This is a genomic window from Aliiruegeria lutimaris, assembly GCF_900099935.1.
In the GTDB taxonomy this organism is placed as follows: Bacteria; Pseudomonadota; Alphaproteobacteria; order Rhodobacterales; family Rhodobacteraceae; genus Tropicimonas; species Tropicimonas lutimaris.
Genome location: NZ_FNEK01000026.1, coordinates 1 through 57,112 on the forward strand (window position 1 = coordinate 1; position 57,112 = coordinate 57,112).

Genomic DNA, 57,112 nt, shown 5'->3' on the forward strand with positions numbered 1-57,112 from the left:
GAGGGTGTGTGAAAACTCCAAATGCGGTATGCTTTTCGGCAAAGACCGGAGGCAGGCATGTCGGGGTATATCGAGGGGACGGACCGAAGTCAGGCGACGCTTTTTCCGAACCGTTTGGAAGACTGGATCGACGAGGACAGTCCGGTCCGCGTGATTGACCTCTTCGTGGACGAGATCAATCTTGGGGAACTTGGATTTCTGCGGACGGCGCCGGCGCCAACGGGACGGCCCGGCTATCACCCATCGGTCCTGCTGAAGCTATTCATCTACGGCTATTTGAACCGCGTCCCTTCGAGCCGCGCTCTGGAGCGGGAGGCTCTGCGTAATGTCGAGGTGATGTGGCTGACGGGCCGGCTCGTCCCGGACCACAAGACGATCGCGGATTTTCGGCGCGACAACGGTCCGGCCATCGGCAAGACCTGCGCGCAGTTCGTGGAGTTCTGCCGGCGGATCGGGGTGCTGAAAGGGGATTGCGTTGCCATTGATGGCAGCAAGTTCAAGGCCGTGAACAACCGCGACAAGAACTTCACCAAGGGCAAGATCGCCAGCCGCACCGCTCACCTTGTAGCGAGCATTGAACGCTACCTTGATGAAATGGTCCGGATCGACCGTCAGGAGGAGGGTGAGGTCCGGGCTGAGAAGATTGCCAATCTGGCGCGACGCTGCGAGCGCATCCGTCAGGAGATCGAGCGCTTGGTGGATATCGGCCAGGCGCTCAGGGAGAGCCCGGAAAGCCAGATATCCCTGACCGACCCGGATAGCCGGTCCATGGCCACCAGCGCCAAGGGGAGCGGTTTTGTGGGCTACAATGCGCAGGCCGCGGTGGATTCAGAGACCCATTTGATCGTCACGCATGATGTGATCAATACCGGGCATGACCGCGAGCAGCTCTCGCCGATGGCCAAGGGCGCGAAGACCGCGCTCGGATGCGAGGAGATGAGCGCAGTCGCCGATAAAGGCTACTTCAGCGGCCGTGAAATCTTGACCTGTCACGAGGCTGGCATCACTACGACCCTCCCGCGCCCCGAGACCTCGGGCAACCGTAAGAAGGGCATGTATGTGAAGGCCGACTTTGCCTATGACGCGGATGCGGATGTCTACCGCTGCCCGGCAGGCGAGACGCTGACACGCCGTTACACGACCGAGGAAGGCGGCCTGATGGTGCGGCGCTACCGGGCCAACGTCTGTCAGACCTGCCCAGTCAAGGCGCGCTGCACCACAGGAAAAGAGCGCCGGATCACCCGATGGGAGCATGAGCACCTGGTCGACGAGATGCGCGACCGCATGAGCCGAGACCCGACATTGATGGCGCTACGTCGCTCAACCGTCGAGCACCCATTCGGCACAATCAAAGCCTGGATGGGTGCGACGCACTTCCGGATGCGCAAGCTCAAGAATGTCCGCACCGAGATGGCATTCCATGTCCTCGCCTACAACATCAAGCGGATGATCAACCTGATCGGTGTGCGTGGGCTTCTTGCCGCCATTCCGGCCTGAACCGGGGCACGATCTTCAGATTGCCAGCGTCTAACGCAACGGAGGCCGCTTCTGGCGCCTCCGCAGCCGTTCAGAAATAGCACTTGGACCGGAAATGGAAAAATACGCCGGAAACCATCGGAACTGCATTTGCAGGACGCCTCAAACAGAGTTTCCACACAGCCTCGGCTCGGAGGAGACATCTGAGTATTTCCTTCCGATGTCTCCAAAGTCGGCAAGGCTGACGCTTCAACTTAATACGGGTAGAGGGGGGGGCTTGGATTTTCAGGGCCTTGAACCAGGAATCAATGCGCCCCAGCCTTTGCGTGTATCTGCGATTCAAGGATTGCAGGTCAGCGCCCGAGACCGGCTCTGCGGCCGCTGGCTCCTGTCCTTCGTCTGTCTCGCGATTCAGCCTGCGACAAATCGGGCCGGTTTCTTGTCGGTTCCGAGCGCGAGTGGGGAGCCACTGGGGGCGAACGCCCGGATGGCCCGGAATTGCGAAAAAAAACAAAAATTTAATGGAGTTTCGTGGCGACCCCGACAGGACTTGAACCTGTAACCTATCCCTTAGGAGGGGATTGCTCTATCCAGTTGAGCCACGGGGCCGCGTCGGGCGGAACGGCCGAACCGCCGCCCGAGCCCGTGTCTAATGGCTTCCCATGGCGGACGCAAAGCCCTTTTCGCCGCCCCGCTCGCCCTGAAGCGGCGCGTCTCCACGTCAGGATCGGGCGAAAAACGGCTGGTGAAGGGTACATCGGCGGCGGATTGCCGCCGCGACGAAGAAAAACTGGCCTTTCCTACGTCGCCTCGCGGCTTCGTGTTGGCATTTCCCCTTCAAACAGTATAGGTTTTCGGCAATCAACACCGTCGTCAGAACGGTAGCAACACGAGCAGACAGCATGGATCCCTCGACCCTTTCGATGGCGCAGGAGATAGATTTCTCCCTGTGGGCGCTTTTCGCGCGCGCAACCTTCACCGTAAAAATCGTGATGATGATGCTGATCGGAGCCTCCTTCTGGGCCTGGGCGATCATCATCCAGAAGCACGTCACCTATCGGCTGGCCCGCCGCGAAGTGGAGGGGTTCGACGAGCAATTCTGGTCGGGCGAGCCGCTGGACGAGCTGTTCGACCAGGTGGGTAGCGATCCCAAGGGGGCGTCGCAGCGCATCTTCTCCGCCGGCATGATCGAGTGGCGGCGCTCGCATCGCGAGGATGGCGGGTTGATCGCGGGCGCGCAAGCGCGGATCGACCGTTCCATGGATGTTGCCATCGCCAAGGAGGCCGAGGACCTCAACCGCGGGCTGGGCTTCCTTGCCACGACCGGTTCCACTGCACCATTTGTCGGGCTGTTCGGTACCGTCTGGGGTATCAAGCACGCCTTCGAGGAAATCGCCATGGCGCAGAATACCAACCTGGCCGTGGTTGCTCCCGGTATCTCAGAGGCGCTGGTCGCGACCGCGCTCGGCCTTCTGGCGGCGATTCCGGCGGTGATCTTCTACAACAAGCTCAATTCCGACAGCGACCGGATCATTGGCCGCTACGAGAGCTTTGCGGACGAGTTCGCCACGATTCTCTCGCGCCAACTGGATTCCTGAGCCATGGGCGCGGGAGTCGTCAAACAGGCAGACGAGGGCGGAGGCACGCGCCGGCGGCGCCGGGCGGGACGTCACCCTGCCGCCATGTCCGAAATCAACGTGACGCCCTTTGTCGACGTCATGCTGGTGTTGCTGATCATTTTCATGGTCGCCGCGCCGTTGCTGACGGTCGGCGTGCCGGTCGAGTTGCCCAAGACGGCAGCCGAGGCGCTGCCGACGGAGCAGGAGGAGCCGCTGGTCGTCTCGCTCACGGCGGATGGGCGCGTGACCATCATGACCACCGAGGTGCCTGAAAACGAGCTGGTAACGCGCCTGCGCGGCATCGCGGTCGAGCGGGCCGATGACAAGGTGTTCCTGCGCGCGGATGGCGCGATCCCCTATGAGCGGGTCATGCAGGTTATGGGCGCGCTCAATGCGGGTGGCTTCTCGAATATCGGTCTGGTGACCGATACCGGCGGCCCGACACTCGACGGCAGGGATGGCTAGCTGGCCGCACATGAATACCGGGGTCAAGATCTCCGGCCTGGCTCATATCGGGCTGCTCCTGTGGATGGCGATCGGCGGGCTGTTTTCGTTCGATCGTGACCAGCCGCTGGAAGTGTCCGAGGTCACGCTGATCACGGGTGAGCAATTCGCAGCGATGCTGGCGGCGGGCAGCCAGGCGCCGGCGGTTTCCGCCGCGCCCGAGACGCCCGCGCAGCCCGAACAGGCCGAACAGCTGGAGACGCCGGTTCCCGAGGCCGCGCCGGAACAGGCCACGCCACCGGAAGCTGTTGAGGAGGTGCAGCCGGAAACCGAGCCGCAGGTTGAGGAGGCTTTCGAGACCCCGCGCGCGGAACTGAGCCCCGTCGCCCCGCCCGCCCCGGTCGCTCCCGACACGCCGGAAGGGGCCTCGCCCGTGCTTGCGCCGGAAAACCCGCCGGCCCCCGATGCCGCGCCGCGCGTCGCGCCGCGCCCGGTCGAACGTCCCGAGCCCGATGCCAATGTTGCCGAGCAGGTCCAGCAGGCGGCGCGCCGTGAGCAGGCTCCCGAAGCGCCGCCGGTTCCCGAGGCGCCCGAGGAGACCACCGCTCCGGAGGAAGCCGGCACCGTGATCGAGACCGAGGCGACCGATGAGGCTGGCGGCACCGCGCAGTCCGAGCTTGCGCCGCCGGGAGCGCCGCGCCCGTTGCGCCGCCCCGATCGCCCCACGCCGCCAGCTCCCGCTCCGGCGGCAGAGCCGGAGCCTGCCCGGGACCCGCTGGCCGATGCCATCGCCGGCGCGGTGGCCGAAGCCACCGCCAGCGCGCCCGCCGAGGCCGCGGGGCAGGGCACGGCGCGCACCGGCCCGCCACTTAGTGCGGGGGAAAAGGATGCGCTGCGGCTGGGCGTGCAGCGTTGCTGGAATGTGGGTTCGCTCTCCACGGACGCACTGCGCACGACCATCACGGTCTATTTCGAGATGGACCAGACGGCCCGTCCTGTTTCCGGTACGATCCGGATGCTGGACTCCGAAGGCGGTTCGGCTGCCGCCGCGAACCAGGCTTTCGAGGCCGCTCGCCGCGCGATCATCCGTTGCGGTGTGAGCGGATACGGTCTACCGCCGGAGAAGTACGACCAGTGGCGCGAGGTCGAAGTGGTTTTCAATCCAGACTATATGAGGGTCCGGTAAACATGCGTGGCCTGATCGATATGAATTTCAAACCCGTGAAAATGAGGATTGGATGATGTTCCTGCGTTCCCTTGCAAAAGCCGCCGTCATGGCTGTGGCCGCCCTCCTGCCGCTGGCCCTTCCGGCCGCAGCGCAGGACCGTCTGCGTATCGAGATCACCGAAGGGGTGATTGAGCCGCTGCCCTTTGCCATTCCCACCTTCGAGGCCGAGACGCCGCAGGCGGCACAGCTGGCGAATGACATCACCCGTGTGATCGCTGCCGATCTCGTCGGCACCGGCCTCTTCCGGGAGGTTCCGGCAAGTTCCCATATTGCGCGTATCACCAGTTTCTCTTCCCCCGTCTCCTATCCCGACTGGAAGGCGATCAACGTTCAGGCGCTGATCACCGGTGCCGTATCGGTCGATGGCAGCGGGCGGACCAACGTGAAATTCCGCCTTCACGACGTCTTCGCCGATAACGAGCTGGGCGAGGGGCTGCAACTCGGCGGCGCCTCCAGCGCCGCGCGGCGACTGGCGCACAAAGTGGCCGACCAGGTCTATTCCCGCATCACGGGCGAGGGGGCCTATTTCGACAGCCGCGTGGTCTTCGTCCATGAAGAGGGGCCGAAGAACGCCCGTCAAAAGCGGCTCGGGGTCATGGATTATGACGGCGCGAACGTGCAGTACCTGACCGACAGTTCCTCCATCGTGCTGGCGCCGCGCTTCTCGCCCACGGGTGACCGGGTGCTCTACACCTCCTACTCCTCCGGCGTGCCGGAGATCTACATGATGCAGGTCGGCGCGCTGCGTCCGCAGAAGCTGATCGAAGCGCAGGGCGCCATGACCTTTGCGCCCCGTTTCGGCCCTGATGGCAACACCGTGGTCTATTCGGAGAGCCGGGGCGGCAATACGGACATCTTCGTCACCTCTATCGGTGGCAGTGCGTCCAAGCTGACCAACACGCCCTCCATCGAGACGGCGCCGAGCTATTCGCCCGACGGCTCCCAGATCGTCTTCGAGAGCGACCGTTCGGGAATGCAACAGCTCTACATCATGTCGGCACGTGGTGGTGAGGCGCGGCGAATCTCCTTTGGCGAGGGGCGTTACGGAACGCCCGTCTGGTCGCCGCGCGGTGACCTGATCGCCTTTACCAAGCAACATGGCGGCCGGTTCCATATCGGCGTGATGCGGACGGATGGCTCCGAGGAGCGGCTGCTGACCGCGTCCTTCCTCGACGAGGGGCCGACATGGTCGCCCAATGGCCGGGTCATCATGTTCACCCGGCAGAGCGCGGGCGCCGGTGGCCAGCCGTCGCTCTACTCGGTGGACATTACCGGGCGCAACCTGCGTCGCGTGCCCACGCCTGGCGCGGCGTCGGACCCGGCCTGGTCTCCGTTGTTGCCGTAGAAAGGATCGGGTGCGAGGTTATTCCAGTGCCGCGGTTTGTTCCGTCGGTGGCTCGGTGGGGGCGAGGGTGGCCTGTAACTCTACGGGCGCCTGGCTGCTGGCCCAGAAAACCAGCGCCGCGACCCCTGCGACGAGCACGCCGAGCAGCCCGACCGGCAGCAGCAGCATTTTTCGCAGGGTGGAGCCCGGGCGCAAACTGGCCCGCACGACCCAGCCGACAAGCGCGAATGTGCCGGCCGCGGCCTGCCAGCCGAGGAAAGCGAGGACACGGTTCACACCGGTGGTGAAGCCCATATCCGTTGATGGGGTGATCGCGAAGACCACGAAAGAACCAAAGAACGCAATCGCCCAGAAAACCAGGATCACCGAACCTGTGCGACGAAACCAGATTCTGCTTGTTGCCCTGTTCACTTTCCGACCTCCTGAAACCGTCGAGATATCTTCATGGCTTGCCCGCCCCGGCCGCGTCCCGGCGATGGCGGGCGAGCCTAGGCAAAAAACCACGAAGAAATGGTTACCAAGCCCGCGAGGCGTTTTCATGGCGTTATCGGGGTGATAGAAGGGAGCGGGGCAAATGCCAGCCAAGGAGCACACAAGAATGGCCCATCGTGCAGTCAAGACACTCGTTCTGATCGGGGTAATGGGCCTTGCCGCCTGTTCCAACAACAGCCGCTTCGGAGGTGGCTCCGACTATGGGGCCGGCGCCGGCGGCGGATACGGCGCGGGTGATGCCAGCAATCCCAATTCCCCGGCCTATTTCCAGGCGGCCGTCGGCGACCGTGTCCTGTTCCCGGTGGACCAGTCGACACTGACCGACGTGGCGCGCAGTACGCTAGATGCCCAGGCCGCGTGGATGAACACCAACACTGCCTTTAACGCCCAGATCGAAGGTCATGCCGACGAGCAGGGCACGCGCGAATACAACCTCGCGCTCGGCGCGCGCCGTGCGAATTCGGTGCAGGAATATCTTATCTCGCGCGGTGTCGCCGGAACCCGGCTGAACACCGTTTCCTATGGCAAGGAGCGCCCCTTGGAGATCTGTTCCGAGGAAGCCTGTTATGCCAAGAACCGCCGTGCGGTGACCGTTCTGCAGGCGGCTGCCGGCAGCTGAGGAGCCTGACTTATGCGTCTGACGACCATTGCAACGCTTGCCGCGTTTCTCTTGCCGCTGCCTTTGGCGGCGCAGGACAATTCGCAGACGCTTGCGGATATAAGACAGGAGCTCTCGGTGCTTCACGTCGAATTGCAGCAGCTTACCCGCGAGCTGTCGACTACCGGCGGCGCGCAGACCCTGCAGCAATCGGCCTCGATTCTCGACCGGGTGAACGTGATCGAGAGCGAGTTGCAGCGCCTCACCGCCAAGTCCGAGGAGCTGGAGTTCCGCATCAATTCCATCGTCAAGGATGGCACCAACCGGATTGGAGATATCGAGTTCCGTCTTTGTGAGATCACTCCGTCCTGTGACCTCTCCAAGCTTGGCGAAACGTCCGTTCTTGGCGGTGGGGCGCTGCCGCAGGCGCCGCGCCTGCCACCGGTGGAAAGCACCAACAACACCAGCGCGCCCCAGCTTGCCGTGGGCGAGCGGGCCGATTTCGACCGCGCCAAGGGCGAGTTGGACAATGGTTCCTTCCGGAGCGCCGCCGATCTTTTCGCCGCCTTTACCGAGGCCTATCCGGCCGGTCCCCTGACGGGGCCCGCGCATTTCCACCAGGGCGATGCGCTCAGCCAGCTGGGCGAAACCGCCCCGGCCGCGCGGGCTTACCTGAACGCCTTCTCGGCTGATCCCGATGGCGAGCAGGCACCGATGGCGCTGCTGCGTCTCGGCCAAAGCCTCGGCGATCTGGGCCAGACCAACGAGGCCTGCATCACCCTGGGCGAGGTCGGTACCCGTTTCCCCGGTGGCGAAGCGGCCAGCGAGGCGGAAACATCGCGCATCAACCTGGGGTGCCTGTGACTTGATGGAAATGAAGGGCGCGCTGCCACTTCGGGATATCCTGGCGGGACGAACCGTCCGGCGCATCGGGATCGCGGTCTCGGGCGGTGGCGATTCGATGGCGCTACTGCGCTACATGCACACCATTGCGAAGCCGGAAGGCGTGGGCCTCGCGGCCGTCACGGTCAATCATGGCCTGCGGGACGCGGCGGCGGACGAGGCCGAGTTCGTGGCCAAACAGTCGGCCTCCCTTGGGATCCCGCATGAAACCCTGCGCTGGACGGACCGGGATCCGACCGGAAACCTTCAGGCCGAGGCGCGCACGGCACGCTATCGGCTTCTGGCGGATTGGGCGCAGGACGAAGGTATCGCGGTGGTCATGATCGGGCACACGGCCGATGATCAGGCCGAAACCCTGATGATGAACCTGATGCGCGGATCGGGTGTGGACGGCCTGTGCGGAATGCCGCAGGAGTTCTCCCGCTACGGGATGCGGTTCGTTCGTCCCCTTCTGGGGGTGTCCCGGGCCGGCTTGCGGGAGTATCTCGAAGAGCTCGGACAGGCCTGGGTCGAGGATCCGTCGAACGAGGATATTCGCTATGCGCGTGTCCGAATCCGCCAGATCCTCACCGAGCTTGAGCCGCTAGGGCTTACCCGGCAGCGCCTGCTCGACATGGCCGGCCGCATGCGCGATGCCGAGGAGGTCCTGCAGGATCGCATGGCGACCCTGGCCGAGAAGATCGAGCTTCATTGCGGAGATGTGCTGTTGCCCGAAGCCGTGTTTCGCGCGGCGCCGCGCGACACTAGGCACCGCTTTCTGGCCTCGGCCCTCAGCTCCCTGTCGGGGCAGGAATACCGGCCACGTTTCCAACCGCTCTCCGAACTGGCCGCGGCCGGAGACGGCGTCTTGTATGGCTGCCGGGTCACCACTCGCGGTGGCATGATCCGTATTGCCCGCGAGGCCGCCGCGCTGGAGAATGTGACTGCTGCGCCGGGCGAGATCTGGGATCGACGCTTCCGCCTGACCGGCCCGGCGGAACCCGGTGACGTGGTCCGCGTGATGGGCAAGGCCGCCCTTGGCCGGCTGCCCGAGACCCGCGATAGCAACATTCCCCGCACCAGCCTGATGGCCTCGCCCGCGATCTGGCGCGGCGGAGAGCTGATCGCGGCGCCGCTTGCCGGGATCGGAGAGGGTTGGCAGGCGGTAAGCGTGCAGAAACGAACGGATTTCATTCAGTCCCTGTTATCGCGTTGAACCTCGCGCATGATCCACTATCTTAGAGGGAACCGGTCGGTGCCACCGCGCGCGGCTATTGAGGAGATTCACCCCCGTGGGAAATGCCCGTAATTTTGCTTTCTGGATCGTGCTGTTCCTGCTGATCCTGGCCTTGTTCAACCTGTTCAGCGGCGGCCAGTCCACCATGGCCACACGCACGCTCAGCTATTCCGATTTCATCCAGCAGGTGGAAGACGGAACGGTCTCGTCGGTCACGATCGATGGCGAGCGCCTTCGTATTCGCGGCACCGATGGCAACATGTATTCCTCCGTCCTGCCCGAGGGCACCGATGTGACCGACCGGTTGATCGATGCCGGGGTCGAGGTGACGGCGGAAGCGCAGCAGCAGAACGGGCTTCTGGCCTATCTTGGCACGCTTTTGCCCTTCATCATCCTGATCGGTATCTGGATCTTCCTGATGAACCGCATGCAGGGCGGCGGACGTGGCGGCGCGATGGGCTTCGGCAAGTCCAAGGCGAAACTGCTGACGGAGAAGTCCGGCCGGGTGACCTTTGACGATGTCGCCGGTATCGACGAGGCCAAGGAAGAGCTCGAGGAGATCGTCGAATTCCTCCGCAACCCGCAGAAATTCTCCCGCCTCGGCGGCAAGATCCCGAAAGGCGCGCTGCTTGTCGGCCCGCCGGGCACCGGTAAGACGCTTCTGGCGCGCGCCATCGCTGGCGAGGCGGGCGTACCCTTCTTCACCATTTCCGGTTCCGATTTCGTGGAAATGTTCGTCGGCGTCGGCGCGTCCCGTGTCCGCGACATGTTCGAACAGGCCAAGAAGAACGCCCCCTGCATCGTCTTCATCGATGAGATCGACGCCGTGGGCCGCTCCCGTGGCGTCGGCTATGGCGGCGGCAATGACGAGCGCGAGCAGACGTTGAACCAGCTCCTGGTCGAGATGGACGGCTTCGAGGCCAACGAGGGTATCATTATCGTCGCGGCCACCAACCGCCCCGACGTGCTCGACCCCGCACTTTTGCGCCCCGGCCGTTTCGACCGTCAGGTGCAGGTGCCCAACCCGGACATCAAGGGCCGCGAGAAGATTCTCGGCGTCCACGCCCGCAAGGTGCCGCTTGGGCCCGATGTGGACCTTCGCATCATCGCCCGCGGCACTCCGGGCTTCTCCGGCGCGGACCTCGCCAACCTCGTGAACGAAGCCGCGCTCACGGCTGCCCGCATCGGCCGCCGTTTCGTGACGATGGAAGATTTTGAGAACGCCAAGGACAAGGTCATGATGGGTGCGGAACGCCGCTCCATGGTCATGACCGAGGATGAGAAAAAGCTGACCGCCTATCACGAGGCCGGTCACGCCGTCGTCGGCCTCAACGTCCCGCAGCATGACCCGATCCACAAGGCGACGATCATCCCGCGTGGCCGCGCGCTTGGCCTCGTTCTGTCGCTGCCCGAGCGCGACCAGCTCTCGGTGACTTTCACCAAGTACAAGTCCAAGATCGCCATGGCGATGGGCGGCAAGGTGGCCGAGGAACTGATCTTCGGCAAGGAAAACGTCACCTCTGGCGCGGCCTCCGACATCCAGCAGGTGTCCAAGATCGCCCGCGCGATGGTCACGCAGTTTGGCATGTCCGACGAGCTCGGCAATATCGACTATGCCAATGAGCAGCAGAGCTACCTCGGCAATTACCAGGCCGCGGCCAATGCCTCGCCCGACACGCAGGAGCGCATTGACGAGGAGGTCCGCCGGCTGGTCGATGAGGGCTACGAGACCGCCAAGCGCATCCTGACCGAAAAGGCACAGGATCTCGAAAACCTCGCGCAAGGCCTGCTCGAGTACGAAACGCTGACAGGCCCCGAGATTGGCAAGGTCATCGCCGGCGAGCCGCTGAACCGTGGCGATGACGACGATACCTCCACCGGCAGCGGCAACGCGCCCTCGCTGACGGCGATCCCGAAGACCAAGCCCAAGCCGTCCAAGCCGGAAGCCGACCCGGATATGGAACCCGATCCGACGGCTTGATCCAGGTCCGATGACATTCGACGCCCGGCAGGCTCCCGCAGCCCGCCGGGCGTTTTGTTTTCGCGTCGCGCGTTTCCAACGCCAGACCTCTCCGCCCTCCTTCCTCTTTCCTGAAAATTTCCCCGCCGGAGGCACAATCCGTAGGATTGTTCCTGCTCCCGCTGTCACCGGCATCGCCCCAATCTTCCGCGAAGACAGGCCTTTTTCCCGACCCGATGCGGGGATAGGCTCCCGATCACAGATGGAAGGAACGGCCGCATGACCAAGGATTGGAACCCGGAGAGCTATCTCGCCTTCAACGACCTGCGCCTGCGGCCCGCCTTGGACCTGCTTTCCGCCATTCCCTCCCTGCCAAATGGCGACATCATCGACCTCGGCTGCGGGGCCGGTACGGTTGGCCCTGCGCTGGCCAGCCGCTTCCAGGGCCACCGCCTCGTGGGAGTCGACCTGTCGGACGCGATGCTCGAAAAGGCCCGCCGCGTTCCGGCCTATGACCGGCTGGAACGCGCGGATATCGGCGGTTGGACACCCGATCGGCGCCCCGCCCTGATCTACTCCAACGCAGCCCTTCAATGGGTTTCAGAGCATGGCTACCTTCTGCCACGCCTCTTCGACGCGCTCGCGCCCGGCGGCGTGCTCGCCGTCCAGATGCCCCGCCAGCACCACGCCCCGGCGCAGCAGGCGCTGCGTGCCCTCGCGCAGGAGCTCTTCCCGGACCGTTTCGATTTTTCCAGCTGGCAGGCGCCGGTCGCCAACCCGGAGGAATACGCGCTGCTGCTGAGCCCGCTCGGCACTCTGTCGCTCTGGGAGACGACCTATTTCCAGCGACTGGACCCGTCCTCCGTCGGCCACCCGGTGCGGCTCTTCTCGCAATCCACCGCGGCGCGTCCCATCCTCGAGAAGCTGTCGGAGACCGAAGCGGCGCAATACCTGCATGTGGTGGACGCGCGTTTGGCCGATCTCTACCCGAGGGCGCCTGACGGTTCCGTCCTGTACCCGTTCCGGCGGTTGTTCCTGACCCTTCTGCGCCAAGGTCCCGAATCGTAGACCGGTTGAGGACCTTTTTTGCAGTGCAATCGGACGGGCACGCTCCTATAGCTGCGTCTCCGATCGGAAAACCTCGCCCGCCGAACGACGCTCGCGACGGTGGAAATGTCGCAATCCCCCGCTCGGAGCAGGTCACGCAAGGCTAAGAGCGTTCTAGGGACCCGCATGCAAATTCTGGGAGGACACAGCGTGAGCTTCAAATCCGATATCGAGATCGCCCGGGAGGCAAGGAAGAAACCGATCCAGGAGATCGGCGCAAAGCTCGGCATCCCGTCCGAAAGCCTGCTGCCCTACGGCCATGACAAGGCCAAGGTCGGCCAGGACTTCATCGAATCGCTGAAGGACCGTGAAGACGGCAAGCTCATCCTCGTGACCGCCATCAACCCGACCCCGGCCGGCGAGGGCAAGACGACCACCACCGTGGGGCTCGGCGACGGCCTGAACCGCATCGGCAAGAAAGCCGCGATCTGCATCCGCGAAGCCTCGCTCGGACCCTGTTTCGGCATGAAGGGCGGGGCTGCCGGCGGCGGCTACGCACAGGTCGTGCCGATGGAGGAGATGAACCTCCATTTCACCGGCGATTTCCACGCCGTCACCTCGGCGCATAACCTGCTCTCGGCGCTGATCGACAACCACATCTACTGGGGCAACGAGCTTGGCATCGACGAACGCCGCGTTACCTGGCGCCGGGTGGTTGACATGAACGACCGCGCGCTGCGCGACATGGTGACCTCGCTCGGCGGCGTGGCCAATGGCTTCCCCCGTCAGACCGGTTTCGACATTACCGTTGCCTCCGAGGTCATGGCCTGCCTGTGCCTCGCCAACGATCTGGCGGATCTGCAAAAACGCCTCGGCGACATCATCGTTGCCTATACCCGCACGCGGGAGCCAATCTATGCCCGCGACCTTAAGGCGGACGGCGCAATGACGGTGCTGCTCAAGGACGCGATGCAGCCCAACCTCGTTCAGACGCTGGAGAACAACCCGGCCTTCGTCCATGGCGGCCCCTTCGCCAATATCGCCCATGGCTGCAACTCGGTCATCGCCACGAAAACGGCGCTGAAGCTGGCCGATTACGTGGTGACCGAGGCCGGATTCGGCGCTGATCTCGGTGCCGAGAAATTCATGAACATCAAATGCCGCAAGGCCGGGATCGCACCCGACGTCGTGGTGATCGTCGCCACAATCCGCGCGCTCAAGATGAATGGCGGCGTTGCCAAGAAGGATCTCGGATCGGAAGACGTGGCGGCTGTTCGCAGCGGCTGCCCGAATCTCGGCCGCCATATCGCCAATGTGAAGAGTTTCGGCGTGCCCGTCGTGGTCGCGATCAACCATTTCGTCTCGGATACCGCGGCCGAGGTGGCCGCCGTGGAGGCCTTTGTCGAGGTGCAGGGCGCGGAGGCGATCCTCTGTCGCCACTGGGAGCTTGGCTCCGAGGGCACCGAGAAACTGGCCACCCGCGTGGCGCAGATCGCAGATTCCGGCCTGTCGCAATTCGCGCCTCTTTATTATGACGAGATGCCGCTTTTCGAGAAGATCGAGACCATCGCCAAGCGGATCTATCACGCCAACGAAGTGCTGGCCGACAAGAAGATCCGCGACCAGCTGCGCCAGTGGGAAGAGCAGGGCTACGGACACTTGCCGGTTTGTATGGCCAAGACGCAATACAGCTTCTCGACCGACCCGAACCTGCGCGGCGCGCCGACCGGGCATGGCGTTCCGATCCGCGAAGTCCGCCTCTCGGCCGGCGCCGGTTTCATCGTGGTGATCTGCGGCGAGATCATGACCATGCCGGGCCTGCCCCGAACACCGGCCGCCGAAGCGATCATGCTGAACGAGGCCGGCGAGGTCGAAGGGCTCTTCTGAGGCCGGACAGCGCCGCCCCATGCCCGGTGCCGGCCATGGGGTTCGGGTATCCGCGACGCGGGCGCATCGGGAGACAGCAAACCAATATGATCCGATCTGGCCCATGCCGGAGGAATTGGATATCCGCTCTGTTGTCCCTGACCGAGGGCGACCGACAGAAGGAACGAAACCGATGACGGCTCAGATTATTGACGGCAAGGCCTTTGCCGCCAGCGTGCGCGAGAAAGTGGCCGGCCACGTAGCCCGCCTGGTGGAAGAACATGGGCTCACCCCTGGCCTGGCCGTGGTGCTGGTGGGCGAGGATCCCGCCAGCCAGGTCTACGTGCGCAACAAGGGCAAGCAGACCAGGGAAGTCGGAATGCTCTCGGTCGAGCACCGGCTGCCCGACACGACCTCCGAGGGAGATCTGCTGGAGCTCATCGAGGCGTTGAACAACGATCCGATGATCCACGGCATCCTCGTGCAACTGCCGCTGCCGGAACACATGAATTCGGACCTCGTGATCAACGCGATCGACCCGGCCAAGGACGTTGATGGTTTCCACATCTCCAATGTCGGCCTGCTGGGCACTGGTCAGAAGAGCATGGTCCCCTGCACGCCGCTCGGCTGCCTGATGATGCTGCGCGAGCATCACGGCTCGCTGTCCGGGCTGAACGCCGTCGTCGTCGGTCGCTCCAACATCGTTGGCAAGCCTATGGCGCAGCTCCTGCTGGGCGATAGCTGTACGGTCACCATCGCACATTCGCGTACCAGGGATCTCGCCGGGGTTTGCCGTGGTGCCGATATCCTCGTGGCCGCCGTTGGCCGCCCCAAGATGATCCCGGGCGGCTGGGTCAAGACGGGCGCGACGGTGATCGACGTGGGCATCAACCGCATCCCGAAGGAAGACGGCAAGAGCCGCCTCGTCGGCGATGTGGATTTTGACAGTGCCGTGAAAGTCGCCGGCGCCATCACCCCGGTGCCCGGTGGCGTCGGCCCGATGACCATTGCCTGTCTTCTGGCCAACACGGTTACGGCGTGCTGCCGCGCGAACGGCTTGCCGGAGCCGGAAGGTCTCACTGCCTGATTGCCATGCAATGGTGTCTTGCTTTCCGCGAAACGGGCTGCGGCCAGCATGAGATGAGAACGAAGATTGGGGGCGCTGCCCCCAAACCCCCGGGATATTTTCTGTCAGAAGAAGGAGATGGAGCAATCCTTGCAACTTCGTCTTTCTGGAAATATCCCCGCCGGAGGCACGATCCAAAGGATCGTTCCCGCCTTCGACGGGACGGCAGAACTGGAGCCGGTTCAGACGAAAGCGCTGTCGGAAGATCACTCTTCAAACCGGAATCATTGTCCCCTGCAACAGGGCGACCAGCTTGCGGGTGCCGGCTTCTTCCGCAAAGACTTCCGCGCTGACCACGACCAGCCTGCGCCCGGGTTTGACCACCTTTCCGATAGCAATCAGGCGGCTGCCCTTGGCCGGGGCAAGAAGGTTGATCTTGACTTCGACCGACATGACCTCGGCGCCTTCCGGCATCATGGAGAGAGCGGCATAGCCCGCCGCGCTGTCGCCCAACGAAAAGGTCAACCCGGCATGAGCGAAGCCATGCTGCTGGCGTGATCCAGGCAGGATGGGCGCCGTGATCTCCACCCGGCCCGGGGCGATCTCGCCGAGTTCCGCGCCGAAGGTGCGCATCAGCGACTGCGCGGCAAAGCTTGTTCGAATTCGGTCGATCTCCGAAGACGATAGGATTTTCTTTTCCATCTCGGTGACATCTCCCTCGTGTCCCACGGCCCCGTCAAGCCGCGATCATCGGCAAGACGGCCTGCGTCGCCCCGGTCAGGATTGCCCGCGCGTTGCTCTGCATCAAGCCCGCAATCTCGGGTGCGGAGAGGTCCATTCCGCCGGTATAGGCGCCGAATGCCGGCAGGATCATGCGCCGCCGATCCACCAGGAAGCAGGGGCGCCGAACCCCGCCCACACGGGCCTTGGGGTGGAAATGGCCGGAAATCTCGCCGGTCGGGCCGTCCGCCTGCGCAATATGGCGAAAGCTCAGAGGACCGAGGACAAACTCCCCAAGATGCCGTCCCGAAAGCGACAGCGGCGCCGGGTCGTGGTTGCCGGCGATCCAGATCCAGTCGCGACCGGCCATCAGCCGCGCGAGCCAGAGACAGTGCGCCTCGGACAGGCTTTCGGCGGCGGGCCCATCGTCGAAACTGTCGCCGAGACAGATGACGACTTCCGGTGAAAGCGCCTCGATCTCGGTATCGAGGCGCCCCAGCGTCTCCGCGCACTCATAGGGGGGCAGCAGCCCGCCGCCGCGCCGCGCCATTCGCTCTGCCTTGCCGAGGTGGAGATCCGCGACGCAGAGGAGCCGCGCCTCGGGCCACCAGAGCGCACCGGACGGGCGTGGTTCGAGTGAGGCACCACAGAAAGAAATCGTCAGCTTGTTCATGGTGTGTTCTTCGCCTGCGCCGGGCGATATTGCAAGCCGGAGTTTCAAGCCAGCGATCCGGGATCCGCCGCCCCGATCCCGGCCGCTTCCATCAACCGTGCCGCTTCCTCTGCCACGAGTCGCTCGCGACCGGCACCGACGACCGGTACTTTGCCGACCTCCAGCAGCAATGGCGCCGCAAAAGGCGTAACCCGCTCCAGCCGAATATGGTCGATCCGGCCCTCCACCCGGTCGATCATCTCCTCGATCCGCCCGAAATCGACCAGCCCGCGCAAGGCCTCTTCGCGGGTGATCTGCATCAAAAGGTGGTCGGGCTCGTATTTCAGCAGCGTGTCATAGAGTATGTCGGACGAGAACGTCGCCTGCCGTCCGCTCTTGCGCGCCGAGGGCATGTTGCGCTCGATCAGCCCGGCGATGGTGGCCGAGGCCCGGAATGTCCGCTTCATCACGGCGTTCCCGGCCAACCACGTTTCCAGGCCTTCTTGCAAAGTTTCGCGTGCAAAGAGCGGTGCGGCGTCGCGTAGCGGCTCCAGCCCCCAAATCAGGGTGGCGTAATCGGTCGAGACGAAGCCGAGCGGGTGCAGACCGGCATCCTCCATGCGCCGGGTCAGCAGCAGGCCGAGCGTCTGCTGTGCATTCTTGCCGGCAAATCCGTACACGCAGACATGTTCGCGCCCATCATGCGGAAAGCTCTCCACCAGCAGCCGGTTGCGTTGCGGCAGGTGGGACAGTTCGCTCTGAAGGCGCAGCCAGTCACGCGTATGGGCGGGCAGGTCCGGCCAGTCCGGCTGCTGTAGCATGGCAAGGATCCGATCCATCAGCCGTGTGGTCGAGGCGAACTTGGTGCCGGCAAAGACGGCCACTTTCGGCTTCTGCGCTGCGTGGCGTGTCACCTCGACCGTCATTTCCCGAAGCCCCTCGTAGCGGACGATCTGGCCGCCGATCAGGAATGTGTCGCCCTGCGTGAGTGAGGCCGCGAAGGCCTCCTCCACCTCGCCCAAGGGCTTGCCACCGCCACGGTTCCTTAGGCGGACCTTCAGGGTGTCCGTGTCCTGGATCGTGCCGATATTCATCCTTATGCGCTGCGCCGCACGCGGGTCGCGAAGTTGCCAGAGCCCGTCCGGGCGTTGCTTCAGGCGCTGCCAGCGATCATAGGCACGCAGGGCGTAGCCACCGGTGGCGCAGAAGTCGAGGCATGCGTCGAAAGCGTCCCGCGAGAGGCCCGCATAGGCGCCCGAGGTGGTCATTTCGGCGAAAAGGTCATCGGACCAGAACGGCCCCACGCAAGCGGCGATCAGGATATGCTGGCAGAGCACGTCGCGCGGACCAGCCCCCCGCGGAGCGCCGTCCAGATCGTGTTCCCGGACCGCTTCCAGCGCGGCCTGACATTCAATGATCTCGAAGCGGTTGGCGGGCACCAGGAGCGCCTTGGAGGGCGCGTTGTAGCGGTGATTGGCCCGCCCAATCCGCTGAACCAGCCGTTTGACGTTCTTGGGGGCGCCGACCTGGATTACGAGGTCCACGTCGCCCCAGTCGATCCCAAGATCGAGCGAACCGGTGCAGACAATGGCGCGCAGCCGTCCTTCGACCATAGCCGCCTCGACCTTTTCCCGTTGCTCGCGTGAAAGCGAGCCGTGGTGAATGCCGATGGGCAACCCCTCCTCGTTGGCAAGCCACAGGTGATGAAAGAAGATCTCCGCCTGTGCGCGGGTGTTGTGGAATATGAGGGTGGTGCGGTGCTGTCGGACCTGTTCGAGGACGGCTGGAATCGCATAGCGCCCGCCGCCGCCGGCCCATGGCGGCGGCGTCTCAGTCTCTAGCATGGCAATATCGGGGGCAGGACCCGGATCGGCCTGAAGGATCTCCACCGGGTCCGGATGCCGCGCCATCAGCGCGCCAATCGCCTGCGGATCATCCACCGTGGCCGACAGGCCCACGCGGCGCAGTCGCGGTGCAAGAGTGGAAAGCCGCGCCAGCGACAGCATCAGTTGATCCCCGCGTTTCGATTCCGCCAGTGCGTGGATCTCGTCGATGATCACCCGGCTCAAGCCGGCGAACATGCGTGGTGCGTCTTCGTAAGAGGTGAGCAATGCAAGCGATTCCGGCGTGGTCAGCAGGATATGCGGCGGGTCGGCGCGCTGGCACTTCTTGCGCGTGGCCGAAGTGTCTCCGGTGCGGTCCTCGACACGTATGGGCAGGCCCATTTCTCCGATTGGCGTGGAGAGGTTGCGCTTGATATCCGCCGCGAGCGCCTTGAGGGGCGAGATGTAAAGCGTGTGCAGCCCTTCGTGTTCGCCGTTGGAGAGTTCTGCCAGGCTGGGTAGGAAGCCTGCAAGCGTCTTGCCGCCGCCGGTTGGTGCGACGAGCAGAAGCGCGGGCGCCGCGGCATGCTCCAGCATGGCCTGTTGATGCGGATGAATCTGCCAACCGCGGCTGGAGAACCACTCGTGAAAGATGGGAGGAAGCGGCGTGGACATGAGGACAACCTAGCTTCAGACGGTGTCGGCTTCCACGGCCTCTCGGTAACAAAAGGTAGCGGCGCCCCTGAGCAGCCTCAATTGTCGGGCGGCGTCGGCGGCGAAACTTCGTGAACCACGACTTGCATCGGGAGGATTTCCAACCTGAGCGACACCGGCTCGCCGAGTTCCTCGGAAATCAGCTGGCGGAAGGTCTCCGCCGAGGTTTCGACCCTGTCCAGGTTCTCGCGCAGGCCGAGCATGACGATGGAGACGTTGAGCGCGCCATCCATCCGCTCGCCCCGGACCTGGAGAATGAACGCGTCTTCGCTGACGATTTCGGTATTCTGCCGAATGGCCTCGACGAAGAGCCGTTTGACGGCGTCTTCGACGAAGATGATCTCGAGCCGTCGATCAAGCTTGTCGACCACGAAGATGGACAGGAGCATGAGCGCGGCCGCGACGACAAAAGGCTTGCGCCAGTTTCCATAACCCTGGAGGCCGAAAACCAGAATCGCGGCTGCAACGATGCCGAGAAAGTTGGTGACGAAGAGCAGGAACGCGCCCGCGGCCATCGAGCTGCCGCTGCCCTGGTGGTGGAAGTCGGACAGGGCGATCGCCTGCTGGGAAACGGCGCTGTCGCCGAGAGCGAGGCCGATGCCGACGACCGTGAGCGGCGGGACAAGCGCGACGGCGATTGCCACGCCGGCGATGGAGTTGGCGATTCCGATTCTCGAATGGGCAAAGGCGGCGGCAGCTCCCGAACACAAGGCGACCATGAGATCGAGGGTCGAGGGCGCTGTCCGTGCGACAATTTCCGAACCTACGACCCGAAGGCCAACCGCGGTGGTGCAGAGATATCCGATGCTGATAACGAGGACGATACCGGTCAGGATGGAGATCAGAGCTCGGAGCGCGAGCTTGTTCGAGCCCATTATGGCCGCGAAGGAGAAGCCGATAATGGGCGACATCAAGGGGGCTACGATCATCGCTCCGATGATCGCCGGTGCGCTATTGCTGAGCAGCCCGAAAGAGGCGATGGCTGTTGCCATGCCCAGCATGAAATAGAAATTCAGGCTCGGGACAGAGGATTCCTCGATCTGGTCGAAGAGCAGGGCGCTGTCCTTGGAGGAAGCCTTTGTCGTTGCGCTGGAAAGCCCAGACGGCTCCTTTCCGACTGGCGTATTCGTTTCGTTGGTCTGCATCTGAAAACTCTCTGTCTGCCGCGCGCCAGATCCTCGCGCGATATGCTGTTGGCAGAGACTAGATACAACTGCGAACACGAAAGCAATTCCGATACTTCACCCTTGGGAGGGAGCTTGACCTAACGGCATTCGGATTGATACGGCGTCAAAATAAACGGGGCGCCCATTTCGGGCGATTTCAGCTTTGATGGCGCGGCTGCAACGCCCGGATCGCCTTGCGGATCTCCTCGGGCAAACGCGTGTCGGCGGAAGGCGGGGCAGCATCGAGTGCGGCGGACACGTCCTTGACGAGGATCCCGATCGAATTGTCCTCGGCCCATCCATCGCGGGCGAATTCGATCGTGTCCATTCCGCTGGCGAGCCAGTTCTGGCCGGAGGAGGTCTCGATCAGGGCCAGCAGGCGGCGTTCGTCGAGGCCAGTGGCGTCGGCCCAGTCGAGCACCAGGCGGGTCATCGCCGTGTGGGAGGCGGCGAGCAGGTTGTTGAGCACCTTGGCCTGCGCTCCGCTGCCGAAGGGCCCCATACGGTAGAAATGGGCACCCATCGCATCAAAAAGCGGCTGAAGGCGGTCAAGCTCGGCGCTCTCGCCGCCAAGCATGAAGCTCAACCGCCGTTCCTGCGCGGCGATGCGGGCGCCGGACATGGGCGCGTCCACGAGCCTGACAGAGGCATGCATCCGCTCTGCGAGGGCGCGTACGTAGCGTGGCGAAAGGGTGGAGGAAATGACCAGGGTTTCGAGGTTCCGGGCGCGTTCGGCCAGACCGCCGTGGCCGAAGAGAACGTCATCGGTCTGGGCTTCGTCGCGCACGACAGTGACAAGGATGCGAAGCTCGTCTGCAACGCGCGTCGGATCGTCGGTAACCGGAACGTCATCGACGACGTTTTCGGGCGCGATGTCATAGCCTTGCGCGTCAAATCCGGCGGCGCGGAGGGCGGCCAGCATCGGGCCGCCCTTGCGACCGCAGCCGGCAACGGCCACGGGGCCAAGTTGCGTCAATGTTCGATATGCTCCTCTTTGACGAACATGTTCTCCCATGCGCGGTCGATCAGGTCCGGGGTCATCTGGTTCGGGATGCCCTCAAAACGACAGATCGAGATCATTTGGTCAATGAGGAATATCGGTTGGTAGTTGGCATAGACATTGTCGATCGTCGGATACTTGTTCCGTAGCAGGTGGATCATCGTGTCCTGGTCCAGCGGCATCTGCCGCTTCTTGGCGACCATGGCGAAGATCTTCAGGAAGTCTTCCTGGCACGGCCCGTCGATCTTGATCTTGAAGAAGATCCGGCGCAGCGCCGCCTTGTCGAAGATCTCGTTGGGGTGGAAGTTGGTCGAGAAGATCACCAGCGTGTCGAAAGGCACCTCGAATTTCTCGCCCGATTGCAGGGCGAGGATGTCCTTGCCCTCTTCCAGCGGCAGAATCCAGCGGTTGATCAGGGCCTGGGGCGGATCGGCCTGGCGGCCGAGGTCATCGACGATGAAGATGCCGCCGGTGGATTTAAGCTGCATCGAAGCCTGGTAGGTCCGCGCGGTCGGGTTGTAGACGAGATCAAGCATGGATAGCGAAAGCTCACCGCCGGTAATGACGGTGGGGCGTTCGCAGCGCACATAGCGCGTGTCGAAGCGATTGCTCGAGCGACGGAGTGCGTTGGGGTCATCCAACTGCTCCTCGGCGGCGGAATGCACGATCGGGTCGTAGACAGTGATCACCTGGCCGGCATATTCGACGGCGCGGGGGATGTAGATCTTGTCGCCCATCGCGTCGCGGATCCCATTGGAGATCGAGGATTTACCATTGCCCGGCGGGCCATACATCAGGATCGAACGACCGGCGGAGACCGCGGGTCCAAGCTGGCTGAGGAGGTTTTCGGGCAGCACGAGATGTCCCATCGCGCCGGTCAGCTGGTCGCGGGTAATCTGGACGTTGCGGATCGACTGGCGTTTGACCTGTTCGCCATAGACCTCCATCGGTACCGGCATGGCGCCGAAATACTCCGATTGCGACAGCGCGTCGAGCGCACGCGCCTTGCCGGCATCGGTCAGTTGGTACCCCATCTCGCCGGAGGAGTTGGCGTGCAGCGTACCGGTCGCCTCGACCAGCTTCTGAACACGGGCCATGTCGACCAGCTCCTGCGTCACCGGGATCGGCAGGCAGATGGCGCGGGAAAGCTCCGTGACCAGTTCGATATTCTTGCGGAAAATGGTCTTGAGCAGGATGTCCCGCATCATCACCAGGGGAAGCTGCATTTCATCCAGACGTTTCGGCGCGGGGGGCGCCATCACGTTTCCGACTTCCATGTTCATTGCGTCACCTGCTTGCCTGTTCCGAAGACTATTCCGATTTCGCCCGGAAATGGACATGTTAGCCTGCCAGTCCTCGGACATTGCAAAAGATGCTGTGCCAATGTGGCCAAAAAAGGGAAAATGAGAGCAGAGATGCAGACACGTAAGGGGATCGTCGCCTTCAGCCTTTTCCTGGCGGGTTTCTGGGCGCTTCTGGCCGGCGCGCTTCTGGCCAAGGGTGGTTTCTATATCGGCAAGCACGAGGGGGACACGATCCACCTGGCCGACCTGGTGCTGCGGCAGGCCGCCGGAGAATGGCCGCATCTGGATTACATGACGCCGATCGGCGTTCTGGCCACCGCTCCGATCGCCTTCTTCGCGGCGCAGGGCATGGGGCTCGGCATGTCGATTCTCGCGGCACAGGCGGCGGTTGCCGCCTTGCTGCTGTTGCCGATCTGGTGGATCGGTATCACCCGGCTGCAGGCGGGCTGGGCCATGCTCTACGGGGCGATCTGCCTGGTAATGACCATGGCACTGGTCCATGGCGAGCCGCTGCCGGGGATCTCGATCTCCATGCATTACAATCGCTGGGCCTGGGTGCTGTCCTTTCTGGCGATCACGACGGTGCTGTTGCCGCCACAGGGGCGCGGCACGGGCAAGGCGGGACGCGTGGCCGATGGGCTGATCCTGGGCCTCTGCGTTGCTGGCCTGGCGCTGATCAAGGTGACCTATGTCGCGGCCTTTCTGCCTGCGATTCTCGCGGGGCTGTTGATCCGGCGCGACTGGCGCGCTCTGAAGTCGGCGCTGGTGGCGGGCCTGCTCGTCATTCTGCTGCTGACGATCCTTGCCGGGCCGGGTTTCTGGCTGGCCTATTTCGGCGACATGATCTCGGTCGCGACCGAGGGCGACCGGCTCTATCCGCAGGCGAGCCTGACCGGGGTGATCATCGCACCGGCCTATCTCGGTGGCTCCTTCCTTGCGATCTTCTCGGTAGTCCTGCTGCGCCAATGCGGACGGCAGGGGGAAGGGCTGATCCTGCTTCTGCTGGTGCCGGGGTTCTTCTATGCCACCTTCCAGAATTTCGGCAACGATCCGCAATGGATGTACCTGCTGGGCGTCCTCATGCTGGCGCTCCGCCCGGAACCCGGCGTTGAAAACGGCTGGGGCTGGAACATGCGGCTTGCGGTGACGCTGGCGGCCTGCGCGGCCTTCGCGCTCTCGCTGCCCTCGGCGCTCAACCTCACCTTCAGCCCGTTCCGGCATCTGGCGCTCAACCCGGCCGAGTATGACCTGCTGCTGCCGGCAAAACCGGAACATGATGACATCTTCTTTGCCAAGGAGCGAAACGAACGGCCCTATGGCGAGATCAGCCGACCACTTGCCGGCGCCGATCTGGAGGATCCTCCGGTGATGTTGCTGGGCGAGCAACTGCCGGTGTGCGCGCTGGAGCGTGGGACAGTCACCTATCTCGATGCGGTCGGGCGCGAGATCGAGGCGGCGGGCTTCGCCGGGCGCGCGATCTATCACGCGGACCTGATGTCCGGGATATGGCTTTTCGGAGACTTCCAGCGCCTGCACGGGGCCGCGCCCTGGCGCTATTCCGGTGTGCCGGGATTCGAGGAGGCTGACTACCTGCTGGTATCGTTCTGTCCAATCGTTCGCGTGTCGCGCGACGGTATTCTCGGCGAGGTCGCCAAGACGGGTGTCGGACTAAAAGAGGTCTATCGCGGAAACGATTTCCTGCTGCTGGAGATTCAGCGGCCGTAGGCCACCCCGAGCGCGAGATAGAGGATCAGCATCCAGCCGAGCGCGAGCCCCATGGGGAAATCCTTGCGCTCCCAGCTTTCCCAGCCCGGAGCCGCCCGCCGGATCGCGGGGATGGCGCGCATGGTGCGGTGGACGACCAGCGCGGCGAGGGAGCAGGCGACGTAGATATAACAGAAGGTCGCGGCATCGCCGAGCGCCACGAAGGGCGCCATGACGGCGGCGAACTTTGCGTCGCCCGCGCCCATCAGCCCGATCATGTTGAGAACGAAGCCCGCGACTAGAACCACGACGAGGTGCAGCCATTGCCACGCGTAGGTTTCCAGCGGCAGCGCCAGCGGGCCGATAACGAGATACACGAAGAACAGGGCCATGACGGCCTTGTTCGGGATCTTCATGCGCGCCATGTCGTTCCAGCCGACCCAAAGGCCGATGGGGATGGCAAAGGGCAGGAACCACGTCGCCGCGCTGGCAGGAATGGTGAGCATCATGGCGGGCTCAGACCCCGTCGAGCGCGTTGAGGCTGTGAACGGCGGCTTCGAAATGCTGCGGATGGGTGTCGATGGCGTCCTGCAGCAAGGAGCGGCCAATCGAGGTGTCGCCATGCTTGATCGCGGTCAGCCCGGCCGTGTGCAGCAACTGTGCCCGCTCGGTCTGTGTCATCTCGACGATCGGAAGCTGGTAATTGCGTTGCGCGCCGCGGGCCAGCACCAGGTTGTTCTTGGCCGTGTAGAGATCCGGCTCGTATTGCAGTGCCTCGCCAAAGAGCCGCTCGGCCTCGCGGTAGTCGCCGCGGGTGAGCTTGGAATAACCCCAGTTGTTGAGCGTGGTGGCCGGCTTGGTGGTCAGCCCGACGGCGATCTCATAAAAGCTGTCGGCCTTCTTCCATTCCTTGTTGCCGTCGGCGACCATGGCTTCGAGCTTGTAGCGCTTGAAGGTCTCGTGGGTGGGGGGCACCTTGTCGAGCGTGGCTTCCGCCTTGTCCCAGTCGCCGGCACGGATCAGGGCGTCGGCATAATCCACGCTGTCGGAGTTGGTTGCCTCCGGCATGGCGACGACCTTGGCCCAGGCGGCGGTGGCCTCGGTGTTATGCTTGGCGCGCACGAGCGATTTCGCAAGGTTGCGCTGCAAGTCGATCCGTTCGGGGTGCTCCGCGACTGTTCGCTTGTAATAGGCGACCGCCTCGTTGGCATCGGCTGCCGTAAGCATGAGGTCGCTGAGGTTGCTTTCGTCGATGACATTCACGCTCTGGATGGCGCGGTCGACTTCGCTCTCGCCGGCCTTCTCACAGGCCGAAAGTGCCATCGCTGCGCCAAGGCACATCGTGACAAGGGTAATCTGGCGCATTTTTGCGTCCTTTTACTGCTCGTTCTGCCTCAAGGTGTCGTCAGGATACGGTATTGTCCGCTTCCCCTGCGCACCAATTCGAATTCGTATTTTTGCTCGGAAGTGTATGCGGGATTTTCGAGTTTTGCGAGCGCGAGCTGCAAGTTTTCCTTGATTTCGACACTTTCGCCACTGTCCAGGGCGAAAGCGGTCTGAAAGGTGCGCGCGGCCTCGCCAAATTCGCCCTGTTCCATCAGCACTACGCCGAGATTGTTCCAGGCGGCGGCGAAACGTTCGTCCTCTTCGATGGCGCGGCGCAGCATGCGCTCGGCCTGGCCCAGCCGCCCGAGCTTGAGATTGGCCGAACCGATGGCCGAGAGCACATCGGCCGACAGCCCGTGATCGGCGGCGGCGCGGTAATATTCCTTGAGCGCGAGCTCGTATTCGCCTGCCGCCATCAGGCGGTGGCCGACAATCAGCCCGTCCACGGCGTCACGACTGCCTTCAACGCCGGCCGGCGGCGGAGGGCCTTCGTTCAGCGCGTCCAGTCGCGGGTCTTCTCCGCAAGCGGCGAGCGCCAGCAGGAGGGGCAGAACCGGAAGGGCAGGGCGCAGCATGGAGACCTCGGGAATGCGTGGAGTGTGTCGAGTTTGACTGTTCGTATGGGGGCGGCCAAGGGGCCTGGAGCTGCTGCCCGTCCTTAGGGTGTCGGGTGTGGCAAAAGCGACTCTCCGTTGGGCAGGGTGGCCCGGAGGGGGGCGCATCGAAGATACGGTTCCCTCCGCGCGCGGCAGAGGGTTCTTCAAAAAAATCTTGGGCCAGCTTGCTGGCGTTCGGCTTCGCGAGTGGGTTTTGCTATTTGCGGCGCTTGTGTTCTTCCAGGCGGTGAAACATCTCGACGAAATTGCAGGGACGGTGACGATAGTCGAGCTGTGGCTCGAGAATTTCATCCCATCCATCCTTGCAGGCGCCGGGCGAACCGGGAAGCGCGAAGAGATAGGTTCCGCGCGCGACTCCGGCGCAGGCGCGCGATTGGACCGCCGAGGTGCCAATCTTCTTCATCGAGACGATGGTGAAGATCGTGCCGAAAGCGTCGATTTCCTTTTCGTAGACATCCCGATGTGCCTCCACGCTCACATCGCGCCCGGTAAGCCCGGTTCCGCCGGTAGAGATGATGACATCGACTCCCGGGTTGTCGCACCAGACCGACAATTGCGCGGCGATCTCGGCACGTTCATCGGGCAGGATCTTGCGATCGGCGAGGATATGTCCGGCCATCTCGATCCGGGCGACGAGCGTGTCACCGGAGCGATCCTCGGCAAGGCTGCGGCTGTCAGAGACGGTCAGGACAGCGATGCGGACGGGGATGAATTCCTTGGGGGTGTCGGGGCTGTGCATGGTTTAGCTTCGCTCCATGAGGGCCAGCCTGGCGGCCAGCGCGGTGAAGACCCCGGCCGTCGTCCAGCGGAGCGCGCGGGCAAAACGGGGCGAATTGGCGAGCCTGCGGCCAAGGCTGCCTGCGAAGACACCGACCAGGCCGTTGATGACCAGTCCGCCCGTGGCAAGGATCAGGCCGAAGATCAGGAATTGCGGCAGGATGGCGCCGCGGGCGGGATCGACGAATTGCGGCACGAAGGCGAGCACGAAGAGGATCACCTTGGGATTGGTCAGGTTGACGAAGAGCGCCTGCCGGAACGCCCGGGACGGGGCGAGGGCCGGCACCCTAGCATCCGGCACCGGGCCGGTTCGAAAGGCGCCGTAGGCCAGCCACAGCAGGTAGCCCACGCCCAGCCAGCGGATAATGTCCAGCAGCGCGGGTTCCGCCGCGACCAGCGCCGAAAGGCCCAGCCCTGCGGCGGCGGCGTGAAAGAAGGCGCCGACCGCGATTCCGGCATCGGCAGCAAGTGCCGCGCGCGGCCCCCCGCGCAGCCCCTGGGCGAGGCAGAACATCATGTCTGCCCCCGGCGTCAGGTTGAGTGCCAGCCCCGCCGGCACGAAGGCCAGCAGGGTCAGCGGATCGACCGGTATCATGGCGCTTCTCCGCGCTTCAGGCGGGCCTTGAGTTCCAGCAGGTCCGCCCACGCCTCGCGCTTGGCCGACGGGTTGCGCAGCAGGTAGGCGGGGTGGAACATCGGCAGCGCCGGCAGGCCCAGCACCTCCGACCATTCGCCGCGCAGCCGCGTGATGCCGCGCCGCCCGAGCATGGCCTGGCAGGAGATATTGCCCATCAGCACCAGCAGATCGGGCGAGACAAGCTCCACATGGCGCTCGACAAAGGGCTTGAGCATGGCGATCTCTTCCGGCTTCGGGTCCCGGTTCTGGGGCGGACGCCAAGGCAGGATATTGGTGATATAGACCGCGGATTCCGCGTCGGTTGCCTCGCGCGATAGCCCGATGGCGGCCAGCATCCGGTCCAGCAACTGGCCGGCGCGTCCGACGAAGGGGCGGCCCTGGATGTCCTCGTCGCGTCCTGGCGCCTCGCCGATGATCATCACCCGGGCCTGTGGGCGGCCATCGCAAAAGACCAGCGAGCGTGCGCCATGTTTCAGCTCGCAATGCTCGAAAGCCGCAAGTGCCGCTTCCAGCGCTTCCAGCGAGGACGCGCTAGAGGCCATCGCGCGGGCATCGCTGATCGGGTCGGCCTTGACCGGCACGGGCGGCGGCGATGCCCTCAACGGGTATTGCGCCGGCGCCTTGGCCTTTTGCTCGGCTGCGGCAGCGCTCAGCGCGTAACGGTCCAGCGGCTCCTCGCCAATAGCCATATCTGCGCCCATCGCGATCTGGAAATCGAGGGCGGCAAGGGCATCATATGTGGAAAGCTCCTGAACCATGAGGATCTTGCTAGCCGATTGCAGCGGAGTCGGGAAGGGTGGCCAGCACCGGGCCACGCGATGAATTTTCCGGCAGGTTTCGTTCCTCTCCACGTCACGACAGCGTGGGTTTGCGCAATCGCCGTTTCAGTCTAGGTAGAATTGTCTCACCCTTGCGTGCAGCAGTTGGAAAGGTCCAGCAATGCAGTTTCTTCGGCGGTCCCTTGTCGGGCTGTTCCTGTTCTCGGTCACGATCGGGATCCTGATCTATGCCGGTATCGTCTTCAACGATGCGGTGCAGGAGATGCTTGCGCGCGAATCCCATCAAAGGCCCGCCCGGGAGCGGATCATGCCGGTCAATTCGGTCGTGATCGAAGCCGGCACGGCCACGCCCGTGATCACGGCCTTCGGGCAGGTGCAAAGCCGGCGGATCCTGGAGCTGCGCGCCGGGGCAGGCGGGCGCATCGTCGAGCTTTACGAACAGTTCGATGCCGGTGCCACGGTCGAGCAGGGCACGTTGCTTGCACAGATCGATCCGACCGATGCGCTCTCTGCGCTGGAGATCGCGCGGACCGAATTGGCCGAGGCCGAAGTCGAGCTGCGCGATGCCGAACGCAATCTTGTCCTGGTGGGCAACGAGCTGGTCGCCTCCCGCGCGCAGGCGCAGCTTCGCAGCCAGGCTCTGAAACGCCAGCAGGACCTGGCCAATCGCGGTGTCGGGACGGAAGCGGCCATCGAGACGGCGGCGCTGGCGGAGGCGAGCGCCAACCAGGCGGTTGTCGCCCGCCAATTGGTCGAGGCGGCAGCGGAGAACCGGGTGGAACAGGCGCGCAACCAACTGGAACGCGCGCGAATTGCGGTGGCCGATGCCGAACGACGGTTGGAAGACACAAAGGTCTATGCCGCCTTCACCGGCACACTGGCAGGGGTGGATGTAGTCCAGGGCGGGCTCGTCTCGCAGAATGAGCGGCTGGCCACGCTGATCGACCCGACGACGCTCGAGGTGGATTTCCGCCTCTCGACCACGCAATATGCGCGGCTTCTGGACGAGGCGGGAACGCTGATCAACGCGCCGGTACAAGCCACGCTGGACGTTCTGGGGCTGGACCTTCTGGCGCAGGGGCGCATCTCGCGGGTGGACGCGCTGGTGGGTGAGGGGCAGACCGGGCGGCTCCTTTTTGCCCGGCTCGACAGTTTTGCCGGTTTCCGGCCGGGCGACTTCGTGACTGTGCAGGTGCGCGAGCCGGAATTGACCGATGTTGCCGTGCTGCCGGCAACGGCGGTGGATGCGGCCAGTTCGGTTCTGGTGATCGGACCGGAGAAGCGCCTGACCGTGGCCGAGGTGGAGGTTCTGCGGCGGCAGGGGGACGAGGTGATCGTCTCGGTCGGCACGCTCGCTGGTCAGCGCATCGTGGCGGAGCGAACACCACTGATCGGACCGGGCGTTCTGGTGCGGGATCTGACCATGCAGGCCGAGGAACGGATGGAGGACAGCGAGTCGAACGATGCCGGCGGCTCAAAGGATGCTTCCGAATTGATCGCGCTGACACCTGAGCGCCGCGCGGCGCTTATCGCAGCCGTCGAAGGCAATACACGCATGCCGGCGGAAGCCCGCGCCCGCGTGCTCTCGCAACTCCAGCAGGAAAAGGTGCCCGCCGGCGTTGTCGAGCGCATCGAAAGCCGGATGGGGGGCTGATCCATGTCCAGCGACGATTCCGCGCCGCGCGGATTGCTCTCCTATTTCGCCCGCCACGCGACAGCGGCCAACCTGCTGTTGGTGCTGCTGATCGCGGCGGGGCTGTTTTCGCTGCCACGGATGCGGGCGCAGTATTTTCCCGACGTGGTTCTGGACGAGGTCAACGTCAATGTCCGCTGGGAAGGGGCGGGCGCCGATGATGTCGATACCGCGATCGTCGAGCTGTTGCAGCCGGTGTTGCTGACCGTGGACGGAGTCGCCTCCTCCTATTCCAGCGCAAAGGAAGGCTCCGCCGCGATCACGCTCGAATTCGAACCGGGCGTGGATATGGGGCGGGCCGCCGAGGATGTGCAACAGGCCATCGACACGGTGACGACCATGCCTGAAGACGCTGACGATCCGGTCGTCCGGCGCAGGGCATGGCGCGACAGGGTGTCGGACGTTGTGATCGCCGGACCGGTGGGCGTCGGGCTTCTGGCCGAGTTCACCGACGAGTTCGTGGCTCGCCTGTTCACCGAAGGGGTGACGCGGACCACGATCCGGGGAGTGGCCGCACCACAGGTCATTGTCGAGGTGCCGACGCTTTCGCTCGTGCGCCACAACGTGACCATGGCCGAGATCGCCGATGTCATCGCCGGCGAAGTCGCCGCGGATCCGGCCGGCGATGTGAGCGGCGCCAATGCCCGCGTGCGCACGGGACGCGAGAAACGTTCCGCTGAGGAAATTTCCGGCATAACGCTGCGCACCTATGACGATGGCTCGCGGCTGACCATCGGCGACGTGGCCACCATCCGGGTAGAAGGGGTTGACCGCAACCGCACCTATTTCCGTGGCGCCGATCCGGCGATTTCGGTCCGGGTGGACCGCTCCGCACAGGGCGATGCACTCGATATCCAGGCAAGGGTCGAGGAGGTGGCACGGGAAATGATGCTCGGCCTGCCGGAAGGGGTGACCATCGAGCTGATCCGGACGCGCTCGGAGGCGATCTCCGGGCGCATCGCCGTGCTGCTGGAAAATGCCCTGACGGGTCTGGTGCTCGTCGTCGGTCTGCTCTTCCTGTTCCTGAATGCTCGCACGGCGATCTGGGTGGCCGCCGGCATTCCCGTGGCGCTCTTCTCGGCCATTGCGCTGATGTACGCGGCGGGGCTGACGCTCAACATGATGTCGCTCTTTGCGCTGCTGATCACGCTCGGGATCATCGTGGACGATGCGATCGTCGTGGGGGAACATGCCGATTTCCGTGTCCGGCGGCTGGGCGAGGCGCCCATGGTCGCCTCCGAACGGGCGGCGCGGCGGATGATGGGGCCGGTCTTCTCGGCCACGATCACCACCATTATCGCCTTTTCCGGGCTGACGCTGATCGGTGGCTTCTTCGGCAACCTGATCAAGGAAATCCCCTTTACCGTGATCGTGGTGCTGATCGCCTCGCTGGTGGAATGCTTCCTGATCCTGCCGAACCACCTGGCGCATTCGCTGCATGCCGCGAGCGCGCGCGAGGCCTGGTATGACTGGCCGTCGCGCATGGTGAACCGGGGTTTCTCCTGGTTCCGGCACAACATCTTCCGCCGTGTCGTCGCCTTCGCGCTTTGGGCGCGCTACACCGTGCTGGCGGTCATGCTGCTGATCCTGTCCGTGCAGGCGGCCAAGATCGTGACCGGCGATGTGCAATGGCGCTTTTTCAGCGCGCCCGAAGAGGGATCCGTGTCAGGCAATTTCGCCATGGCGCCGGGCGCCACGCGGGAGGACTCGCTGGTACAGATGCGGGCTTTCCAGGCGGCGGTGGAAGCGCTGGATGCCGAGTATGGTGAGACCTACGGCACCCGGCCTGTGCTCTATGCGCTGGCCGAAGTGGGCGGCAATACCGGGCGCGGGCTGGCGGGGGCCGATACCAAGGATGCCGACCAGCTCGGCTCCATCGCCGTCGAGTTGATCGACCCGGACCTGCGCCCCTATTCCAGCTTCCAGTTTGTCTCGGACCTTCAGGACCGTGTGGAACGTCATCCGCTGGTGGAGACGATCTCCTTCCGCGGCTGGCGCTCGGGGGGCGGTGGCGATGCGCTCGACGTGCAGTTGTTCGGGGCCGGCAATGAAACCCTCAAGGCTGCGGCCGAGGCGCTCAAGACCGAGGTCGCGCGCTTTGGCGAGGTCTCGGCAGTGGAGGACAACCTCTCCTATGACAAGGAGGAGATGATCCTCGAACTGACGCCGCAGGGCGCGGCGCTGGGCTTCACCATCGACGAGCTGGGCCGCGTGCTGCGCAACCGGCTGAACGGGATCGAGGCGGCTACCTATCCGGTAGGACCGCGCAGCGCCGCGATCCGGGTGGAACTGCCGGAAGACGAGCTGACAGCCGATTTCCTGAACCGGACACAGTTGCGCACGCCGGCTGGACAATATGTACCGCTCGCCGATGTGGTCGAGGTCTCGCGCCGCACCGGTTTCTCGACGATCAACCGCGAGAACGGCATCCGCGTGGTCTCGGTCACCGGTGACATCTCCGAGGACGACCCGGCGCGGGCCGAAGAGATCGTGGAAACCCTGCGCAATGATATCCTGCCGGAAATCGCCGAGGCGCACGGGGTGCAATGGCGCCTGTCGGGGCTGGCGGAGCAGGAACAGGATTTCCTGACCGACGCCTTTGTCGGCTATGGGCTGTGCCTGATGGGGATCTACCTGACGCTGGCTTGGGTGTTTTCGAGCTGGACGCGGCCGGTTCTGATCATGGCGGTGATTCCCTTCGGGCTGATCGGAACGGTCTACGGCCACCAGGCATGGGACATGCCGCTCTCCATGTTCACGATCATCGGGCTCATCGGCATGTCCGGCATCATCATCAACGATTCCATCGTGCTGGTGACGACAGTGGATGAGTACTCCCGCGACCGCGGGCTTGTTCCGGCGGTGGTCGACGCGGCGGCGGACCGGCTCCGGCCGGTGCTGCTGACGACGCTGACAACCGTGATCGGCCTGACGCCGCTGCTCTACGAGCCGTCCCGGCAGGCGCAGTTCCTCAAGCCGACCGTGATCACCCTCGTTTACGGTTTGGGCTTTGGCGTTGTGCTCGTGCTGTTGATGGTCCCGGCACTTCTGGCGGTCCAGAAGGATGTGCAGCGGCAGGTGCAGGCGCTGCGCCGGGCGCTCAGCGAACGGGCGCGCGCGGGGATGGTCAACGCCCTGACCTGGGTCGCCCTGCTGGCCGTCCTCGCGCTTCTGGCAGCGACATTCGGCAGCTTCCTGAAGGATGGGGTCATCTGGCCGCCACTGGCCGGGCTGCTGCCATTCGAGGCGACCAGCCCCTTGACCGTTCTGCTGCTGTTTCTCGCGGGAAGCTGGGCGATCACGACCGGGATCTTCCTGCTCGGGGCGTTCTGGATGCTGGTTTCCGGGCGCCGGAAGGACTCTGCCGAGAGCGCTGTCTAGGGCCGCACAGCGCCTCTTGCCGCGCTCTAATTCGTGGTGCAGCCGCGAATGTCGACGGAATTCGTCGTTCCTATCACGGTAAAGCGCAGGGCGCTGCGGCTGAGCGCCATGGGCTTGCCATTGGGCGGCACGAGATCGGCCTGGACGGCCAGTGCATTGCCCTGCCGTTGAACTTCCGGCTCGGAAACCCAGATCCGCGGATCGCCAGCCTCGACCATGGCAACTTCCTCGCCCTGCAACCGGGGCATCTCGATTCGGGCCGAGAGCCTTAGCCCGTCTGAAATCGGCGACAGGTCACATTTCACGTTACGCACCCCGGCCCGGCTGGCCGAGCGGGGCTGGTTTGCCAGCGCGGTGTGGATTTCGGGGTCTGAATGGCCTGGCCCCTCCAGCCATGCATCGACCTTGAGATGCGCCGGCATGCAGATGGTTTCGCAGACGCCGAGATCGACCTCGCCCTTGAGACGGATCGGTGTGCCGGCATTCTTGGGATGAAGCTCGATCGGCAGGATTAGCTCGTCTTTGTAGCCGACCGAGCGCAGTCCGTAGTTGGTGAAAACCTCGGGGCTGGGCCAGTGATAGCTGACGCCTTGCAGGTTCTCCGAGCCCGACCAGTTGAAGACGGGCGGGATGCCCGCCTCACCGGGCGCGCGCCAATAGGTTTTCCAGCCGGGCGTCAGCGTGAGGTGCAGAGCGGCCATCCGAGTGCCGTCCTTGGTCATCCAGCCTTCGCGTATCTCGGCCTGAACCACGTTTTCCGGCAGCCCGCCCGCCTGTCCGGCAAGAGGCAAGAGCCCGGCAAGCATTGTTGCGAGGGTGAGGGCGGCATTATGGAGATGGATTCTGCACTTCATGGCGCAGAGCATATGCAGCGCGTTCGCCATGGGAAATCACATAATGGCGACGGATCGCCTCCGTGTGTTCACGGCCACTTGTACCCCATGAAATCCGCCCTCATTGTTAGAGACATGCAAGAGACTAACCCACCCATGGACCTGTCCGGAAAACTGCTGATCGCCATGCCCGGCATGGGCGACCCCCGGTTCGATCATTCCGTCATCTATATCTGTGCCCATTCGGAGGAAGGGGCGATGGGGTTGATCATCAACCAACCGGCAGCGGACCTCGCCTTTGGTGACCTGTTGGAACAGCTCGAGATCGACACCAGCGACGAAAGCCTGCCGACCCAGATCCATATCGGCGGGCCGGTGGAGCATGGCCGTGGGTTCGTCTTGCATTCGGGAGAGTATGACATTGCCGAATCGACGCTCCGGGTGGACGCGGAATTCGGCATGACGGCGACGCTGGAGATCCTGGAGGACATGGCCCTGCGCCGTGGCCCCCGGCAGGCGCTGCTGGCGCTGGGCTATTCGGGCTGGGCCCCGGGACAGCTCGAAGGCGAGATCGCGCAGAACGGGTGGCTCACCTGCGACGCGACGCCGGAGCTGGTTTTCTCAACCGAGAATGGCAGTAAGTGGGAAAGGGCGCTGAAGACGCTCGGGATCGATCCGATGACCCTGAGCGCCGCCGCCGGACGCGCCTGAGCGCTCAGGAGCCACGCGCGTAGCGGAACGCGGCAGAGGCGCCCCAGCCGGCTGCGATCGCGATTGCCAACGACAGCAGGCCATAGAGCAGCGCTTGATCCTGCGCGAGATTATAGACCCAGCGTTCGATTCCGACCTTGCGGACATGCAGCACTCGGGTGAAGTCGGCGACAACCTGTCCGTCGCGGGTCAGGAAGATCCGGGTGGTGTAATCGCCTTCGACGAGATTCGCTGGCAAGTTGATATCGGAGCGGAACAGCGTCTGGTCGATCACCCTGACGCTGTTCGGGATCACTTCGTAATCGCCGGTGTCTTCACGGATGCGAATCAGCGCCTCCACGAAGGAGTCGGCATCCTCAACCTCGCCCGCTGCGCCCGCCGAGCGGACCGCCAGCGGGATCGAGATCGAATGGCGCAAGTCTTCGGAGTCTGACAGGATTTCCTCCAGCGGTTGGGAGGAGGCGATCTTGTAAAGGGTCGGGGCCGCATCGATCTGCAGCGCTTCGGCGTTTATCCAGATTCCGGCCCGGCGGTCCTTCTTGCGAACGGTCACCGGTTCCAGCGGGCCGGAGACGGTCACAATCACGTCGATCGGGTCGAGGACCGGATAGGATTTCGGTCGGCTTTCTTCCGTATGTTTCACGGCGCCGAAGACGAGGATATGGGAGCCGGCGAAACTCGCGGTGATGGAAACGCGGCTCTGGCTGAGATCGGCGACGACGGTTTGTGCGGCGGCCGGGAGCGCGGCGAGCAGGAAGGCGATGATCAGGAGTGCAAAGCGCATGGTCAGTGCCCTCCCGATACGCCGAGAGAGTAGAGCTCGGCGGGTTGCAGCAGCAGGTCCGATGCCAGCTTGCCGCAGACAAGAAGCACCATGCCCGCGAGCAGCACCCGGAGTTGCTCGGCCTTGAGCCGGGTGCCGATCTGGGTGCCGATCTGCGCGCCGATCACGCCGCCAACCAGCAGCAGGACGGCAAGCGCCATGTCCACCGTGTGGTTCGTCGTGGCGTGCAGCAGCGTCGTGAAGCCGGTGACAAGGATGATCTGGAACAGCGAGGTCCCGACCACGACCTTGGTCGGCATGCCGAGGATATAGATCATCGCCGGCACCATGATGAAACCGCCGCCCACACCCATGATGGCGGCGAGGATGCCGACGAACACCCCCACCAGTACCGGCGGGATCACCGAGATGTAGAGGCCGGAGGTGCGGAAGCGCATCTTGAAGGGGAGTGTCTGCACCCAGCTGCGCTGGCGCCGCTTCGGCGGCGGGGCCATCTCGGGATTGCGCGCGCGCCGAATGGCTCCGAGCGATTCGATGAACATCAGCGTGCCGACGATGCCGAGAAAGAACACGTAGCTCAGGGTGATCAGCAGGTCGACCTGGCCGAGCGATTTCAGGAAGTTGAAGAGGATCACGCCGAGCCCGGCGCCGATGAGGCCGCCAATCTGCAGCACGATCCCCATGCGGATATCGACCGTCTTCTTTCGCAGATGCGCCAGAACGCCCGAAAAGGAGGAGGCCACGATCTGGTTGGCCTCAGTGGCCACGGCCACCGCCGGAGGAATTCCGATGAACATCAGCAGCGGTGTCATGAGGAAGCCACCTCCGACCCCGAACATGCCCGACAGGATTCCGACCATGCCGCCCAGACCGAGGAGCATGAATGCGTTGACGGAAACTTCTGCAATCGGAAGGTAAATCTGCATGTTTCAACCCTAGACGCGCAGCCGTAACCGGGGCAACGGTGCTGACGCCCGGGCTTCTGAAATGTCGCTTCGCCGTTGCCGCGGCGCCCCACGCGCCCGCTCATTGGACCGCGGCGATGGAAAAGAGTTCGCCAGGCGGCAGGGCGAGGTCGAACCCGAGCTTCAGGCAGACCGTCAGCACCAGCAGGGCGAGCAGGATTCGCAGCTGTTCGGCCTTGAGCTTCGCACCGATCATGGCGCCGAACTGGGCGCCGATCACGCCCCCGATCAGCAGTACCGTCGCCAGGAAGACATCGACCGTGTGGTTGGTGACCGCATGCATGAGCGCGGTTGCGCCGGAGACGAGGATCACCTGGAAGAGCGAGGTGCCGACCACCACCTTGGTCGGCATGCCGAGGATATAGATCATCGCCGGCACAAGGATGAAGCCGCCGCCGATACCCATGATCGCCGAGAGTATGCCGACCACGACGCCCACCAGCACCGGCGGGATCACCGAGATAAAGAGGCCCGAGGCGCGGAAGCGGCGCTTGATGGGCCAGGTATGGACCCAGTTGCGCTGCCGTCGTGTGATCCGAACTGGTTTTTGCTGCTTCGCCCGCCGGATCGCCCCGAGCGCCTCCACGAACATCAGCAGCCCCACCGCGCCGAGAAAGACGACGTAGAAGAGGGTAATCAGCAGGTCGACCTGTCCGAGCGACTTGAGCAGGTTGAACAGCCCCATGCCGAGGACCGCGCCGACCAGCCCGCCGCCCTGAAGCGCAAGCCCCATGCGGACGTCCACCGTTCCGCGCCGCAGATGCGCCAGGACGCCGGAAACCGAGGAGGCCATGATCTGGTTCGCGCTGGTCGCAACGGCCACCGCCGGCGGCACGCCAATAAAGAACAGCAGGGGCGTCAGCAGGAAGCCACCGCCGACGCCGAATATCCCCGACAACACCCCAACCATCCCGCCCAAGCCGAGCAGGAGGAAGAAGTCGACCGATATCTGGGCAATCGGCAAGTAGATCTGCATGCCGCGCTGCTAGTCCGGTGGAACCCGCATTTCAACAGGCATTTCACGAATGCCCGATTTGCGTCCGACCCCCCGGTACCTACAGTGAGCCCGGGAATTTCCGGGCTCAGCGTTCCTTTACATAGGGTTGGCCACCCGCACGCGGTGGGATGGCCTTGCCGACGAAGCCGGCGAGGATAACCACTGTCAGGATGTAGGGCAGGCTGTCGAGCAGCTGTACCGGCATCTTGAAGGGGAAGAGCGTTTCCACGACATCCGTCCGCAGTGCCAGCGCCTGGAGCAGGCCGAAGAGCAGGCAAGCTCCGAGCGCGTGCCACGGCCGCCACTTTGCAAAGATCAGCGCCGCGAGCGCGATATAGCCGCGCCCCGCCGTCATGTCCTTCACGAAGCCGGCTTGCAGGCCCGTGGCGAGATAGGCCCCGGCCAGGCCGCACAGGATTCCGACGATGCCGATGGCGGCATAGCGCAGCCCGACGACCGAGATGCCGGCGGTGTCCACCGCGGCGGGGTTCTCGCCCACGGCCCGCAGGCGCAGGCCGAAACGGGTACGGAAGAGGATCCACCAAGTCGCGGGCACTGCGGCCAGTGCGATATAGACGAGGATCGAATGGCCCGAGATCAGCTCGGAATAGAAGAGCTGCAGCGGCCCGGCCTCGGAGAGCATTTCGTTCAGGGGCCGGCCTGCGGCGGCGGCATCGGAGGGGCCGATGGCAAAGGGCAGTTCGACGCCCTCGAAGCGTGCGCCGCCGATCAGCGAAGGCGTGCGACCGCCCTGCTGGAACCAGCTCTGGGCGATCAGAACGGTCATGCCCGAGGCGAGGAAGTTGAGCGCCACGCCCGAGATCAGCTGGTTGCCCCGGAAGGTGATCGAAGCAAGGCCATGGATGAAGGCAAAGACCATGGAGGCCGCGACACCGGCCAGCAGCCCGAGCCATACCGACCCGGACGTATAGGCGACGGCCGCCGAGAAGAAGGCCGAGATCAGCATCTTGGCCTCAAGGCCGATATCGAAGATGCCCGAGCGTTCGGAGAAGAGACCGGCCAGGCATGCCAGCAGCAGTGGCGTGGCCAGTCGCAGCGTTGAGTCGAGCACCTGGATGAGAGTGGAGAAATCCATCGTCTTATTCTCCCGCCGCCTGTTTCGACCGGCGTATCGCCAGGAATATCTTCTCGATCGGCATGCGCACCATGTTGTCGAGCGCGCCGGTGAAGAGGATGACGAGCCCCTGGATCACCACGATCAACTCGCGCGGGATCGACATCCAGAGCGCCAGTTCCGCGCCGCCCTGGTAGAGGAAGCCGAAAAGGATGGCCGCGAGCAGGATGCCCAAGGGGTGGTTTCGTCCCATCAGCGCCACGGCGATGCCGATGAAGCCCGCCCCCTCGACCGAGTTGAGAACCAGCCGTTCGGCCTCGCCCATCACGTTGTTGACTGCCATCATGCCCGCGAGCCCGCCCGAGATCAGCATCGCGACGACGATGATCTTGGTCGGCGAGATGCCGGCATAAACGGCAGCGCTCTCGGATTTACCATAGGCGCGCAGCTCGAAGCCGAAGCGGGTGCGCCAGATCAGCAGCCAGACCACCACGCAGGCGATGAGCGCGATGATGAAGGCGAGGTTGGCCGGTGCCGACTTGGAGAAGGGAATGCCGACAACCGCGAGAATGTCATGCAGCGAGGGCAGGTTGGTGCCATCGGGGAACTTGGCGGAGGCCGGGTCCATCGAGCCTGCTGGGCGCATCACGTTGACCAGCATGTAGTTCAGAACGGCCGCGCCGATGAAATTGAACATGATCGTGGTGATAACGATATGGCTGCCGCGCTTTGCCGCCAGCCACGCCGGCAGGAACGCCCAGGCTGCTCCGAAAAGTGCGCCGCCGACCATTGCCGCGGGCAGAGCCAGCGCCCAGTGTGGCCAGGGCAGCGCGAGGCAGACCAGCGCCACGCCGAGGCCCCCGAGCGTCGCCTGTCCCTCGGCGCCGATATTGAACATCGAGGCGTGCGAGGCGACAGCGAAAGCGAGGCCCGTGAAGATGAAATTGGTGGCGTAGAAGAGCGTGTAGCCCCAGCCATAGGTGGAGCCGAAGGAGCCTTGCACCATCAGTTTCAGCGCTGCCCAGGGGTCTTCCCCTATCCCAAGGATCACCAGCGCCGAGATCACCATCGCCAACAGCAGCGACACTACCGGCACGAGAACCACGTCGGCCCATTTCGGCATCACGTCCATCAGCGGGCCCCCTCGCCACTCGTCACGCCGGCCATAAGCAGGCCCAACTCGCCTTCATTCGTTTCGTCCGGAAGGCGTTCGCCCATGATCTGGCCGTCGAACATCACCGCGATGCGGTCGCTGAGGCCCATGATCTCGTCCAGCTCGACCGAGACCAGCAGGATCGCCTTGCCGGCATCGCGCAGGTCGATGATCTGCTGGTGGATGAACTCGATGGCGCCGATATCGACGCCGCGCGTCGGCTGGCCGACCAGCAACAGGTCCGGGTTGCGCTCGATCTCGCGGGCCAGAACGATTTTCTGCTGGTTGCCACCCGAGAAGCTCTTGGCGGCCAGTTGCGGGTTTGGCGGGCGCACGTCGAAGCGCTCCATCTTGCCCTCGGTCTCGGCCTTGATGCCGGCATTGTCCATCAGCCAGCCCGTGTTCAGCGCCGGATCCCACTGGTAGCCGAAGACCATGTTCTCCCAGGCGGCGAAATCCATGATCAGGCCCGCGCGCTGGCGATCCTCGGGAACGTGGGAAATGCCGCGCTTGCGACGGGAGCGCCCGTCGGAATGCTTGCCGGTCAGGTCGATCTCCTGGCCGTTGATCTGCACCGAGCCGGTGGCGCGCGTAATGCCGCCCAGAACGTTCAGAAGCTCGGACTGGCCGTTACCGGCCACGCCCGCGATGCCGAGGATCTCGCCCGCCCGGACTTCGAGGCTGACGCCCTTGAGACGTTCCACCTTGTCCTCGTCCACTACCCGGAGGTTCTCGACCTTGAGAACAGTTGGGCCCGGCTGGGCGGGTCTCTTGTTGACGCGCAGCAGCACCTTGCGGCCCACCATCAACTCGGCCAACTCCTCGGGCGAGGTCTCGGCGGTCTTGACTGTGGCGGTCATCTCGCCGCGCCGCATCACGGAGACCGTGTCGGTCACATCCATGATCTCGCGCAGCTTGTGGGTAATCAGGATGATCGTCTTGCCCTCGTCGCGCAGGCCGCGAAGGATGCGGAACAGGTGGTCCGCCTCGGCGGGCGTCAGCACCCCCGTCGGTTCGTCGAGGATCAGGATCTCTGCATTGCGGTAGAGCGATTTGAGGATCTCCACCCGCTGTTGCTGGCCCACGCCGATCTCCTCGATCACGGCGTCCGGGTCCACGTTCATCTCGTATTCTTCGGCAATCTCGGTCAGGTGCTTGCGCGCGTTCGACATGGTTGTGCGCAGGAGAGCGCCTTCTTCGGCGCCCAGCACGACGTTTTCGAGCACGGTGAAGTTTTCCACCAGCTTGAAATGCTGGAAGACCATGCCGATGCCGGCGGCAATGGCGGCCTGGCTGTCGGGGATCTGGGTGACCTGTCCATTGATCAGGATCTCGCCGCGATCGGCCTTGTAGAAACCGTAGAGGATCGACATCAGCGTCGATTTTCCCGCGCCGTTCTCGCCAATGATGCCATGGATCGCGCCCTTGGCGACGGAAAGCGAGATATCCTTGTTCGCCTGGACCGGGCCGAAAGCCTTGGAGATTCCGCGCAATTCGATGGCCGGCGGGGCATTCGGGGCCGCTCCGGGCGGCTGTCCGGACGTGTCGGCAAGATCCTTCATCGAGCTTCCCCTGTCTTGTGATGGAAAGGGCCGCGCGGCGTCACGCAACGCGGCCCTTCCTGCAGTCTCACGATCCGTCAGGGATCAGAATTCGAGCGCCGGGCAGGTGTTGTCGGCCATGTAGTCATGCACGGAAAGCTCGCCCGAGGCGATCTTCTCGGCGGCCATGTCCGCGGCTTCCTTCCAGTTGGCGTCGACGATGTTGGCGTTGTTCTCGTCCATGGCGAAGCCCACGCCCTGGTTGGAGACGCCCATGACCACGATGCCAGTCTCGAAGCCGGGGCCGTCATCGAAGGCCTTCTCGACCGCGTTGTCGACACGCTTGACCATCGAGGTCAGAACCTTGCCCGGATGCAGGTGGTTCTGGTTGCTGTCCACGCCGATCGACAGGATTTCCGCATCGGCAGCGGCCTGAAGCACGCCCACGCCGGTGCCGCCGGCGGCGGCAAAGACGACGTCCGCGCCCTGGCTGATCTGTGCCTTGGTAAGTTCGGAGCCCTTCACCGGGTCATTCCAGGCGGCGGGGGTGGTGCCGGTCATGTTGGAGATGATCTTGGCATCCGGGTTCACCGCCTTGACTCCCTCGGCATAGCCGCAGGCGAATTTGCGGATCAGCGGGATGTCCATGCCGCCGATGAAGCCGACCGTGCCGGACTTGGAGGCATTGGCGGCCAGCATGCCGACCAGATAGGAGCCCTCATGCTCGGAGAAGACCACCGAGCGCACGTTCGGCTGGTCCACGACCATGTCGATGATGGCGAAGGAGGTGTCGGGGTAGTCCGGGGCGACCTCGGCGAGGACGTTGCCGAAGGCGAAGCCGGTCATGACCACCGGGTTGGAACCCGACTCGGCCAGACGGCGCAGCGCTTGCTCCCGCTGGGCTTCGGACTGCATCTCGATTTCCCGGAAGGTGCCGCCGGTCTTGTCGGCCCAACGCTTGGCACCGGTATAGGCGGATTCGTTGAACGACTTGTCGAACTTGCCGCCAAGGTCGAAAATGATTGCCGGTTCGGCCGAGGCGATGCCGGCCGTAAGGGCCAGGGCGGCAGCCGCGCCGAGGATGCTCCGCATAATTGTCATGAATACTCTCCCGGTTGGGTTTGTTTTGGGCAGCGGGCCGAGGACGGCCCGGATCGTCGGAACGATCGGATCTCGTGTCGGATCACACGGGAATAAGGCCGCAGCCACGCAAAGGGGTCAACCGGTTTTTACGCTTGTGGCAACCGTATTTCGGGCGCGCGTGCGGGAGACAGCCCTTGGTTTTCAGGGTTGCATCTCGAAACGCGCGTCGCGCGCCGCGTTATGACGCGGCGGAAGCGACACCATCCCGGGGCGACGATGTGTCGAGCCGGCGGCTGAAGACGAGCGCGTCGATCCGCTTTCCGTCCGGGGAGCGGTAATAGCCCCTGCGTCGGCCTACCTGGGCGTAGCCGCAGCTTTCATACAGCGCGCGCGCGGCGTCGTTTTCGGCGCTGACTTCGAGAAAGCTGGTTGTTGCGCCACGAATGCGGGCTTCGGCCTCGTAGGCGTGCATGAGTTGCCGGCCATGTCCGGCGCGTTGCCGGTCTGGGTCCACGGCGATGGTCAGCAATTCTGCCTCGTCCAGCATGATCCGCCCGAGCGCGAAGCCCGCGTCACGGGCGCAGAGGAAAACGCCGGCAGATTGCTGGAAGGCCGCGAATTCTTCCTCTGACCATGGGCGGGGCGTTTTGAAGCAGAGCGTGTGAAGCGCGGCCAGCGCGGCGGGGGTCATGGCAGGATCACCGGGGGCGGGTCCGATGGGGGCGCGGCATCGGCCGTGCGCACGTAAAGTGGCGCGGGCCGCTCGGTGGGCGCTCCATGTTCCTCAAGGCGGTTCCGGGCGATTCGGGCAATCCGGCCGGGGATATCCTCCAGCGCAGCCGGCATGGCGATGCCTCCCGTCTGCGCGGCAATCTCCTTGGCGAGATGCCCGGTGACCGTGGTGCCGCTTGATATGCCGAGATCGGGCGGAAGGTCCGAGAGTGCAGCGAGGCGCGGCTTGCCGGCGGGACGGCCATCGCGGAAAAGTTGCAGATAGACCTGCTCGCGCGGGGCGGGAAGGCTGACCAGCAACGTCCGGGCCGTGTTGCCATGAGCCATGATCTCGAAATTCGACACACCCACGGCGGGAATGCCGAGCGCGAGCGCCAGCCCACGCGCCGCGGACACCGAAATTCGAATGCCGGTGAAATTGCCCGGCCCGATGCCGACGGCCAGCGCGTCCAGATCGGACCAGCCAAGGTCGCGCCCGGCCAGCGTCTCTTCCAGAAGCGGCATCAGCGCTTCGGCCTGCCCGCGCTTCATCTCCACGACGCGCGCGCCATGAACGCAGTCACCCTGAAGCAGCGCGGTGGCGCAATGCGGGCCGGACGTGTCGAAGGCAAGGATGTTGGCAAATGTCATTCAGCAGGCTTTCACCGCGAGATTATGGCTTGGAGCGCTCGGTTTGGAAGCCAAAAGGCGCTGCCTCGCATGTGCAGCGCCCCGTGTTTCTTTTGCCGCCGGTCACCGTCGAGCCGTTCCCGTGCAATGCCAGTGCCTTGCGCCCGTCAGACGGCGACGGGACGGACTTCGAGCACTTCCGGGATGTAATGGCGCAGCAGGTTCTCGATGCCCATCTTGAGCGTCAGCGTCGAGGAGGGGCAGCCCGCGCAGGCGCCCTGCATGTGCAGGTAGACCACGCCACGGTCGAAACCGTGGAAGGTGATGTCGCCGCCATCCTGCGCAACCGCGGGACGTACACGCGTATCCAGCAGCTCCTTGATCTGGTTCACGATCTCGGAATCCTCGCCCTCATGCTCGGCATGTCCGCCCGAGGCGGGGGCGCCGTCATCGGCGATGGTCGGCTGGCCGGACTGGAAATGCTCCATGATCGCACCGAGGATCGCCGGCTTCACATGTTCCCACTCCACCGTTTCGGCCTTGGTCACCGTCACGAAGTCATTGCCGAAAAACACGCCCGTCACGCCATTCACGGCAAAGACACGGGCCGCCAGCGGCGAACGCTCGGCCGCGGTGGCGTTCGGGAAATCGGCGGTGCCGGTTTCCAGCACGGTCTGGCCGGGAAGGAATTTGAGGGTCGCCGGGTTCGGCGTGGATTCGGTCTGAATGAACATGGGGCATGCCTCTTTGGCGGGATGGACGGTATATGCGCCTTACGCGGGCCCGTGTCAATGAGTTGGAATCGTTCTAAACTGAGGCGCGGTACCTTGCGCTTCAGGTGATCGCGTCCAGTTGCTCCTTGGACAGGCTTCCCGGCACGATGGTGACGGGGACGGGCAGCGTGCCCGAATTCTTGGTCAACTGGGTGACCAGCGGGCCAGGGCCGCCTTTCCCGGTGGCCGCGCCCAACACGAGAACGCCGATATCGGGATCCTCGCGGATCTGGGTCAGCAATTCCGGTACCGGCTCACCCTCCCGGATCACCAGATGCGGGTCCACTCCCTGGCGGTCGCGCATCCACTTGGCGAAAACCTCGAAATGCGCTTCGATCCGTTCTCGGGCCTCCGCGCGCATGATGTCGCCAACCCCGATCCAGTGGTTGAACTCTTCCGGCGGGATGATCGACAGGATCTCGACGCCACCGCCGGTATTGGCCGCGCGCATCGCCGCGTACCGCATGGCGTTCAGGCATTCACGACTGTCATCCAGCACCACAAGGAACTTGCGCATTGGGTCTCCTCCTTAGCGCCGTGAGCATTCCGGCCCCGTCTCGGCAATCTGCCTGCGCCCGACGCACAGGGCAAGCAGAACCGGCGCGGCGATTGGTCGGCCGGGAGTGTCTACTTCGCGGACAGGGCCCAATCCCAGTAGAGTTCCCGTGCGCGGCGGGTGACGGGACCTTCCTGGTAGGTCACCTCGTCAAAGGCGGTCACCGGGGTGATCTTGCTCATGTTGCCGCTCAGGAAGACCTCGTCGGCATCTTCGAAATCCTCGAAGGTCAGGACCGTCTCGACCACTTCGACACCATCCGCCCGCAGGTTGGCGATATGCCGCGACCGGGTGATGCCCGCGAGGAAGGTGCCGTTGGCGATCGGGGTGAAGGCGACGCCGTCCTTGACCATGAAGGCGTTCGCGGTGGCGGATTCGGCGACATTGCCCATCGCGTCGGCCACCAGCGCGTTGCCAAATCCCTTGGACATCGCCTCGGCCAGCATCCGGGCGTTGTTCGGATAGAGGCAGCCCGCCTTGGCATTGCAGACCGAGGAATCCAGAGTCGGTCGGCGGAACCGGGTACGGGTGAGCGTGGTCGAGGCCGTGGGAGCCGCCATGGGGATCTCTTCAAGGCAGATCGCGAAGCCGGTGACGCCCGGCTTCGGCATGACACCGGTGTGGCCGCCATCAATCCCCCAATACATCGGCCGGATATAGACGGCCTGATCCTTGGAATAGGCCTTTAGCCCTTCGCGCACGATCTCGACCATGTCTTCGGCGGAAACAGTCGGCGTGATCATAAGCGCTTCGGCGGAGCGGTTGATGCGGGCGCAATGGGCCTCCAGATCGGGCGTAACGCCCTCGAAATACCGCGCGCCGTCAAAAACGGATGTACCGAGCCAGGAGCCATGATCGGCCGCGCGCATCACGGGGACGTCGCCATCATGCCAGCTGCCTTCGAAATATGTCCGGATATTCGTACCGACCGCCATCTGGGGATTCCTTCTAACTCAGCCGGCGCGAGACTAGGAGGCTCGGCCGGAAGGGTCCAGCCCCACCGGGTGCGGCATCGCCTCCGGCCCCGGGGGCTGGACCGAAGGCGCGCCAAATGGCGCAACAGACCGTTACCGCCCGCCGGATAGCCCATGCGGAGGGGTGTTTTCCGGGCATGAGACTGCTGGGAAAATTTCCGGACCGGCTGGCAATCCGTGCACCCTATTGAACGCCGTTGACGGTGCGGATGCCGTGACACGGGAGGATGACAGTTCAGCGTTGTTTCGATGAAGTTCTGGCGAAAGCGCTTCGCGGCTATCGCTGCCGCATCGTCTGTACGAGAGCGGTCCAGCCGCCCGGCTGCAACACGACCGAGAGGACGAAGCCGGTGAAGAAGCCGGCCAGCTCTGCCACCCAATCCTTGTTCGCGCCGAAGATCAGCCCGAAGAGCAGCTGGATCCCCATGAGAAACCCGATCAGCCGAAAGGCCTGAAGTTGATTCTCACCGTTGCGGCCGTATCCGACCCAGAGAATGAAGGTGAAGGCACCGATCAACCCGTAAGCGCCGGGATATCCGCCGAAAAGCGGCTGGGTCGTGCTGAGCAGCAGCCCATAGGCCAGCGCGCCGACAATCCCCGAGGCGAGAAAGATCACCAGAACCGTCCACTGGCGGAAGGTCTCGCCCACCATCTTGCCAAGCGCGAGCACGAAGACGCAGACCATCACCATGTGTGTGAAGGAGCCATGCACGAAGAGATAGGTCACGAAGCGCTTTACATGCTCGATCGGCCAGCGGTGGGTCTCGATCATCCATTTGAAGATCTCGCCGGAGAAGGCGTAATCCTGGATCGCAAAAATGCGCCAGTCCTCGCCGCCACGCGTGCCGGCAATCAGCCCGGATTTGGACAGGTAGAACAGCACTTCGATGCCGAAGAGAACGGCCACCAGCGCCACCACGACGGGCGGGATGGAGTTGAATGGGCTGTCATGTGGTTCTGCCTGCATGGCTGCCTCCGGTTGACGCGATATGCGGGCATGGGTAAGCGGTCCCAGCCCGAATATCCAGCCGGAGTCTGTTATGTCCGAAGCTTCCAAGTTCACACCTCGCGTCTTTTCCGGGATCAAGCCCTCCGGGGGGCTGACGCTCGGCAACTATCTCGGCGCCATCAAGCGGTTCGTGGACTGGCAGGATGCCGGCACGCACGAAACGATCTATTGCGTGGTGGACCTGCATGCGATCACCGTCTGGCAGGAGCCGGCAGTGCTGCATGCGGCCACGCGGGAAGTGGCCGCTGGCTTCATCGCCTCAGGTATCGACCCTGTGAAATCGATCCTGTTCAACCAGAGCCAGGTTTCGGCCCATGCAGAGCTTGGCTGGATCTTCAGCTGTGTCGCGCGCGTGGGCTGGATGAACCGCATGACGCAGTTCAAGGACAAGGCAGGGGCCAATGCCGAGAAGGTCTCTCTTGGCCTTTATGCCTATCCGGCGCTGATGGCCTCGGATATCCTGCTCTACCACGCCACGCATGTGCCCGTAGGCGAGGACCAAAAGCAGCACGTCGAGCTGACCCGCGATATCGCCCAGAAGTTCAACCATGACTACAAGGTCGATTTCTTCCCGGAGACGGCACCGGTGATCGAAGGCCCGGCGACCCGGGTGATGAACTTGCGCGACGGCACCAAGAAGATGTCCAAGTCCGGCGAGTCGGACATGGAGCGCATCAACATGACCGACGATGCAGCGACGATCGCGAAGAAGTTCAAGAAAGCCCGTACCGATCCGGAGCCCTTGCCCGAGACGCTGGACGGGCTGAAGGATCGTCCCGAGGCGAAAAACCTCGTCGATATCTATGCGGGCTTGTCGGGGCTGAGCGCCGAGCAGGTGATAACGGAATATGCGGGCGCTGGCTGGGGCAAGTTCAAGCCCGCCCTGGCGGAATTGGCTGTCGAGAAACTCGGGCCGATTTCGACCGAAATGGCGCGCCTTATGGCCGATCCGGCCGAGATCGATCGCATTCTTGCCCATGGCGCCGACCAGGCGCGCGAGATCGCCCAGCCCATCCTGGACGAAACCTATCGAATCGTGGGCATGGTCGGTCGCTGAGGCGGCGCTTTCCTGTAAACGGCGCGATTCGCATCGTGCAGAGATCAAACGGGGGGATTTGCCCCCCGCGCTCTTGCGAGCGCTCCCCCAGCGCTCCCCCCAGGATATTTTGGGAAAGATGATGGACATGACTGTCTGGTTTCATCTTTCCCAAAATACCTCCGCCGGAGGCTCGATCCCAAGGATCGTTCACGCGCGCGGAGCGCGCGCCCTTGAACGGCTGCCAGATCTACAGAACGGGAAGCTGCTCACTCCGTTCGGGCGCTTCGCCTCATCGAACGCTTGATCTCGCCCAGGCTCGCGGCGCCGATGAGCTGTGCGGCGCTAAAATAACTCACGATTCCTGCGACTATGAGCACGGTCAACGCTCCGAAACGCAGGTGCCGTTGATAGAGTGCGTCTCCGAGTAATGCCTCGGTCCCCAGAAGCACCGCTCCCATGATTGCCGACGACAAGATGATCCGCAGCGCTCGCCGTTTCAGGCGCGCGTCGATCTGCACGGCGTCACCCATGCCGCGAGAGCCGCGCCACAGAAGCACAACCATCGCCCAGCCGGCCAGGGTCGTCGCCCAGGCGGCTGCGTAAAATCCGATCACAAACGAGCCACCGATGGCGATTGCCGCGTTGATGACCATCGCGACCACTGCGTAGTGGAAGGGCGTCTTCGTGTCGTGGCGGGCGAAATAGAGCGGCTGCAGGACTTTTTGCAGCACGAATGCCGGCAGGCCAGCCCCGTAAATGGCCGTGATTTCGGCGGTACGGCTGGCGGCCTGGGCGGAGAAGGCGCCGCGCTGGTAGAGCACCGACACGATGGGATCCGCAATCAGGATGAGTGCCGCGGCGGCCGGGACCGTGAGCAGCAGCGCAAATTCGGTCGCGCGGTTGAAAGCGTACCGGCCCCCATCCGTGTCTTCGGCCGCGAGACGGCGCGACAGGTCGGGCAACAGCACAACGCCGATGGCGATGGCAACCACGCCGAGGGGCAATTGATAGAGCCGGTCGGCGAGATTGAGATACTGGATCGCACCTTCGAAATAGGACGCGACCTGGCGACCGACGAGCAGGTTGATCTGGACGACGCCCCCCGCGAGCATGGCCGGCAGGGCGATGGTGGCCAGTTTGCGCATGTCCGGCGTCAGGCGCGGCCTGCGCATCACCAGCCGGAAACCGGCTCGTGATGCCGCAATCCAGACCAGGGCGAGTTGAGCGACACCTGCCACCGGCACGGCCCAGATCAGCCATGTGCCGAAATCGCCGCCGACGATACTGGCGGTGAACATTGCGCTCACCAGGATGATGTTCAGAAGGACGGGGGCCGCCGCCGCCGCCACGAACCGACCCGTCGCGTTCAGCACGCCCGAGCAGAGCGCCGCGAGTGAGATGAAGAGGATATAGGGAAAGGCGATGCGGCCGAATTCGACCGCCATGTCGAAGCGCCCATCCGCCCGGAAGCCGGAGGCCATGGCCAGCACCAGCCACGGCATGGCAATCTGCGCCAGCAAGGTGAACAGGATCAGAACCGAGGCCAGCCCGGCAAAAGCATCATTGGCAAAGCCCTTCGGGTCATCGTCACTTTCCAGTTTCTTGGAGAAGAGCGGCACGAAGGCCATGTTGAACGCCCCTTCAGCAAAGAAGCGGCGGAACATGTTGGGCAGGCTGAAGGCGACGATGAAGGCTTCGGCCACCGGCCCGTCGCCGAACCGTGCAGCGATGGCGATATCGCGCACGAAACCGAGGATCCGCGACATGAGCGTCCAGAAGCCCACCGTCAGGAATCCCGCCATCAGGCGGATGGGTTTCATTCGACCCTGGCCCTCTCAGCACCGCGTTCGATCGCGGTGATCAGCTTCTTCTCAAGCGAGCGTTGCTTGGATTCCGAGTAGATTTTCAATCCGAACATGTCCTTGACATAGAAGGTATCGACCACCTGTGCGCCATAGGTCGCGATCTGCGCCGAGGCGATGTAGATATGGGCATTGGCCAGCGTACGCGTGAGGTCGTAGAGCAGTCCGGGCCGGTCGCGCGTATCGACCTCGATCAACGTGTAGATCTCGGAGCCGTCATTGTCGAAATGCACCGAGGTCGGGAAGCGGAAATCGCGTTCGCGTTTCTTCTGCTTGTCCCGCTTGACCAGCGCATCGCGCGCGATGACCTCGCCCTTGAGCGTCTTGTCGATCATCTGGCTCAGGCGCGGCAGGCGGGCGGCCTCATAGGGCGCCCCGTCGCCATCCTGTATCCAGAACACCGCGGTGGCATAGCCGTCCTTGGAGGTATAGGTCCGCGCATCGACGACATTGGCCCCCACAAGCGCCAGCGCGCCGGCGAGCCGCGAGAAGATGCCTGGATGATCGACCAGCGCGAAGCAGGCGCGCGTCGCATCGCGGTCGGGCTCCGGGGTGAGGTCGATGCGGATCTCGTCGTCGCCCAGCCCCCGGAGCAGCTTGGCCAGGCTGATATGCGTTTCCTTCGGCATGCCCTGCCAATAGGGCGAGTAATGCCGCGCGATCTCGGCGTCGATCTCCTCTGGAGGCCAGTCGGCAAGGGTCACGCGCAACGCCGCCTGCGCCTCTTCGCCGATATTGTCACGGTTGAGATCTTCCAGGCCGCTTTTCAGTGCATTGGCCGTCTGGCGGTGCAAGGTTCGCAGAAGCTGCGCCTTCCAGTTGTTCCAGACATGCGGGCCGACGCCGCGAATGTCGCAGACGGTCAACACGGTCAGCAGGTCGAGCCGCTTGCGTGTTTTCACCGCCTTGGCAAAATCCGAGACGGTTCGCGGGTCCGAGATGTCGCGTTTCTGGGCCATATCCGACATCACCAGATGCATCCGGACCAGCCACTCCACCGTTGCCACTTCTTCTTCGGAAAGTCCCAGTCGCTGGCAGACCGGACGTGCAATGCGCGCGCCCAGAATGGAGTGATCCTCTTGCCGGCCTTTTCCAATATCGTGAAGCAGAACAGCCAGATAGATGACGCGCCTGTTGATCCCCTTCTTCAGGATGCGTGAGGCCACAGGGAGTTCTTCGACCAACTCTCCGTGTTCGATTTGTGCAAGCACCCGGATGCATTGGATCGTGTGCTCGTCCACCGTGTACGCGTGGTAGAAGTTGAACTGCATCATCGCCAGGATGGGTTCGAATTCCGGCAGGAAGGCGGCGAGCACGCCCAGCTCGTTCATGCGGCGCAAGGCCCGTTCCGGGTTGCCGTGATCGAGCATCAGCCGCAGGAAGATCTCTGCCGCTTCCTTGTTTCGGCGCATATCGGCATCGATGATATGCAGATTGGCCGAGACCAGCCGCATCGCGTCCGGGTGGATCAGCGTATCGATGCGCAGCGCTTCGTCGAACAGGCGCAGTATGTTCAGGTTGTCGGCAAGGAATGCCTCGTCATCGGCAATGCCAAGCCGCCCGCCCTTCATGACGAAGCCGTCGCTGATCTTCTTGCGACGTCGGAAGATGCCGGCCAGAATCGGCTCGCGCTTGGCGTGCTGCTCCTCGAGCTTGGTCAGGAAGATCCGCGTCAGCTCGCCCACACGGGTCGCGTGGCGGAAATAGTCCTGCATGAAATGCTCGACCGCCCGGCGTCCGGAATGGTCCGAGTAGCCCAGCCGTTCAGCCACGGGGACCTGCATGTCGAAGGTCAGCTGTTCGGCCGGACGCCCGGCGATCAGGTGCAGATGCGCGCGGGCAGCCCAGAGGAAGGTTTCGGCCTGTTCGAAGGCCCAGAATTCCTCGGGCGTGAAGACGCCACTCTCCACCAGTTCTTCGACTCGGTTCACGTCATGGACGTATTTCGCGATCCAGAAGAGCGATTGCAGGTCGCGCAGCCCGCCCTTGCCCTCCTTGATGTTGGGTTCCAGCATGTAGCGCTGGCCGCCCTGTTTCTTGTGGCGCTCCGAGCGTTCTTGCAGCTTGGCCTCGACAAATTCCTTGTTCGAGGTGCGGAACAGCTCTTTCTTGAGCCGAGCGGTGAGCTTCTCGGTCAATTCCGGGTCGCCATCGACATGCCGCATCTCCAGCAGCGACGTGCGGATGGTAAAATCTTCCTTGCCCAGCTTCATGCATTCGCGGATCGTGCGGGTCGAGTGGCCGACTTTCAGCCGCAAATCCCACAGGATATAGAGCATCTCCTCGACGATGCTCTCGATCCGCTGGGTGAGCTTTTCCTCGGAGAGAAACAGCAGGTCCACATCCGAATGGGGCGCCATCTCGGCACGGCCATAGCCGCCGACGGCAATCACGGCCATATGCTGGTCGGAGGCGTCAGCCCCCCCTTCCACCAGCAGGAACTTGGCCGTCCAGAAGGCGGAGCGCACGAGGCAATCGGTCAGCCAGGCATAGGAATGCACCAGCGGGCGCGCCGCGCGCGGCGAATTGTTGAACGCCACCTCGATGGCGGCGCGGCCACGCGCCATTTCCTCGGCGAGCACCTTGGTGGCGCGCGCACGCCGCCCGGTGCCTACGTCGCCACTGACGGCGGCGGCGAGGCGCTCGGACAAGCCCTTGCTATCGAAAATCGCATCCGGCGGGCAGATGAGATCTGTGGGGGGCGGCGGCGTTTCAGGGCCGCGCTCCAGCTCAGAAGCCGAAGCCGCCGAAGCTCTTGGGGGCAGGGTCAATGACAGTCACTCGGTTATTCTGGATCTGACCCACGGCCAGGCCACGTTGGTTGGTGCCATCGGGACGAAGGCGGAAGATGCCGCTGACACCGACGAAACCCGATCCTTGCGTCAGGGCTGCACGGGTCAGAGCGTCGGATTTGCCCTTGCCGACAAGTGCGCCAATGGCGGCGATGCCGTCATAGGCGAGGCCGGCCAGCGGGTGCGGGGAGCTGCCATAGGCGCTGGCATAGCGGCTGTTGAAATTGTTGTTCAGCGCCGGGTCGGGCAGGGCGAGCCATGCGCCTTGCAGGCCGGGCTGCGACAGCGCCTCGGACGGAATGTCGAGACGGGCGAGGCCTATGAACTGGTTCGAGGCGGGCGAAACGCCATTCTCGGGCAGCATCTGCGCCAGGAAGGGCATCGCGCCGGCATTGTCGGACGTGAAGAAGACCGATTGCGCGCCGGTGGACTGGACCTGGGCGGCAATCGTCGGAATGGCCGAGACGATACCTTGCTGGGAGAGCTCAAAGGAGGCGTTGCCGGCCAGCGAGGCCCGGCTGCCCGAGATTGCCCGGACGATCGCGTCGCGTCCGATCTCTTCGGCGGTGGACTGGGCGTTGATGACGAAGATCTTGCCCTTGCCCTTGGAGGCGGCATAGCTCACCAGCCGGTCGGCGGTGTTGTCGAACGTATTGCCCAGCACGAAGACATTGCCGCCGGCAATCGAGGCGTTGTTCGAGAAGGAGAGCACGTTCAGGCCGCGGCTTGCCACGGCGTGGCCGGCGGCGTTGGCGGCTTCGGAATAGAGCGGGCCGAGCAGGATCTTGGCGCCATCTTCGGCGGCCTGGTTGGCGGCACCGGATGCACCGCCGGCGCTGCCTCCAGTGGGATAGACACGCAGGTCGATATTCACGCCCTGCAGGTCCGCAATGGCCAGACGGGCGGCGTTTTCAAGGCTGCGCGAGACGACCGCGTCGCCGCCCTCTCCTCCCGGAACCAGCAGTGCGACCGGAACCGCGGCGCCGGCATCGATGGATGGACCGTTGCTTGCGGTGCTCGTCGGCTCGCAGGCGCTCAAAAGCAGTGCGGCGGCAATGGCAAGGCCGCGTCCCGGTAGCGATTTGGGGAGTTTCAATGCGGAAAACATGGGTTAAATCTCGCTCTTCCATATCTGGCCGGGTATTGGGAAAGGCAGCCCCCCGGGCGCGGACGACCCTATGACGAGGAAGGCGGCAAGTAAATGACCGAGGTTGCGGCGAAGACCCTGTTTCGCGAGCTTCCGCTGGAGGCGGGTCTCTACTTCGTGGCGACGCCTATCGGCAATGCACGCGATATCACTTTGCGGGCGCTGGATATACTGGCCTCCGCCGATGTAATCGCCGCCGAGGACACGCGGACGACGCGGCACCTGATGGACATCCATGGCGTACCGCTTCGCGGACGGCCGATGGTCGCCTATCACGACCACAATGGTGCCAGCGCCCGCCCGCGGCTGATCGCGGCGATGGAGGCGGGCAAATCGGTTGCCTATGCGTCCGAGGCCGGGATGCCGCTCGTCGCCGATCCGGGCTACCAGCTCGGGGCTGCGGCCATTGCGGCGGGGCTGGCGGTAACCTGTGCGCCGGGACCTTCGGCGCCGCTGGCGGCGCTGGCGCTGTCGGGCCTGCCGAGCGACCGTTTTCTCTTTGCCGGCTTCCCGCCCGCTTCGGGGGGCGCGCGCAAGAAATGGCTCGCTAGCCTTGCCGCGTCGGACGCCACGTTGCTGATCTTCGAATCGCCTCGCCGGATCGCGCGCCTGGTCGGCGAGATGGCCGGGAGTTTTGGTCCGGACCGTAGGGCGGTGATCTGCCGAGAGCTGACCAAGCGTTTCGAGGAGGCGCTGCGGGGCACGCTGTCCGAGCTGGCCGAGATGCTTGAGACGCGCCAGCTCAAGGGCGAGATCGTGCTGGTGGTGGACCGCGCTGGCGAGACGCAAGTGGACGAGGCCGACATGGAGGAGGCGCTGCGTGCGGCCCTCGAGGAGATGCCGGTGAAGCAGGCCGCAGCCGAGATCGCGGAGCGTTTCGGCGCCCGCAAGCGGGATGTCTACCAATTTGCACTGTCGTTGAAGGATAGTGAATGACGGGCGCGCGCTCCTACCACGCAGGTCTTGCCGCCGAGCAGATCGTCGCGCGCTATTACCGGGAGCGGGGCCTGGTGCTGCGTGAACAGCGCTGGCGCGGGGCAGCGGGAGAGGTGGACGTGATCTTTGCCGAAGGCGCGGGGCTTGTCTTTGTCGAGGTCAAGGCCTCTGACAATTTCGAGAGCGCCGCCGCGCATCTCGGCCCGCGGCAGATGGAACGCATTTATGCCGCCGCAGGCGAATACCTGGGGCAAATGCCACTCGGGCAGGCCACCGAGACCCGTTTCGACGTGGCCTTGGTGGATGGCGCGGGGCGGGTGGAGATCCTGGAAGCCGCCTTTGGACTCTGACGGGGCGGTTGCCACCGACGGGCAAAAGGGCAATGAAGGGTCAAACCGTTCAAGGAGCCCCCATGCCCCTCAAGATCGCCTTCCAGATGGACCCGATCACCGCTGTCAATATCAACGCCGACAGCACCTTCCGCCTCGCCGAGGAGGCCCAGGCCCGCGGCCACGAGATGTGCTTCTATACCGTCGACAACATGAGCTGGCGCGATGGCAAGGTGATTGCCCGTGCGCAGAAATTCGAAGTGCGCCGCGTTCAGGGCGACCATGTCACGCTGGAGGCGGAGGCCGAGCTGGACCTGTCGGAGATGGATGTAGTCTGGCTGCGCCAGGACCCGCCCTTCGACATGGGCTACATCACCAATACCCACCTGCTGGAATTCCTGATGCCGGAGGTGCTGGTGGTGAACGACCCGTTCTGGGTGCGCAACTACCCCGAGAAGCTGCTGGTGCTGCGCTTCCCGGAGCTGATCCCGCCGACCATGATCGCCCGCAACCTTCAGGATCTGAAGGATTTCAAGCACAAGCATGGCGACATCATCCTCAAGCCGCTCTACGGCAATGGCGGCGCGGGCGTCTTCCGGCTCGACCCGAAAGATCGCAACCTCGCCTCGCTGCACGAGCTTTTCGCCGGTTTCAGCCGCGAGCCGCTGATCGCGCAGAAATTCATCCCCGACGTGTCCAATGGCGACAAGCGGGTGATCCTCGTCGATGGTGAGGCGGTGGGCGCGATCAACCGGGTGCCGGCGGAGGGTGAGACGCGCTCCAACATGCATGTGGGGGGCCGACCCGAAAAGATCGGGTTGAGCGCGCGCGACAAGGAGATCTGTGCCGCCATCGGCCCGCTCCTGCGCGAAAAGGGGCAGGTCTTTGTCGGAATCGACGTGATCGGCAATTACCTCACCGAGATCAACGTGACGTCGCCCACCGGCATTCAGGAACTGGAGCGGTTTGACGGTATCAACGTGGCCGAGAAGATATGGCAGGTGATCGAGGCGAAACGGGGCCTCTGAGCCTCCGTCTAAGGGTGCTCAACCGCGTGCTGCGTCTCGTGGCGCGGCCGCGGTTGCAGGCGACCGAAACGCCGGAGGAGGCCGACGAGGATCTCGCACGCTTCGCCCGGTTTCTGGCACGTCGGCCGCCATATCTGTTGCGGCTGGTCTCGAAAGGACGGCCGGATATTCACTGGATCACCGCCGGGCCAGTCGCGCCCCGCGGGGTGATCCTGCATTTCCACGGCGGTGCATATATTGCGGGCAGCCCCGTCACCCATGCCGGTATGCTGGGACAGATCTCCCGCCTCAGTGGGCTGAGGGTAGCCGCGCCTGCATTTCGTCTCGCACCGGCCCATCGCGCCCCCGCGCAATTCGAGGACGCGCTGGATGCACATGCAAGGCTGCTGGCCATCGGCTACCGCCCGGACGAGATCATCCTTGGCGGCGACAGCTCTGGCGGCGGCATCGCCTTGGCGCTCCTCGCCGAACTGTGTCGAAGGGGGCAGCCGCCCGCCGGGCTCTATGCGTTATCGCCCTGGGTTGATCTTACTCTCTCTGGCGAGAGCCTGCGCCGCAATGCCGAGCGCGA

Annotated in this window: 51 protein-coding genes and 1 tRNA gene (1 of these 52 cut by a window edge); 21 read left to right on the plus strand and 31 right to left on the minus strand. The window is 64.1% G+C overall.

The window, feature by feature from the left end:
• Positions 1–57: 57 nt before the first annotated feature.
• On the plus strand, positions 58–1,497 hold the full coding sequence (locus BLR85_RS13470) for an IS1182 family transposase (protein ID WP_093151616.1): 1,440 nt from the start codon (positions 58–60) through the stop codon (positions 1,495–1,497).
• Positions 1,498–2,008: 511 nt separating this feature from the next.
• Here the strand turns inward: BLR85_RS13470 and BLR85_RS13475 are convergent.
• Positions 2,009–2,085: transfer RNA gene (locus tag BLR85_RS13475), tRNA-Arg, on the minus strand.
• Positions 2,086–2,378: 293 nt separating this feature from the next.
• Between BLR85_RS13475 and tolQ the strand changes: the two genes are divergently transcribed.
• From tolQ to tolB, 4 genes are read left to right on the plus strand one after another with little or no spacing between them, the layout of a single operon-like run.
• Complete coding sequence (gene tolQ, locus BLR85_RS13480) at positions 2,379–3,074, plus strand: protein TolQ (RefSeq protein WP_093156773.1); 696 nt, start codon at positions 2,379–2,381, stop codon at positions 3,072–3,074.
• Positions 3,075–3,077: 3 nt separating this feature from the next.
• Positions 3,078–3,560 (plus strand): protein TolR, encoded by a 483-nt coding sequence (gene tolR, locus BLR85_RS13485; RefSeq protein WP_093156776.1) that lies wholly within the window; start codon positions 3,078–3,080, stop codon positions 3,558–3,560.
• On the plus strand, positions 3,553–4,725 hold the full coding sequence (locus BLR85_RS13490) for a hypothetical protein (RefSeq protein WP_244520724.1): 1,173 nt from the start codon (positions 3,553–3,555) through the stop codon (positions 4,723–4,725). The genes tolR and BLR85_RS13490 overlap by 8 nt, the downstream gene beginning before the upstream one ends.
• A 52-nt stretch (positions 4,726–4,777) precedes the next feature.
• Positions 4,778–6,112 (plus strand): Tol-Pal system beta propeller repeat protein TolB, encoded by a 1,335-nt coding sequence (gene tolB, locus BLR85_RS13495; RefSeq protein WP_093156781.1) that lies wholly within the window; start codon positions 4,778–4,780, stop codon positions 6,110–6,112.
• Between the two features lie 18 nt (positions 6,113–6,130).
• Here tolB and BLR85_RS13500 read toward each other — a convergent pair whose 3' ends face one another.
• Complete coding sequence (locus tag BLR85_RS13500) at positions 6,131–6,523, minus strand: hypothetical protein (protein WP_139188390.1); 393 nt, start codon at positions 6,521–6,523, stop codon at positions 6,131–6,133.
• A gap of 187 nt (positions 6,524–6,710) precedes the next feature.
• On the opposite strand from BLR85_RS13500, the gene pal reads away from it, so the two are divergent.
• The 7 genes from pal (at position 6,711) to folD (ending at position 15,281) form a co-directional block, all read left to right on the plus strand.
• Entirely contained in the window at positions 6,711–7,223 is a 513-nt protein-coding gene (gene pal, locus BLR85_RS13505; RefSeq protein WP_093156786.1) for a peptidoglycan-associated lipoprotein Pal, read from the plus strand.
• A gap of 12 nt (positions 7,224–7,235) precedes the next feature.
• The gene (gene ybgF / locus BLR85_RS13510) at positions 7,236–8,066 is read left to right on the plus strand and encodes a tol-pal system protein YbgF (RefSeq protein ID WP_093156789.1); all 831 of its coding nucleotides are present in this window, start codon (positions 7,236–7,238) and stop codon (positions 8,064–8,066) included.
• Between the two features lie 4 nt (positions 8,067–8,070).
• On the plus strand, positions 8,071–9,300 hold the full coding sequence (tilS, locus tag BLR85_RS13515; RefSeq protein ID WP_093156792.1) for a tRNA lysidine(34) synthetase TilS: 1,230 nt from the start codon (positions 8,071–8,073) through the stop codon (positions 9,298–9,300).
• A 76-nt stretch (positions 9,301–9,376) separates the two neighbouring features.
• Complete coding sequence (gene ftsH, locus BLR85_RS13520; protein ID WP_093156795.1) at positions 9,377–11,302, plus strand: ATP-dependent zinc metalloprotease FtsH; 1,926 nt, start codon at positions 9,377–9,379, stop codon at positions 11,300–11,302.
• Positions 11,303–11,560: 258 nt separating this feature from the next.
• Positions 11,561–12,349, plus strand: coding sequence for a methyltransferase domain-containing protein (locus BLR85_RS13525; RefSeq protein WP_093156798.1), 789 nt, complete (start codon positions 11,561–11,563; stop codon positions 12,347–12,349).
• A 189-nt stretch (positions 12,350–12,538) separates the two neighbouring features.
• The gene (locus BLR85_RS13530; RefSeq protein WP_093156800.1) at positions 12,539–14,215 is read left to right on the plus strand and encodes a formate--tetrahydrofolate ligase; all 1,677 of its coding nucleotides are present in this window, start codon (positions 12,539–12,541) and stop codon (positions 14,213–14,215) included.
• A gap of 172 nt (positions 14,216–14,387) precedes the next feature.
• Positions 14,388–15,281 carry a bifunctional methylenetetrahydrofolate dehydrogenase/methenyltetrahydrofolate cyclohydrolase FolD gene (gene folD / locus BLR85_RS13535; RefSeq protein WP_093156803.1) on the plus strand — a complete coding sequence of 298 codons (894 nt, stop codon included), beginning with the start codon at positions 14,388–14,390 and terminating at the stop codon, positions 15,279–15,281.
• A 252-nt stretch (positions 15,282–15,533) separates the two neighbouring features.
• On the opposite strand, the gene BLR85_RS13540 is transcribed toward folD, so the two are convergent.
• From BLR85_RS13540 to BLR85_RS13565, 6 genes are all read right to left on the minus strand, one after another.
• Complete coding sequence (locus BLR85_RS13540; protein ID WP_093156806.1) at positions 15,534–15,962, minus strand: PaaI family thioesterase; 429 nt, start codon at positions 15,960–15,962, stop codon at positions 15,534–15,536.
• 34 nt (positions 15,963–15,996) lie between these two features.
• Positions 15,997–16,653 (minus strand): ligase-associated DNA damage response endonuclease PdeM, encoded by a 657-nt coding sequence (gene pdeM / locus BLR85_RS13545; RefSeq protein ID WP_093156809.1) that lies wholly within the window; start codon positions 16,651–16,653, stop codon positions 15,997–15,999.
• Between the two features lie 44 nt (positions 16,654–16,697).
• Positions 16,698–19,130 (minus strand): ligase-associated DNA damage response DEXH box helicase, encoded by a 2,433-nt coding sequence (locus tag BLR85_RS13550; protein ID WP_093156812.1) that lies wholly within the window; start codon positions 19,128–19,130, stop codon positions 16,698–16,700.
• Positions 19,131–19,207: 77 nt separating this feature from the next.
• A complete protein-coding gene (locus tag BLR85_RS13555) occupies positions 19,208–20,314 on the minus strand; it encodes a DUF389 domain-containing protein (RefSeq protein ID WP_093156815.1) in 1,107 nt (368 codons plus the stop codon).
• A gap of 178 nt (positions 20,315–20,492) precedes the next feature.
• Complete coding sequence (locus tag BLR85_RS13560; protein ID WP_244520725.1) at positions 20,493–21,311, minus strand: NAD(P)-dependent oxidoreductase; 819 nt, start codon at positions 21,309–21,311, stop codon at positions 20,493–20,495.
• Complete coding sequence (locus BLR85_RS13565; RefSeq protein WP_093156821.1) at positions 21,308–22,618, minus strand: ATPase; 1,311 nt, start codon at positions 22,616–22,618, stop codon at positions 21,308–21,310. The genes BLR85_RS13560 and BLR85_RS13565 overlap by 4 nt, the downstream gene beginning before the upstream one ends.
• A gap of 132 nt (positions 22,619–22,750) precedes the next feature.
• On the opposite strand from BLR85_RS13565, the gene BLR85_RS13570 reads away from it, so the two are divergent.
• Positions 22,751–24,364 carry a hypothetical protein gene (locus BLR85_RS13570; RefSeq protein WP_093156826.1) on the plus strand — a complete coding sequence of 538 codons (1,614 nt, stop codon included), beginning with the start codon at positions 22,751–22,753 and terminating at the stop codon, positions 24,362–24,364.
• On the opposite strand, the gene BLR85_RS13575 is transcribed toward BLR85_RS13570, so the two are convergent.
• The 6 genes from BLR85_RS13575 to BLR85_RS13600 form a co-directional block, all read right to left on the minus strand.
• Positions 24,352–24,852, minus strand: coding sequence for a prepilin peptidase (locus tag BLR85_RS13575; RefSeq protein ID WP_244520726.1), 501 nt, complete (start codon positions 24,850–24,852; stop codon positions 24,352–24,354). The two genes, BLR85_RS13570 and BLR85_RS13575, sit on opposite strands and share 13 nt — an antisense overlap.
• Before the next feature lie 7 nt (positions 24,853–24,859).
• On the minus strand, positions 24,860–25,708 hold the full coding sequence (locus BLR85_RS13580) for a tetratricopeptide repeat protein (protein ID WP_093156828.1): 849 nt from the start codon (positions 25,706–25,708) through the stop codon (positions 24,860–24,862).
• Between the two features lie 29 nt (positions 25,709–25,737).
• The gene (locus tag BLR85_RS13585) at positions 25,738–26,304 is read right to left on the minus strand and encodes a tetratricopeptide repeat protein (protein ID WP_093156831.1); all 567 of its coding nucleotides are present in this window, start codon (positions 26,302–26,304) and stop codon (positions 25,738–25,740) included.
• A 238-nt stretch (positions 26,305–26,542) separates the two neighbouring features.
• Positions 26,543–27,085 carry a molybdenum cofactor biosynthesis protein B gene (gene moaB, locus BLR85_RS13590; protein ID WP_093156834.1) on the minus strand — a complete coding sequence of 181 codons (543 nt, stop codon included), beginning with the start codon at positions 27,083–27,085 and terminating at the stop codon, positions 26,543–26,545.
• Between the two features lie 3 nt (positions 27,086–27,088).
• Complete coding sequence (locus BLR85_RS13595; protein WP_170844567.1) at positions 27,089–27,718, minus strand: LysE family translocator; 630 nt, start codon at positions 27,716–27,718, stop codon at positions 27,089–27,091.
• Positions 27,715–28,518, minus strand: coding sequence for a uracil-DNA glycosylase (locus BLR85_RS13600; protein WP_093156837.1), 804 nt, complete (start codon positions 28,516–28,518; stop codon positions 27,715–27,717). The genes BLR85_RS13595 and BLR85_RS13600 overlap by 4 nt, the downstream gene beginning before the upstream one ends.
• A 181-nt stretch (positions 28,519–28,699) precedes the next feature.
• Between BLR85_RS13600 and BLR85_RS13605 the strand changes: the two genes are divergently transcribed.
• Together BLR85_RS13605 and BLR85_RS13610 are read left to right on the plus strand one after the other, a co-directional pair.
• On the plus strand, positions 28,700–30,193 hold the full coding sequence (locus tag BLR85_RS13605) for an efflux RND transporter periplasmic adaptor subunit (protein WP_093156840.1): 1,494 nt from the start codon (positions 28,700–28,702) through the stop codon (positions 30,191–30,193).
• A gap of 3 nt (positions 30,194–30,196) precedes the next feature.
• Complete coding sequence (locus BLR85_RS13610; RefSeq protein ID WP_093156843.1) at positions 30,197–33,613, plus strand: efflux RND transporter permease subunit; 3,417 nt, start codon at positions 30,197–30,199, stop codon at positions 33,611–33,613.
• Positions 33,614–33,639: 26 nt separating this feature from the next.
• On the opposite strand, the gene BLR85_RS13615 is transcribed toward BLR85_RS13610, so the two are convergent.
• Positions 33,640–34,497 (minus strand): protein-disulfide reductase DsbD domain-containing protein, encoded by an 858-nt coding sequence (locus tag BLR85_RS13615; protein WP_244520727.1) that lies wholly within the window; start codon positions 34,495–34,497, stop codon positions 33,640–33,642.
• Positions 34,498–34,602: 105 nt separating this feature from the next.
• On the opposite strand from BLR85_RS13615, the gene BLR85_RS13620 reads away from it, so the two are divergent.
• The gene (locus BLR85_RS13620; RefSeq protein WP_093156846.1) at positions 34,603–35,157 is read left to right on the plus strand and encodes a YqgE/AlgH family protein; all 555 of its coding nucleotides are present in this window, start codon (positions 34,603–34,605) and stop codon (positions 35,155–35,157) included.
• 4 nt (positions 35,158–35,161) lie between these two features.
• Here the strand turns inward: BLR85_RS13620 and BLR85_RS13625 are convergent, their stop codons facing one another.
• The 13 genes from BLR85_RS13625 to BLR85_RS13685 all read right to left on the minus strand — a co-directional run bounded on the left by BLR85_RS13625 (position 35,162) and on the right by BLR85_RS13685 (position 47,366).
• Entirely contained in the window at positions 35,162–35,941 is a 780-nt protein-coding gene (locus tag BLR85_RS13625; RefSeq protein ID WP_093156849.1) for a TIGR02186 family protein, read from the minus strand.
• A 2-nt stretch (positions 35,942–35,943) separates the two neighbouring features.
• A complete protein-coding gene (locus tag BLR85_RS13630) occupies positions 35,944–36,867 on the minus strand; it encodes a sulfite exporter TauE/SafE family protein (RefSeq protein ID WP_093156852.1) in 924 nt (307 codons plus the stop codon).
• Positions 36,868–36,967: 100 nt separating this feature from the next.
• On the minus strand, positions 36,968–37,882 hold the full coding sequence (locus BLR85_RS13635) for a sulfite exporter TauE/SafE family protein (RefSeq protein ID WP_093156856.1): 915 nt from the start codon (positions 37,880–37,882) through the stop codon (positions 36,968–36,970).
• A gap of 106 nt (positions 37,883–37,988) precedes the next feature.
• Positions 37,989–38,999: an ABC transporter permease gene (locus tag BLR85_RS13640; RefSeq protein WP_093156859.1), complete on the minus strand. Its 1,011-nt coding sequence runs from the start codon at positions 38,997–38,999 to the stop codon at positions 37,989–37,991.
• Between the two features lie 4 nt (positions 39,000–39,003).
• Complete coding sequence (locus BLR85_RS13645; protein ID WP_093156861.1) at positions 39,004–40,110, minus strand: ABC transporter permease; 1,107 nt, start codon at positions 40,108–40,110, stop codon at positions 39,004–39,006.
• A complete protein-coding gene (locus tag BLR85_RS13650) occupies positions 40,110–41,693 on the minus strand; it encodes an ABC transporter ATP-binding protein (RefSeq protein ID WP_093156863.1) in 1,584 nt (527 codons plus the stop codon). The genes BLR85_RS13645 and BLR85_RS13650 overlap by 1 nt, the downstream gene beginning before the upstream one ends.
• An 84-nt stretch (positions 41,694–41,777) precedes the next feature.
• Entirely contained in the window at positions 41,778–42,773 is a 996-nt protein-coding gene (locus tag BLR85_RS13655) for a BMP family lipoprotein (protein WP_093156865.1), read from the minus strand.
• Between the two features lie 220 nt (positions 42,774–42,993).
• The gene (rimI, locus tag BLR85_RS13660) at positions 42,994–43,446 is read right to left on the minus strand and encodes a ribosomal protein S18-alanine N-acetyltransferase (protein WP_093156867.1); all 453 of its coding nucleotides are present in this window, start codon (positions 43,444–43,446) and stop codon (positions 42,994–42,996) included.
• On the minus strand, positions 43,443–44,117 hold the full coding sequence (tsaB, locus tag BLR85_RS13665) for a tRNA (adenosine(37)-N6)-threonylcarbamoyltransferase complex dimerization subunit type 1 TsaB (RefSeq protein ID WP_093156870.1): 675 nt from the start codon (positions 44,115–44,117) through the stop codon (positions 43,443–43,445). Before tsaB ends, rimI begins: the two co-directional genes overlap by 4 nt.
• Before the next feature lie 146 nt (positions 44,118–44,263).
• A complete protein-coding gene (locus BLR85_RS13670) occupies positions 44,264–44,830 on the minus strand; it encodes a NifU family protein (RefSeq protein ID WP_093156872.1) in 567 nt (188 codons plus the stop codon).
• 100 nt (positions 44,831–44,930) lie between these two features.
• Positions 44,931–45,386 (minus strand): universal stress protein, encoded by a 456-nt coding sequence (locus BLR85_RS13675; RefSeq protein WP_093156875.1) that lies wholly within the window; start codon positions 45,384–45,386, stop codon positions 44,931–44,933.
• A gap of 110 nt (positions 45,387–45,496) precedes the next feature.
• Entirely contained in the window at positions 45,497–46,360 is an 864-nt protein-coding gene (locus BLR85_RS13680) for a branched-chain amino acid aminotransferase (RefSeq protein ID WP_093156877.1), read from the minus strand.
• A gap of 316 nt (positions 46,361–46,676) precedes the next feature.
• Positions 46,677–47,366 carry a rhomboid family intramembrane serine protease gene (locus tag BLR85_RS13685; protein WP_093156879.1) on the minus strand — a complete coding sequence of 230 codons (690 nt, stop codon included), beginning with the start codon at positions 47,364–47,366 and terminating at the stop codon, positions 46,677–46,679.
• A 73-nt stretch (positions 47,367–47,439) separates the two neighbouring features.
• Here BLR85_RS13685 and trpS point away from each other — a divergent pair, with 73 nt between their 5' ends.
• Complete coding sequence (trpS, locus tag BLR85_RS13690; RefSeq protein ID WP_093156881.1) at positions 47,440–48,465, plus strand: tryptophan--tRNA ligase; 1,026 nt, start codon at positions 47,440–47,442, stop codon at positions 48,463–48,465.
• 248 nt (positions 48,466–48,713) lie between these two features.
• Here trpS and murJ read toward each other — a convergent pair whose 3' ends face one another.
• From murJ to BLR85_RS13705, 3 genes are read right to left on the minus strand one after another with little or no spacing between them, the layout of a single operon-like run.
• The gene (gene murJ, locus BLR85_RS13695; protein WP_093156884.1) at positions 48,714–50,267 is read right to left on the minus strand and encodes a murein biosynthesis integral membrane protein MurJ; all 1,554 of its coding nucleotides are present in this window, start codon (positions 50,265–50,267) and stop codon (positions 48,714–48,716) included.
• Entirely contained in the window at positions 50,264–53,080 is a 2,817-nt protein-coding gene (locus BLR85_RS13700; RefSeq protein ID WP_093156887.1) for a [protein-PII] uridylyltransferase, read from the minus strand. The genes murJ and BLR85_RS13700 overlap by 4 nt, the downstream gene beginning before the upstream one ends.
• Positions 53,040–54,209 (minus strand): penicillin-binding protein activator, encoded by a 1,170-nt coding sequence (locus BLR85_RS13705; protein ID WP_093156890.1) that lies wholly within the window; start codon positions 54,207–54,209, stop codon positions 53,040–53,042. Before BLR85_RS13705 ends, BLR85_RS13700 begins: the two co-directional genes overlap by 41 nt.
• A 93-nt stretch (positions 54,210–54,302) precedes the next feature.
• On the opposite strand from BLR85_RS13705, the gene rsmI reads away from it, so the two are divergent.
• The 4 genes from rsmI to BLR85_RS13725 all read left to right on the plus strand — a co-directional run.
• Positions 54,303–55,184, plus strand: a complete 882-nt coding sequence (gene rsmI / locus BLR85_RS13710; RefSeq protein ID WP_093156893.1) for a 16S rRNA (cytidine(1402)-2'-O)-methyltransferase — start codon at positions 54,303–54,305, stop codon at positions 55,182–55,184.
• On the plus strand, positions 55,181–55,534 hold the full coding sequence (locus tag BLR85_RS13715; protein ID WP_093156896.1) for a YraN family protein: 354 nt from the start codon (positions 55,181–55,183) through the stop codon (positions 55,532–55,534). Before rsmI ends, BLR85_RS13715 begins: the two co-directional genes overlap by 4 nt.
• Positions 55,535–55,596: 62 nt before the next feature.
• Complete coding sequence (gene gshB / locus BLR85_RS13720; RefSeq protein ID WP_093156899.1) at positions 55,597–56,541, plus strand: glutathione synthase; 945 nt, start codon at positions 55,597–55,599, stop codon at positions 56,539–56,541.
• Positions 56,508–57,112: the 5' portion of an alpha/beta hydrolase gene (locus tag BLR85_RS13725; RefSeq protein ID WP_244520728.1), read on the plus strand. The gene runs 355 nt beyond the window's last position; 605 of the gene's 960 nt are visible here — the first part of the coding sequence; its start codon is at positions 56,508–56,510; the stop codon falls past the right edge of the window. The genes gshB and BLR85_RS13725 overlap by 34 nt, the downstream gene beginning before the upstream one ends.

Coding starts and splice junctions, on each gene's coding strand:
- BLR85_RS13470 (WP_093151616.1), top strand. CDS start 58: ATGTCGGGGTATATCGAGGGGACGGACCGAAGTCAGGCGACGCTTTTT.
- tolQ (WP_093156773.1), top strand. CDS start 2,379: ATGGATCCCTCGACCCTTTCGATGGCGCAGGAGATAGATTTCTCCCTG.
- tolR (WP_093156776.1), top strand. CDS start 3,078: ATGGGCGCGGGAGTCGTCAAACAGGCAGACGAGGGCGGAGGCACGCGC.
- BLR85_RS13490 (WP_244520724.1), top strand. CDS start 3,553: ATGGCTAGCTGGCCGCACATGAATACCGGGGTCAAGATCTCCGGCCTG.
- tolB (WP_093156781.1), top strand. CDS start 4,778: ATGATGTTCCTGCGTTCCCTTGCAAAAGCCGCCGTCATGGCTGTGGCC.
- pal (WP_093156786.1), top strand. CDS start 6,711: ATGGCCCATCGTGCAGTCAAGACACTCGTTCTGATCGGGGTAATGGGC.
- ybgF (WP_093156789.1), top strand. CDS start 7,236: ATGCGTCTGACGACCATTGCAACGCTTGCCGCGTTTCTCTTGCCGCTG.
- tilS (WP_093156792.1), top strand. CDS start 8,071: ATGGAAATGAAGGGCGCGCTGCCACTTCGGGATATCCTGGCGGGACGA.
- BLR85_RS13525 (WP_093156798.1), top strand. CDS start 11,561: ATGACCAAGGATTGGAACCCGGAGAGCTATCTCGCCTTCAACGACCTG.
- folD (WP_093156803.1), top strand. CDS start 14,388: ATGACGGCTCAGATTATTGACGGCAAGGCCTTTGCCGCCAGCGTGCGC.
- BLR85_RS13540 (WP_093156806.1), bottom strand. CDS start 15,962: ATGGAAAAGAAAATCCTATCGTCTTCGGAGATCGACCGAATTCGAACA.
- pdeM (WP_093156809.1), bottom strand. CDS start 16,653: ATGAACAAGCTGACGATTTCTTTCTGTGGTGCCTCACTCGAACCACGC.
- BLR85_RS13550 (WP_093156812.1), bottom strand. CDS start 19,130: ATGTCCACGCCGCTTCCTCCCATCTTTCACGAGTGGTTCTCCAGCCGC.
- BLR85_RS13555 (WP_093156815.1), bottom strand. CDS start 20,314: ATGCAGACCAACGAAACGAATACGCCAGTCGGAAAGGAGCCGTCTGGG.
- BLR85_RS13565 (WP_093156821.1), bottom strand. CDS start 22,618: ATGAACATGGAAGTCGGAAACGTGATGGCGCCCCCCGCGCCGAAACGT.
- BLR85_RS13570 (WP_093156826.1), top strand. CDS start 22,751: ATGCAGACACGTAAGGGGATCGTCGCCTTCAGCCTTTTCCTGGCGGGT.
- BLR85_RS13575 (WP_244520726.1), bottom strand. CDS start 24,852: ATGATGCTCACCATTCCTGCCAGCGCGGCGACGTGGTTCCTGCCCTTT.
- BLR85_RS13580 (WP_093156828.1), bottom strand. CDS start 25,708: ATGCGCCAGATTACCCTTGTCACGATGTGCCTTGGCGCAGCGATGGCA.
- BLR85_RS13585 (WP_093156831.1), bottom strand. CDS start 26,304: ATGCTGCGCCCTGCCCTTCCGGTTCTGCCCCTCCTGCTGGCGCTCGCC.
- moaB (WP_093156834.1), bottom strand. CDS start 27,085: ATGCACAGCCCCGACACCCCCAAGGAATTCATCCCCGTCCGCATCGCT.
- BLR85_RS13595 (WP_170844567.1), bottom strand. CDS start 27,718: ATGATACCGGTCGATCCGCTGACCCTGCTGGCCTTCGTGCCGGCGGGG.
- BLR85_RS13600 (WP_093156837.1), bottom strand. CDS start 28,518: ATGGTTCAGGAGCTTTCCACATATGATGCCCTTGCCGCCCTCGATTTC.
- BLR85_RS13605 (WP_093156840.1), top strand. CDS start 28,700: ATGCAGTTTCTTCGGCGGTCCCTTGTCGGGCTGTTCCTGTTCTCGGTC.
- BLR85_RS13610 (WP_093156843.1), top strand. CDS start 30,197: ATGTCCAGCGACGATTCCGCGCCGCGCGGATTGCTCTCCTATTTCGCC.
- BLR85_RS13615 (WP_244520727.1), bottom strand. CDS start 34,497: ATGGCGAACGCGCTGCATATGCTCTGCGCCATGAAGTGCAGAATCCAT.
- BLR85_RS13620 (WP_093156846.1), top strand. CDS start 34,603: ATGGACCTGTCCGGAAAACTGCTGATCGCCATGCCCGGCATGGGCGAC.
- BLR85_RS13625 (WP_093156849.1), bottom strand. CDS start 35,941: ATGCGCTTTGCACTCCTGATCATCGCCTTCCTGCTCGCCGCGCTCCCG.
- BLR85_RS13630 (WP_093156852.1), bottom strand. CDS start 36,867: ATGCAGATTTACCTTCCGATTGCAGAAGTTTCCGTCAACGCATTCATG.
- BLR85_RS13635 (WP_093156856.1), bottom strand. CDS start 37,882: ATGCAGATCTACTTGCCGATTGCCCAGATATCGGTCGACTTCTTCCTC.
- BLR85_RS13640 (WP_093156859.1), bottom strand. CDS start 38,999: ATGGATTTCTCCACTCTCATCCAGGTGCTCGACTCAACGCTGCGACTG.
- BLR85_RS13645 (WP_093156861.1), bottom strand. CDS start 40,110: ATGGACGTGATGCCGAAATGGGCCGACGTGGTTCTCGTGCCGGTAGTG.
- BLR85_RS13650 (WP_093156863.1), bottom strand. CDS start 41,693: ATGAAGGATCTTGCCGACACGTCCGGACAGCCGCCCGGAGCGGCCCCG.
- BLR85_RS13655 (WP_093156865.1), bottom strand. CDS start 42,773: ATGACAATTATGCGGAGCATCCTCGGCGCGGCTGCCGCCCTGGCCCTT.
- rimI (WP_093156867.1), bottom strand. CDS start 43,446: ATGACCCCCGCCGCGCTGGCCGCGCTTCACACGCTCTGCTTCAAAACG.
- tsaB (WP_093156870.1), bottom strand. CDS start 44,117: ATGACATTTGCCAACATCCTTGCCTTCGACACGTCCGGCCCGCATTGC.
- BLR85_RS13670 (WP_093156872.1), bottom strand. CDS start 44,830: ATGTTCATTCAGACCGAATCCACGCCGAACCCGGCGACCCTCAAATTC.
- BLR85_RS13675 (WP_093156875.1), bottom strand. CDS start 45,386: ATGCGCAAGTTCCTTGTGGTGCTGGATGACAGTCGTGAATGCCTGAAC.
- BLR85_RS13680 (WP_093156877.1), bottom strand. CDS start 46,360: ATGGCGGTCGGTACGAATATCCGGACATATTTCGAAGGCAGCTGGCAT.
- BLR85_RS13685 (WP_093156879.1), bottom strand. CDS start 47,366: ATGCAGGCAGAACCACATGACAGCCCATTCAACTCCATCCCGCCCGTC.
- trpS (WP_093156881.1), top strand. CDS start 47,440: ATGTCCGAAGCTTCCAAGTTCACACCTCGCGTCTTTTCCGGGATCAAG.
- murJ (WP_093156884.1), bottom strand. CDS start 50,267: ATGAAACCCATCCGCCTGATGGCGGGATTCCTGACGGTGGGCTTCTGG.
- BLR85_RS13705 (WP_093156890.1), bottom strand. CDS start 54,209: ATGTTTTCCGCATTGAAACTCCCCAAATCGCTACCGGGACGCGGCCTT.
- rsmI (WP_093156893.1), top strand. CDS start 54,303: ATGACCGAGGTTGCGGCGAAGACCCTGTTTCGCGAGCTTCCGCTGGAG.
- BLR85_RS13715 (WP_093156896.1), top strand. CDS start 55,181: ATGACGGGCGCGCGCTCCTACCACGCAGGTCTTGCCGCCGAGCAGATC.
- gshB (WP_093156899.1), top strand. CDS start 55,597: ATGCCCCTCAAGATCGCCTTCCAGATGGACCCGATCACCGCTGTCAAT.